We start from the raw sequence: 56,425 nt of genomic DNA, 5'->3' as shown, positions 1-56,425 counted from the left end.
CTACCTGTACGCCCTCGGCACGTGGACGCTCGCCAAGTACCGCGTCACCGGTTCCCTGAAGGGCGCCCGTCTCGAACTCGTCCAGAAGCACGTGTGGGCCACCGAGTTCGGCGGCCACAGCCTCGACATGGACTACACCAACTCGAACAACCTCGTCCTGAACGGCGCCCAGGCCATCTGGACCGTCAACAAGGGCAACCTCGCGCTCACCGGCATCCGGCCGCAGAGCCCCGGTGTGAAGTCCTTCTCCCGCGCCGCGGACGGCGAGTCGTTCTGGGTGCAGGCGATCGACGTGACGGACCCGGGCAAGGAAGGGTGGTGGAACGAGTACGTGCAGTTCTTCGACCCCGCAGGCAAGCCGAGCTACCGCCGCGGCCTGGACTACTACGGCTACGAAGGCAGGTTCTACCGCGCCCGGATCGCCGGCGTCAGGCTCTCCTGAGCGGAGGGGCCGCCGTGCGGCCCCTCCCCGAGCAGTCGTACCCGCGCGGCCTCACACCCGGGATCTCAGCACGTCGACCTCACAACCCGGCGCGAACGGGTCGAAGCCGTGCTCGACCAGCCAGCGAACCGCCAGCAGGCTTCGCAACGACCACCACGCGTGGATGACGTCGAGATCGATGTCGGTGCCGTAGCCGGCGAGGACGTCGTCGAGGTGCTCCTCGTGTCCGAGCGTGAAGGTGGCGAGGTCGTACAGGGCATCACCCTGGCCCGCCTCGGACCAGTCGATGACGCCCGTCACCTCGTCGCCGTGGACGAAGACGTGCGCGATCTGCAGGTCGCCGTGCGTGAACGCCGGAGTCCACGGCCGGAGCGCGGCCTCGGCGACCCGGCGGTTGCGGGCGACCAGGTCGGCGGGCAGGAGCCCGTTCGAAACGAGCAGCTCGCACTCGTCGTCGAGTTCCGCCGCCAGCGCGACGATGCTCCGGCCGGCCCGGCCGGGGCGGGGCGGCAGCGGCGCGTCGTGCAGCTTGCGGATGGCGGCGCCCGCCGCGGTCCACGCCGCCGACGACGCGGTCGACGGCCCGCCGAGCCGCCCAAGCGTCGTCCCCGGGAGCGCGGCGAGCGCGAGCACGGGCGGCTTGCGCCACAGGACCTCCGGGGTCGGGACCGGCGCGAGGGACATCGCCTCGACCTCGACGTCGATACGCGCCTGATCGGCGTCCACCTTCAGGAACACGTCGCCGACGCGCAGGGTCGCGCGCTCGGTATGGGCGACGACGACTTCGACCTCATCCATGGGCGACCAGTATCCCGGAGGTGATCGCCGACGTCACCGGAGTTGTCGCATGCGAGGACGCCGTCGACCGCGTCCCGCAGTCCGACAGCCCCGTGCGCGACACCGACCCTTGACCAGGTCGAGCCCCCTGCTGTGGTGAGGAGTCCTCAGGGCTCCCTGAGGTCCACGATCCGTTTGATCTTGCCCACCGAGCGCTCCAGGGTCTCGGGGTCGACCACCTCCACGCCCACCGAGACCCCGATCCCGTCCTTGACCGCCGCCGCGATCGTCCGGGCGGCCTCCGCGCGCTGCTCGCCGGTCGCGCCCGCGCGCGCCTCGGCCCGTACGGTCAGGGCGTCGAGCCGGCCCTCGCGGGTCAGCCGGAGCTGGAAGTGCGGGGCCACGGCCGGGGTGCGGAGGACGATCTCCTCGATCTGGGTGGGGAAGAGGTTCACCCCGCGCAGGATGATCATGTCGTCGCTGCGCCCCGTGACCTTCTCCATCCGCCGGAACACCCGCGCGGTGCCCGGCAGCAGACGGGTCAGATCGCGCGTCCGGTAGCGGACGACCGGCATCGCCTCCTTGGTGAGCGAGGTGAAGACGAGCTCCCCCTCCTCCCCGTCCGGCAGCACCTCGCCGGTGAACGGGTCCACGATCTCCGGGTAGAAGTGGTCCTCCCAGATGTGCAGGCCGTCCTTCGACTCCACGCACTCCTGGGCCACGCCGGGGCCGATCACCTCCGACAGGCCGTATATGTCGACCGCGTCGATCGCGAAGGCCTCCTCGATCTCCTTCCGCATCGCCTCCGTCCACGGCTCGGCGCCGAAGACGCCCACCTTCAGGGAGGTCGAGCGCGGGTCCACGCCCTGCCGCTCGAACTCGTCGAGCAGCGTCAGCATGTACGAGGGGGTCACCATGATGATCTCGGGACGGAAGTCCTGGATGAGCTGCACCTGCCGGGCCGTCATGCCGCCCGACGCGGGGATCACCGTGCACCCGAGCCGCTCCGCGCCGTAGTGCGCGCCGAGCCCGCCCGTGAACAGGCCGTATCCGTACGCCACGTGGACCTTGTGCCCGGGGCGGGCCCCGGCGGCGCGCAGGGAGCGGGCGACGACGTCCGCCCACATGCCGAGGTCGCCGTCGGTGTAGCCGACGACGGTCGGCCGGCCGGTGGTGCCGCTGGAGGCGTGGACGCGCCGGATCCGGGACTGGTCGACGGCGAACATGCCGAAGGGGTAGTGGTCGCGCAGGTCCGTCTTGGCGGTGAAGGGGAAGCGGGCCAGGTCCGCGAGCGTACGACAGTCGTCCGGGGTCACCCCGGCCGCGTCGAAGGAGCGCCGGTAGAAGTCCACGTTCTCGTACGCGTGGCGCAGACTCGCCCGCAGCCGCTCCAGCTGGAGCGCCGCGAGCTCCTCGCGTCCGAGCCGTTCGCCGCTGTCCAGCAGTTCCGTCATCGCGCCACTCCTCCACGGTCGTACAACGGGCGACCGATCATTCGGTCGACCCGTTCCCGGTCAGTAAAACCGGAGGCACCGGGGGGTTGGCAAGGGGGCGGAGCAGGTTTCCCGGCTCGTGTCTCCTCTCGCCCACGGGATGTGCCGGGTGTGTCGGGTGCGCTCGGGCGGGCCCGGTGACCCTGCGGCGAAGGGCGGCCCCCGAGGGCAGGAAGGCCTTTGAGGGCAGGGTGGTCCCCGAAGGCAGGAAGGCCCCTGAGGGCAGGGTGGTCACTGAGGGCAGGGTGGTCCCGCCCGTAATCCCGTTGCCGGGCGTGGCACCGAGTGCTGGAGTGGCCCGCATGGAACCCCAGCACCTCCGTGACCTGTACGACCGTCAGCTCCGCCGCGACGCACGCCCCGACGGGCCCGGCTGCCGGGTCGAGCGCGTCGGCGCCGTCGTCCGCCAGACCGGACCCGCGCACGGCTGGAACGGCGTCCTCTGGTCCGGCCTGGACGCCGAGGACGCCGACCGTGTCATCGCCGGGCAGATCGCCCACTACCGCGCCGAAGGGCTGTCCTTCGAGTGGAAGCTGTACGCCCACGACACCCCCGCCGACCTCGGCGCGAGGCTCGTCGCCGCGGGCTTCACCGCCGAGGACCCCGAGACCCTGATGGCCGCCGAGGCCGCCGCGCTGCCCCACGACGTACCGCTGCCCGCGGGCGTCGAACTCCGTTCCGTCACCGACGAGTCGGGGGTACGCCACGTTGCCGAGGTGCACGAGCGCGCCTTCGGCACCGACAGCACCCACCTCGAACGCCGGCTCCTGGACCAGCTCGCGGCCGACCCCGGCACCGTCACCGCCGTCGTCGCCCTCGCCGACGGCGAACCCGTCAGCGCGGCCCGCCTCGAACTCTGCCCCGGCACCGACTTCGCCGGCCTCTGGGGCGGCGGCACCGTCGAGGCCTGGCGCGGCCGCGGCCTCTACCGCGCACTCGTCGCCCACCGCGCGCGCATCGCGGCCGAACGCGGCCACCGCTACGTCCAGGTCGACGCGGCCGACACGAGCCGCCCGATCCTCCAACGCCTCGGATTCCTCACGCTTTCCACCACGACCCCTCACACCTACGGCGGGTAGACGGACCCCTTCCCCGGCGCAACCCGCGGACAGCGAAGGCCCGGTGTCCGGAAACGGTAGGGTGCCGACCGGTAACCGAGGTCGGCGTGGGGAGACACGAGTTCATGAGTGGTCAGCAGTCGGGTCGCGGGGGCGGCACGGGCGAGGTCTTCCAGCCGCTCGCGGCCGACGATCCCACCACGGTCGCGGGATACCGGCTCGCCGCACGGCTGGGCGCGGGCGGCATGGGCAAGGTGTACCTGTCGTACACCCCCGGAGGCCGGCCCGTCGCCATCAAGCTCATCCGCCCCGAGTTCGGCGAGGACGCGGAGTTCCGCCGCCGCTTCGCCCAGGAGGTGCGCTCCGCGCAGCGCGTCCAGGGGCTCTTCACCGCGCCCGTGATCGACGCCGACCCCGAGGGCGCACAGCCCTGGCTGGCGACCGCCTACGTCCCCGGTCCCTCGCTCGCCGACGCGGTCGTCTCCCACGGCGCACTGCCCGTGGAGACGGTGCTGCTGCTCGTCGCGGGCATGGCCGAGGCACTGCACGTCATCCACGGCGCCGGGATCGTGCACCGCGACCTCAAGCCGTCCAACGTGCTGCTCGCCGCCGACGGGCCCCGCGTCATCGACTTCGGCATCGCGCACGCGGCCGACGCGACCTCCCTCACCGGCAGCGGCGTCACCATCGGCACCCCGTCGTTCATGGCGCCCGAGCAGGCCGCCGGACGCAGGGTGACCGCGGCCACCGACGTCTTCGCGCTCGGCCAGGTCGCGGCGTACGCGTCGACGGGCGTCCCGGCGTTCGGCGAGGGGACCTCGCACGGCGTCCTCTACCGGATCGTGCACGAGGAGCCCGACCTCAGCGCGGTGCCCGAGCGCCTGAGCGAGCTGGTCACCCGGTGCCTGGCGAAGGACCCGGAGGCGCGGCCGTCGCTCGCCGAGATCATGCAGCTCTGCCAGGCGGCGAACGCGTCGACCGTGCTCCGCCGTCCCGAGGACTGGCTGCCGGGCCCGGTCTCCGCGGACATCACGGCGCGTGCGGCGGCTCCGGCGCCCGTCCAGACGCCGCCGCCCCCGACGACGGCGCCCACGGGCGGCTACCCGGCCCCCGCTCCGGCCGGGCCGCCCGCGCCCGCCGTGGCCTACTCGCCGACCGCTCCGTCGACCCCGGCCCCGCCGGCCGCCCCGCCCGGCGCGTACGGGCCGCCCGCCGGACCTCGGGCGACCCCGCCGCCCGGGCCGTACAGCACGCCCCCGCCGCACGCGGCGCCGACCCAGGCCGCGCCGGCGCACACGGCACCGACCCATGCGGTACCCGGCCACGTCCACCCGCCGACGCAGGGGCCGTACCCGCCGTCGTCGTACCCGCACCCCGGAGCCCCCGGCGGACCGATGTCCACGCCGCCCGGCGCGGGGCGGGGCTCGGCCAGGAAGGGGCTGCTCGTCGCCCTGGCCGCCGTGGTCGCCTTCGGCGCCGTGGGCGGTGTCACCGCCTACACGCTCCTGAAGGACAAGGAGCGGACGAACGCCTCGGACAACGACAAGCCGAGCGGTGACACGGGGGGCCCGACGGCTTCGGGCACCACCGGCACCGGCGGCACCGAAGGAACCAGCGGCACGCCGAGCGCGAAGCCCCCGACGGCGTCCGCCGCGAAGCCCGCCGACTTCACGGGCATCAACCTCACCGCCGGCTACCACCTGACCCTCGGGGACGAGGTCGTACGGCCCCAGGACGGCGAGGACGGCGGCTACGAACTCTCCTACGACACCGGCGGCTACCTCGACGCCGAGAGCAGCGGCGGCAACATGGTGCTCCTCGACCCGGGACAGGCGGGTTCGCTCGACGTGTGCCGCGCGGAGACCCGGTTCACCAAGGAGGTGTACGTGAACAAGCTGTCCCAGGGCCGCCAGCTCTGCGTCACGACGGGGACCGGCCACATCGGCCTCGTCACCGTGAAGGGCATCTCCCCGGAGGACTCGCCCAGCACCTACATGACGCTCGACGTGACGGTCTGGCGCAACGCGGCCCCCGCGTCGTAGCTCAGGACGCCCAGTGCGCGGGGCGCTCGAAACCCTCCGGAAGGCGGGTCCCGGCGTTCCCGCGCGCCGCGTTCAGCTGGGGCTGCGTCAGGAAGAGGGCGCCGGTCAGGTCCGCACCCGACAGATCGGCGTCGCGCAGGTCCGCGCCGATCAGATCCGTGAGCGACAGATCGGCACCCGTCAGATCGGCGGCGATCAGCAGCGCCCCGCGCAGGTCGGTGCCGCGCAGCTTCGCCCCGCGCAGCCGCTTGCCGATCAGGTCCGCCCCGCGCCGGCTCCTCGGCTTCCCGCCGGCCGTGGCGCGGACGAGCTCGCTCGTGCGCAGCAGCAGCTCGTTCACCTCGGCGCGCACGTCCGGCACCCTCAGCTTCTCCAGGTCGTCCGCCGAGCCCGCGGTGAGGTCCTCGACCCGGGCGAGGGCCGCGCGCAGCTCGGTGTGGACGGGGCGGGCCGCCGGGCGGGCCAGCGCCTCCGTGAGATAGCGCAGCAGCTCGTGGAGCTGGCGCATCACGTAGAACACGTCGTACATCCGGCCCGCGGTCTCCGGCGCCTCGCGCCAGGACACACCGCCGAAGGTCACCTGGGAGACCTGCTGGCCGGCGCCGAAGCAGTCGTACACCGTGCAGCCCTGGAAGCCGCTCGTCCGCAGCCGCGTGTGGATGCCGCAGCGGAAGTCCTCCTGGAGGTTCCGGCAGGGCTCGCCCGGCGCCTTGTTCACGGCGAAGTCGGCAGACTTCGCGAAGGGCAGCGCCACACAGCACAGGCCGAAGCAGTTGGCGCAGTCGCCGCGCAGTGCGGATTCCCGGGTCTCGGGCACGGTGGAACGATTCCTTCGCTGGTCGGGGACGGTCCACCCACCGTATCGCGCTCCCCGTCAAACCCGTTGCGAAGATCGTTCGTGGTCCGTGAGGATCGGTGCCATGCTCCAGTTCACCTCGTACGACGGAACCGAACTCGCCTACCGGATCGTGGGGGAGGGCGAGCCCCTGGTGTGCCTCGCGGGCGGGCCGATGCGCGACGCCGCCTACCTGGGTGACCTGGGCGGACTCGCCGAGCACCGTGCCCTGATCCTGCTCGACGCCCGGGGGACGGGGGCGAGTGCCGAGCCCGCAGACCCCGGCACGTACCGCTGCGACCGGCAGCTCGGCGACGTCGAGGCGCTCCGTGTCCACCTCGGCCTGGAGCGGATCGACCTGCTCGGCCACTCGGCGGGCGGGAACCTGGCCACCCTGTACGCCGCCGCCCATCCCGAGCGGATCCGCTCCCTCGTCCTCGTCACCAGCGCGGGCCGCGCGCTCGGTGTCGTCTCCACCGACGAGGAGTGGGACAAGGCCGTCGAGGTCTTCGCCGACCGGCCCTGGTACCCGCGGGCCAGGGCAGCGCTCGACGCCATCGGACCGGACACCCCACCGGCCCGCGTCCGCGAGATCATCGCGCCCTTCGCGTACGGCCGCTGGGACGCGGCCGCCCAGGACCACGCGGCCCGCGAAGCGGAGCAGCTGAACGGGGAGGCCGCCCCCGCGTACCACGGGCAGGGCGCGTACTCCCCGGAGGTGACCCGCCGCGCGCTGGCGGCGCTCACGGCTCCGGTCCTCCTCCTGGCGGGGGAGTACGACGCCGGACCCACCCCCGCCAAGGCCGCCGAGGCCGCCGCCTTCTTCCCGGACGCCGAGCTCGTCGTCCTGCCCGGCGCCGGACACTTCCCGTGGGTCGACGACGCGGAGGCGTTCGTCCGCGCCGTCGCGGCCTTCCTCGACCCGGAGGTCCGTACCGTCACGGTGGACGGCGTCCGCCTCGCCCACCGGGTACGGGGCTCCGAGGACGCCCCGCCCCTCGTCCTGGTCCACGGGCGGGGCGAGAACAGCACCACCTGGACGCGCATCGCGGCGGAGCTCGCCGCCGACCACCGGGTGTACGCGGTCGACCTGCGCGGCCACGGCCTCAGCGACCGGCCCGGCAGCTACGGCTTCGACGTCTTCCGCGACGAGCTCGGCGGCTTCCTCAAGGCCCTCGGCCTCACCGGCGCCACCGTCGTCGCCCACTCGATGGGCGGCGGGGCCGCGTATCTCCTCGCCGCCCGGGAACCGGACCTGATCGGGCGGCTCGTGCTGGAGGACGTCCCCGTGTTCTTCCCGCTCGACCCGCCGCGCCCTCCGGCCGAACGCCCCGAGGGCGTGCTCGGCTTCGACTGGGAGATCGTCCCGGCCACCAACGCGCAGCTGAACGACCCCGACCCGGCCTGGCGCGAGGAACTCCCCGCGATCACGGCCCCGACCCTCGTCGTGGCGGGTGGCCCGACCAGCCACCTCCGCCAGGACCAGCTGTCCTGGCTGGCCGACCGCATCCCCGGTGCCCGGTTCGTCACGATCGGGGCGGGGCACCTCGTCCACACGGATGCGCCGGACGAATTCCTGGACGCGCTGAGGGAGTTCGGCCTCTAGGGGGGACAGAGTCCCTGCCGGTCCCGCCGTGCCGACGCCGCCGTCGCCCCCTGCCGTCACCCGCCGTGTCGCTCCTGGGCGGCCATCACCTCGTCGCCGTGCTCGAAGGCCCATGCGCCGAACGCGTCGATCGGACCGAGCAAGGTCCGTCCCAGGGCAGTGAGTTCATAGCTGATCCTGGCCGGCGCCCCGCCCTCGACGCGTCGCTCCACCAGTCCGTTGAACTCCAGCCGCCGCAGCGTCTCGGTGAGGACCTTCGAGCTGATCCCCCCGATGAGCTCCCGGAGTTCGCCGTGGCGGCTCGGGCCCCGTCGCAGGGACCAGAGCACGACGGCGTTCCAGGTGTTCGAGAGCAGGTCGAAGGCGAGTCGGGCGCGGCAGTCGGCGAGGTAGGCGTCGGAAGTCACGTACCACATGGTGCCCGACCGTCTTCCTAATGTCGTTCCCGAGGCGTCGAAAGCCGGCGCGGAGAGGGGACGGACGATGAGAATCGGCGTACTGGGAACGGGCAACATGGCGGACGCCCTGGCCACCCACTGGGTACGGGCGGGACACGAGGTCCTCGTCGGTGGCCGCGACGAGACGAGGGCGCGGCACCTCGCGAGCCGCCTGGGTGGTGCGACCGGGTACGGGAGCCTGCGCGAGGCGGCAGGATTCGGGGACGTGGTCCTCGCCGCGCTGCCGTACGGGGCGGGGGAGGCGATCGTCGGCGAGCTGCGGGCGACCCTGGCGGGGAAGGCGCTGCTCGACTGCTCCAACCCCGTGGGACCCGGCTTCCGGCTGCTCACGGACGGCGGCCCCTCGGCGGCGAGCCGCCTCGCGGACGCCGCGCCCGGCGCACGGGTGGTCAAGGCCTTCAACCTGTGCCACGAGGACGTGTGGAGGATGGACCCTCCCGTCTTCGACGGGCAGCGTCTCGGCGTCCCGGTGTGCGGTGACGACGACACCGCGCTCGCGCTCGTACGGCAGCTGGTGCGGGACGCGGGCTGCGCACCGCTGACCGGGGGAGGCCTCGACCGGGCGGGGCTCCTGGAGGCGACGGCCGCGCTCTTCATCGGGCTGTGGGTCGGGGAGAACGCGGACGCCCGGGCGATGGCGCCGCCGCTGGCGTTCGCGGCGGGGCCGGGAGGGGCGTCGTCGGACTCCTAGGCCCGTGCCCCCGCCCATGGGCCGATCGGCCCATGGGCGGCGCGCCTCGGCCGTACGGGCGGGCACCGGTGGAGGATCGGTGGGGCGGCGCCGTCGGACGGTGCCCGACATCGCCACGGTGCGACATGACAGGAGCCAGGTGTGACCACTCGACTCAACCCCTACCTCAGCTTCTCCGGCGACGCGAAGCAGGCCCTGGAGTTCTACAAGCAGGCACTCGGCGGCACCCTCAGCCTCAACACGTACGGCGCGTCCGGCGCCGAGGCGCCGCCCGGATACGCCGACAGGATCATGCACGGCATGCTGGAGACGCCCAGCGGCTTCACGCTCATGGCCGCCGACAACCCGCCGGGCACGGACCACGGCTCGGGGAACGGCTTCGCGGTGAGCCTGAGCGGCGACGACGCCGACGAGCTGCGCGGCTACTGGGACAAGCTGTCCGCCGGCGGCACCGTGGCCGTCCCCCTGGAGAAGCAGATGTGGGGCGATGTGTTCGGCATGTGCACGGACAAGTTCGGCGTCACGTGGATGGTCAACATCACCGAGCGGAGCTGACGGGGCTCCGCTTCCGCTTCCGCTTACGTGTTCGTGTCCGGGCCCGTGTTCGTGTCCGCCTCCACCGCCACCGTGCGGGCCCAGCGGTAGTCCGCCTTGCCGCTGGGGGAGCGCTGGATGCGGTCGGTGAGGACCAGCTGGCGCGGGACCTTGTACCCCGCCAGGCGGGGCCGGCAGTGGGTCTGGAGGGTCTCCAGGTCCAGCGGCGGGGCGTCCGCGCGGAGCTGGACGACCGCGGCGACGTGGTTGCCCCAGCGGGCGTCCGGCACTCCGGCGACCAGCGCGTCGTACACGTCGGGGTGGGACTTGAGAGCCTGTTCCACCTCCTCCGGGTAGACCTTCTCGCCGCCCGTGTTGATGCACTGGGAGCCGCGCCCGAGGACGGTGACCACCCCCGTCTCGTCCACGGTCGCCATGTCGCCGAGGAGCACCCACCGGACTCCGTCCCGCTCGAAGAACGTCTCGGCGGTCTTCTCCGGGTCGTTGTAGTAGCCGAGCGGCACGTGGCCGCGCTGGGCCAGCCGGCCGATCTCGCCGGGGGCGACAGGGGTACGGGTCACCGGGTCGACGACCTGGGTGCGTTCGTTGACGTGCAGCCGGAAGCCCCTGGCCGGGCCCGAGTCGTCGGTGGCGCGGCCGTTCGAACCGGACTCGGTGGACCCGAAGTTGTTGAGGAGCAGGACGTTCGGCATCAGCTCCTGCAGCTGGGCCCGTACGGTCTCCGACATGATCGCCCCGGAAGAGGAAAGGCTGAACAGGGCGGAGAGGTCCGTGCCCTTCAGCGGCCCGCGCAGCGCGTCCACGAGGGGCCGCAGCATCGCGTCCCCGACCAGGGAGATGCTGGAGACCTTCTCCTTCTCCAGGGTGCGGAGGACCTCCTCCGGGACGTACTTGCGGTGCAGGACGACCCGCTGGCCGTAGTTGAAGGCGATGAACGCGGTCAGCGTGGAGGTGCCGTGCATCAGCGGCGGTGCGGGGAAGAACGTGATGCCGGCGCCGCCCGCGGCGACCCGCTCGGCCAGCTCCTCGGGGCGCTTCACCGCCTCGCCCGAGGGGTCCCCGCCGAACAGTCCCGCGAAGAACAGGTCCTCCTGGCGCCACAGGACCCCCTTGGGCATCCCGGTCGTGCCACCGGTGTAGATGATGAAGAGGTCGTCGGCCGAGCGCGGCCCGAACCCCCGCGCGGGTGAACCGGCGGCCTCCGCCCCGCTGTACGGGACGCAGTCCAGCGCGGCCGCTCCCTCGGGAGGGGTCCCCACCCGCACGAGGTGCCGCAGCTTCTCCGTCTGCGGCAGCGCCGCCGCGACCCGGTCGGTGAACTCGGCGTCGAAGACGAGCGCGGCGAGGTCGGCGTCCCGGTAGAGGTAGACGAGCTCCTCCTCCACGTACCGGTAGTTCACGTTCACCGGCACGATCCGAGCCTTCAGGCAGGCGAGGACGGTCTGCAGGTACTCGACGCCGTTGTAGAGGTGGAGACCGAGGTGCTCGCCGGGCCGGATGCCCGCGTCGGTGAGGTGGTGCGCGATCCGGTTGGCGGCCCCGTCGAGCTCGGCGTAGGTGAGCCGGCGCTCCTCGCCCGTCCCCGGATGATCGACGTACACCAGCGCCTCGCGGTCGGGGACCGCGTCGACCACCGATTCGAACAGGTCGGCAAGGTTGTACTCCACCGTTCCTCCTGACCCCGGTTCGCACTGACTCGGCGGTCATTAGAGCGTCGACCGGCGACAGGGGGAAGGGGGTGCGCAGAAGAATCTGACTGAGTGTCAGAAAACTATTGAACTGGACCCCCGGCTACTGCAACCTGTTCCAGAACTGGAGACGGGAGACCCCCATGGGTGGCACTGGTGGCACCGAACATCTCGGCGTACGGCGCGAAGGCGCCACGCTCGTCCTCACCTTGAACCGGCCCGAAGCCAAGAACGCCCTCTCGCTGCCGATGCTCGTCGGCCTCTACGACGGCTGGCTGGAGGCCGACGCCGACGACGGCATCCGCTCCGTCGTCCTCACCGGAGCGGGCGGCGCCTTCTGCGCGGGCATGGACCTCAAGGCCCTGGCCGGCAAGGGGATGGAGGGCGAGCAGTACCGGGACCGGCTCAAGGCCGACCCCGACCTGCACTGGAAGGCGATGCTGCGCCACCACCGCCCCCGCAAACCCGTCATCGCCGCGGTGGAGGGCTACTGCGTCGCCGGCGGCACCGAGATACTCCAGGGCACCGACATCCGGGTCGCGGCCGCCTCCGCGACCTTCGGACTCTTCGAGGTCCGGCGCGGGCTCTTCCCGATCGGCGGCTCCACGGTCCGCCTGCCCCGGCAGATCGCCCGGACCCACGCCCTCGAAATGCTCCTCACGGGCCGCCCGTACTCGGCGGACGAGGCCGCCCGGATCGGCCTCGTCGGCCGGGTCGTCCCCGACGGCACCGCCCTCGACGCGGCCCTCGACATCGCCGAACGGATCAACGCGTGCGGGCCGCTCGCCGTCGAGGCGGTGAAGGCCTCCGTGTACGAGACCGCCGAGATGACGGAGACGGAAGGGCTGGCCGCCGAACTGAAGCGGGGGTGGCCGATCTTCGACACGGCGGACGCGAAGGAGGGGGCGAGGGCGTTCGCGGAGAAGCGGACGCCGGAGTACCGGCGGAAGTGAGTCCTTCCCCGCCCGGCCCCTTCCCGGACCCGGGCTCCGCCCCGGGCTACGGGACGGGGCCGGGCGGGGAGCCTGCACCGCCCAGCGGCCCCGTCACCCAACCCCACGAAGGAGCCCACATGACACCCCCGTCGGAGACTCTCCGCGCACCCCTCGTCGTCGAATTCCCCTTCACCCGCTCCCTCGGACCCGTCCAGTCCGCCTTCCTCACCGGCCTCCGCGAGCAGACCGTCCTCGGCGTCCGCACCGAGACCGGCGAGGTCCTCGTCCCACCCGTCGAGTACGACCCCGCCACCGCCGCCGAGCTCCGCGACCTCGTCGAGGTCGGTGCCACCGGCACCGTCACCACCTGGGCATGGAACCCCGGGCCGCGCCCCGGCCAGCCCCTCGCGACGCCCTTCGCCTGGGTCCTCGTCCGCCTCGACGGCGCCGACACCGCCCTTCTGCACGCCCTCGACGCCCCAGGACCCGAAGCCGTCCGCACCGGCATGCGCGTCCGGATCCGCTGGGCCGCCGAACGGTCCGGCGCCATCACGGACATCGCGTGCTTCGAGCCGTACGACAGCGATCCGGTGGCCGAACCGGGCTCCCACGACGGCCGGTTCGCCGACCCCGTCACCGGCATCGTCGCCGCCGCCCGCCTCGACTACACCTACAGCCCCGGCCGAGCCCAGACCCGCTATCTGCACGCCCTCACCGAGCGCCGTACCGTCGGCGAGCGCTGCCCCTCCTGCACCAAGGTGTACGTGCCGCCCCGCGGCGCCTGCCCCACCTGCGGAGTCGCCACCACCCACCAGGTCGAGGTCGGACCGCGCGGCACCGTCACCACGTACTGCATCGTCAACATCAAGGCGAAGAACCTCGACATCGAGGTGCCGTACGTCTACGCCCACATCGCCCTCGACGGCGCCGGGCTCGCCCTCCACGGCCGCATCGGCGGCATCCCGTACGACCAGGTCCGCATGGGCCTGCGGGTCGAACCCGTGTGGAGCGAGGACGGCCGCTACCCCGACCACTACCGGCCCACCGGCGAACCCGACGCCGACTACGACACCTACAAGGAGCTGCTGTGACGCCGCACCGGCCGGACCGAGAGGTGGCGATCGTCGCCTTCGCCCAGAGCGACCACCGCCGCCGCACCGACGACCTCTCCGAGGTCGAGATGGTCATGCCCGTCCTGCACGACGTGCTGCGGCAGACCGGCCTCAGGACCTCCGACATCGGCTTCACCTGCTCCGGCTCCTCCGACTACCTGGCCGGCCGCGCCTTCTCGTTCACGATGGCCCTCGACGGCGTCGGCGCCTGGCCGCCGATCTCCGAGTCCCACGTCGAGACGGACGGCGCCTGGGCCCTGTACGAGGCCTGGGTGAAGCTCCTCACCGGCGAGGCCGACACCGCCCTCGTCTACTCGTACGGGAAGTCCTCGCCCGGTTCCGTCCGCGACGTCCTCACCCGCCAGCTCGACCCGTACTACCTGGCCCCCCTCTGGCCGGACTCGGTCGCCCTCGCCGCCCTCCAGGCGCAGGCGCTCGTCGACGCGGGCGTCACCGACGAAACCGCCCTCGCCGCGATCGCCGGCCGCAGCCGTGCGGACGCCGGCGCCAACCCCCACGCCCAGCTCCCCGGCGCCCGCCCCCAGGGCGAGTACGTCGTCCAGCCCCTGCGCACCGGAGACTGCCCGCCCATCGGCGACGGAGCCGCCGCAGTGATCCTCGCCGTCGGCGACCGGGCCCGCGAACTCTGCGCCCGCCCCGCCTGGATCCGGGGGATGGACCACCGCATCGAGGCCCACTCCCTCGGCGTCCGCGACCTCACCGACTCGCCCTCCACCCGCCTCGCCGCGGAACGCGCCGGAGTCTTCGAGGCGCCCGTCGACACCGCCGAACTCCACGCGCCCTTCACCTCCCAGGAGGTCGTCCTCCGCCGGGCCCTCGACCTCGACGAGAGCGTGAGGGTCAACCCGTCCGGCGGAGCGCTCGCCGCCAACCCCGTCATGGCCGCCGGACTCATCCGGCTCGGCGAGGCCGCCGCCCGCGTCCACCGGGGCGACTCCGACCGCGCCCTCGCCCACGCCACCTCAGGGCCCTGCCTCCAGCAGAACCTGGTCGCCGTCCTGGAAGGAGAGCCGCATGTCCGGTAAGTCCGTGACATCGAAAGAGTTCGTCGCCGTCGTCGGCGTAGGCCAGACCAAGCACGTCGCCGCCCGCAGGGACGTGTCGATCGCCGGACTCGTCCGCGAGGCCGCCGTCCGCGCCCTGGCGGACGCGGAACTGACCTGGGCGGACATCGACGCCGTCGTCATCGGCAAGGCGCCCGACTTCTTCGAGGGCGTGATGATGCCGGAGCTGTACCTCGCCGACGCGCTCGGCGCGGTCGGCAAGCCCATGCTCCGGGTGCACACGGCGGGATCCGTCGGCGGCTCCACCGCGCTCGTCGCAGCCAACCTGGTCGCCGCCCGCGTCCACCGGACCGTCCTCACCCTGGCGTTCGAGAAGCAGTCCGAGTCCAACGCCATGTGGGGCCTCTCCCTGCCCGTGCCGTTCCAGCAGCCCCTGCTCGCCGGAGCCGGCGGCTTCTTCGCCCCGCACGTGCGCGCGTACATGCGGCGGACCGGCGCGCCCGACGCGATCGGATCCCTCGTCGCGTACAAGGACCGGCGCAACGCGCTCAAGAACCCGTACGCCCATCTCCACGAGCACGACCTCACCCTGGAGAAGGTGCAGGCCTCCCCGATGCTCTGGGACCCGATCCGCTACTCAGAGACCTGCCCCTCCTCGGACGGCGCCTGCGCGATGATCCTCACCGACCGCACCGGCGCCGCCCGTGCGCCCCGGCCGCCCGCCTGGGTGCACGGCGGCGCGATGCGCAGCGAACCGACCCTGTTCGCGGGCAAGGACTTCGTCTCGCCGCAGGCGGGCCGGGACTGCGCCGCCGACGTCTACCGGCAGGCCGGCATCACCGACCCCCGGCGGGAGATCGACGCCGTGGAGATGTACGTGCCGTTCTCCTGGTACGAGCCGATGTGGCTGGAGAACCTCGGCTTCGCGGAGGAGGGCGAGGGCTGGAAGCTCACCGAGGCAGGGGTGACCGAACTCGACGGCGACCTGCCCGTGAACCCCTCCGGCGGGGTGCTCTCCACCAACCCCATCGGAGCCTCCGGGATGATCCGCTTCGCCGAGGCCGCGCTCCAGGTACGGGGCGAGGCGGGCGAGCACCAGGTCGACGGCGCCCACCGGGCCCTCGGGCACGCCTACGGAGGCGGCGCGCAGTTCTTCTCCATGTGGCTCGTGGGAGACACCCCGCCCACCGGCTGACCCGCGCCGCCCGGCCGGGCGCCTACCCTCGCGGCCATGAACGCGGAACGTGATCTGACCCGGCTGCTCGCCGGGATGCGGCCGGAACTCGACCCCGCCCGCTACGTCTTCACCACGGTGACGGGCCCCGCCCCGGCCGGGGTCGCCCCGGTGGTCACCGTCACCGAGGACGAGGGCCTCACCCTCGTCGTACGCCAGGAGGAGGCGGACGCCGCCGCCCTCCCGTACGACTACGTGGCGGGCCGGATCACGCTGCGCGTGCACTCCGCACTCGACGCCGTCGGGCTGACGGCCGCCGTCGCCGGGGCGCTCGCCGGGGCGGGACTCAGCTGCAACGTCGTGGCGGGCTTCCACCACGACCACCTCTTCGTGGAACACGCGCGCGCGGCGGAGGCGTTGGCCGTTCTCGAACGGCTCGCGGAAGGCGGCCTCGGCGACGCTCGGGGCCGCCCTTAGGGCCGGTCTCGGTGCACCCGGGCGAGGCCGTCGGACACCAGACGGTCCGCTTCGCCTCCGCGAACGGAGAGCGGCAGCTCACCCGGTCCGTCAACACCGCTCCGATCATGACGGACAAGGCCGCGACGGCCGCGACGGAGGTGCTCTCCACCGCTCTGTGCCGAGCCGAATATGCCACCTGCGACACGACGGGATTTTGCTTGGCCGTTTGACCGACCCAGCTCACTCCTTCGGGCGTACGCTGGGACTTTCGCGGGGCTTCCCGCTCGGCACTCCTGACCGTGCGCCGGGCGCGCGCCCCCTGTGTGGGGGTGGAACGTGGTACGTCAGGACGGCGGGTCGGCCCGTCAGGGAGTCGGCCTCTTCGAGCGTGAGGCGGCGCTCACCGCGGCCGAGGAGGCGCTCGACCTCCTGACGGGTCTGGCGGACGACTTGTTGTGGCCGGCCGCCGTACCCTCACCCCGCGAGGCGCGGGGCCCGCACCTGGTCTCCGTCCCCACCCGGACGTCCGCCCGGGAAGCCGATCAGCCGACCGGCCCGCTGCCCACACCGTCCGACGACGACCGGTTCCCCGGAGGCCGGACCGGACTCCGTCCCGTGCCCGACGCCGGCTCCGCGTCGCCCACGGAGCCCCGCCCCCGCCCCGGTTCCGCGCTCACCTCCGCACCCGACGCGGGTGCCGAGACCGCCACGCGCCCCCAGGTCGTCCGCCGCGGCGGCATCCTCGCCTACGCAGCCCCCGCCGGCCTCGGCAAGACCACCCTGCGCGCCGAGATCCGGCGCCGCGCCGGTGCCCGCGGCTGCACGGTGCTGTCCGCCCGCGGCGGCGACCAGGAGCAGCGGGTCGCCTTCCACGTCGCCCGGCAGCTCCTCCAGCCGCAGCTGGCCCACGCCACCGACGCCGAACTGCGCGAACGCCTCGGCTCCTGGTACGACATCGTCGGGCCCGCCCTGGGGCTCCGCGCCTCCGCCGAGGGCTCGCCGCCCGACCCGCAGGGCCTGCGGGACGGGCTGGACTGGGTCCTCACCCATCTCGCCGTACGCCGCGCGCCCCTCGTCGTCGTCCTGGACGACGTCCACTGGGCCGACCCCGAATCCCTCGGCTGGCTCGCCGCGTTCGCCCCGCGCGCCGAGGAACTGCCCATGCTCCTCGTCGTCGCCTACCGGCCCGACGAACTTCCCGCCGAGGGCATGGAGTTCACCGGACGCCGGTCCGGGCAGCGGCCCCTCGACCTCGCCCCGCTCACCTCGTCCGCCGTGGCCCGGCTCGTCCGCGACCGCGTCGGCGCCCACGCCGACGACAGCTTCTGCCGCGACTTCTGGTCCGTCACCGCCGGCAACCCCTTCGAGGCGGTCGAACTCGCCGCCAAGGTCCGCGACCGCGGTCTCGAACCCACCGCCGACGGCGCCCACGAACTCCCCGACCTCTCCGCCGCCCTCAAGGGCAGCGGCCTCGTCACCCGGCTCGAACGGCTCGGCCCCGCCACCGTCCGCCTCGCCTGGGCCTGCGCCGTCCTCGGCACCGAGATCTCACCCCAGCTCGCGGGCGCCGTCGCCGCTCTCGGCGGCGAGGCGGTCGCCGACTGCGCCGCCCGGCTCCGTGAGGCCCGCGTCCTCGCCGAGGCCGAAGAGGCGGACGACCCCCTCCAGTTCGTCCATCCCCTCATCGCGAGCACCGTCTACCGGTCGATCCCGGACGCCACCCGCGTCGCCCTGCACGGTCAGGCCGCCTGGTGCGTCGTCGACGCCGGGCTCGGCCCCACCGCGGCGGCCCGCCATCTCCTGGAGACCCACCCCGAGGGCGACCCCTGGGTCGTCGGCCAGCTGCGCGCCGCCGCCGGCGAGAACCTCCGCGCCGGAGCCCCCGACGCGGCCCGCCGCTTCCTCGCCCGCGCCCTGCGCGAGCCGCCCGCCCCCGACGACCGGGCCGCCGTCCTCTTCGAACTCGGCTGCTCCTCGCTCCTCACCGAGCCCGCCACCACCGTCAACCATCTGCGAGCCGCACTGGAGGAGCCGGTCAGCGACCCGGCGCTCCGCCACGGCATCGTCTACCGTCTCGCCCAGGTCCTCGCCCACAGCGACCGGCTCGTCGAGGCGTCCGAGCTCCTCGGCGAGGAGGCCCGGAAGGCCGGCGACGCCCGCAGCCGACTGCGGATGCAGGCCGAGAAGTTCATGTGGGACGCCCTGCGCGCCGACGAACCGGAATCGCCCGCCCGGTCCCGGCGCCTCGCGGCGCTCGCGGACCGGCTCACCGGCCGTGACGTCACCGAGCGGTACATCATCGGACTGCGGGCCTGGGACGCCACCCTGCGCGCCGAACCCGCCTCCCTCGCCCTCAAGGAGGCCGAACGCGCCCTCGCGGGCGGCCTCACCTGGGCCGACGAGAGCCGGGGCTTCGAGGTGCCGGTCCTGGTGGCCCTTCTCCACCTCTACGCCGACCGGCCCGGCCGCGCCGAGGAACTCTTCGCCGCCGGAACCGCCGAATTCGAGAAGCAGGGCTGGCGCGGGGCGCACCTCGCCTTCGCGTACACCCTCATCGGCTACATCCGCTTCCGGCGAGGCCGCCTGATGGAGGCCGAGGACTTCGCCCGCGCCGGACTCCGTCTCACCGAGCGAGTCGGCGCCCGCACCCCTGCCCTCTGGTACGCCACCGGAGTCATGATCGAGGTCCTCATCGCCCGCGGTCGTACGGACGAGGCCGTGCGGGTCGCCCGTGAGCACGACTTCGGCGAGCCGTTCCCCGCCGCCGTCACCATCCCCGACTGCGAGACCGTCCACGCCGAGCTGCTGCTCGCCACCGGCCGTACCAAGGAGGCCGCCGAGGAGCTGGCCGCCGTCGGCCGGCGCCTCGACCCGCGGGGCAAGCGCAACCCCTCCTGCTGCCCCTGGCAGCTCCACCTCGCGCTCGCCGAGGCGGCGACCTCCCCGGCGAAGGCTCTCGCCACCGCCCACGAGGCCGTCGCCCGCGCCCGCCAGTACGGGGCGCCCTCCGCGATCGGCCAGGCGCTCCGCGTGACCGCCGAGGTGTCCGAGCCCGCCGATCGCGTGAAGCTCCTGGAGGAGTCCGTCGACTGGCTCGACCAGTCACCCGCCGCGTACGAGCTGGCCCGCTCCCTCGTCGCCCTCGGCGCGGCCCTGCGGCGCACCGAACGCGCCGGGGAGGCCGCCGAGCACCTCTACCGGGGTCTGGAAGCCGCCCAGGACTGCGGCGCCGACGCCCTCGTCGAGGTGGCCCGTGCCGAGCTCGCGGCGGCCGGACTCCGCCCCCGGGCGCTCCACCCCGCCGGCACGGACACGCTCACCGCCCGTGAGCGTGCGGCCGCCGATCTCACCGTCCGCGACCAGGACGCGGCCGCCGTCCTCGGTGTCGACACCACCACCGTGGCCCGGCTCCTCTCGGCCGTCTACCGCAAGCTCGGAACCGACCGCACGGGCCTCGCGCAGGCCCTCAGGAACACCGGACGGGAGCCCCGGGACCCCGCCGGACAGGACTGACCGCCCGGAGCCGCCCGGCGCGTCGCATCGCGCGCCGGGGCACGTACCATGGCCGTATGTCCTTCCTCCGCCGCCGCAGCGCCGCCACTCCCGCGGGCCCGGACTTCGATGTCCTGGCCATGGACCCGGGGGACTGGCCCGGCAATCTCGGCGCCGGCCTGCTGCCCGCTCCCGACGGCTCCTGCCAGGGCGTCTTCCTCCGGTACGACCTGTTCGGCGGCCGCGGCCCCGCGATGATCATCGGCAATCTGCCCGAGGGCTCCCCGGCGCGCGAGCTCGCCGACGGCCAGATCCCCTTCGAGGTGGCCCAGCTGCTCGCCGCCCTCGAGAACGACGAGCCGGTCGAGGTCCTCGACACCGAGGACGTCCCCGTGATGCAGGGCGACAACCTCCTGATCGTCCGGCGCCTCAAGCTCTCCGAGAGCCGTATCTCCTGCGTCCAGTTCGACCGCAGCGACAACGTCCTCGTCACGATCGCCAGTTGGGACCGGCCGATCACCGACGACCTGTACGCGCTGCTCAAGCCGCTGCCCGCCGAGCTGTTCCAGCAGGGCTGACGGGAGAGCGGGGGCCGATGAGCGCACGCGTCGACAGCTGGATCTGGGCGGTCCGCCTCACCAAGACCCGCGCCCAGGCCGCCGCGGCCTGCCGTGCCGGACACGTCAAGGTCAACGGCGAACGGGCCAAGCCCGCCCAGGCGGTGAAGCCCGGCGACGAGGTGCGGGTCTTCCACGGCGGGCGGGAACGGATCGTCGAGGTCAAGGAGCTCCACACCAAGCGGGTCGGCCCACCGGTCGCCGTCGAGGCGTACGTGGACAACAGCCCGCCCCCGCCGCCGCGCGAGCACGTGGCCGTCGCCGCCGTACGGGACCGGGGCGCCGGACGCCCCACCAAGCGGGACCGCCGCGAACTCGACGAGCTGCGCGGCCGGCACAGCTGATCGCCGGCACGCGGAGCGGCCCGTTGGGCCGCTCCACCCTCCGTCTCAGACCCTGACCGGCCCGAGGAGACCCGCCACCCGGGCGGCCGAGGTGCCGAGGCCGGTCGGCCCGCGCCGCAGCAGGGCCGTACCGCTGCCCGCGTGCACGTCCTCCGCCGCGTAACGCCGCACCTCCCGGTGCCAGTTCAGGATGCCCGCGAGCCAGTCCTCCAGCTCCCGCAGATACGCCTCGAAGGCGGCACGTCCCGTCGCGTCGAGTCCGAAGTCCTCGTACATCAGCGGGACTTCCCGCGCCTTGAGGTGCTCGTACTGACGCAGCCTGCCCCGCATCAGGTCGTCGACCATGGCCACCGCCGTCGGGTAGTCGCAGTCGAAGAACTTCTGGAGCACCAGAACGCCGTTGTGCACCTCGCCCTCGACCTCGATCTCCTTCTGGTACGAGAACAGGTCGTTGATCAGCGTCCCGTAGTCCATGACCGCGTTCTCCAGGGCGCGCACGGTCCCCGAGCGGTACAGCTCCGGCGGCAGCACGTCGGCGTGCCGCAACCGGGCCATCAGCGTGGTCAGTTCGGAGCCGAAGGTGCTGCGGCGCATCTCGATGTAGTCGACGGGGTCGGGAACCCGGTGCTGTGCCTGGTTGTGCAGCTCCCACAGCCAGCTGTCGAGCATGACGTCCAGCGCGTACCGCAGCTGGGTGCGGGCCTCCACGGCCATGGGGCCCGCGGTCCGGGCCCAGAGGTCGGCGAGCGAGCGCTCCATCGGGTTCACGGCGAGCGCCGCGCCCGCGGCCGGATCCTCCAGCGGCAGGCAGGACTTGAACCGGTCGGTCTGCTCCTTCGCACCCAGCAGGTTGCGCGAGCGGCCGAAGACGGCGGGGTAGTAGTCGTCCCCGTACGTCCCCCAGGTCAGCCACTCGGCGCTGAGCTCCAGCTCCTCCAGGGTGGCGTCCGGGTCGAGCCCGGCCGAGCACAGCGCCAGGTCGAAGCCCTCCGCCATCGGCCGGTCCCAGATGTCGTCCAGGAGCCCGAACCGCTCGGCCCAGTCGAGCGACAGCCGGCGCGCCTCCGCGTGGTGCGGGCTGAGGGTGAGCGGGTACGGCAGGTCGAACTCGGGCAGCAGCGACGGCCCCACCCGCTGATGCGGCACGTGCGTGAGCGCGCGCAGCCGCGACGCCGCCGGGCGCCCGAAGAGGGTGCGGATGTCGAGCGCGGAGGTGCCGAGGACCCCTTCGAGGTGCGAGGGACCGCCGACCATGCCCTCGTTCATGTACCGGCTGGAGCGCATGTGCCACTCGTGGCCGCCGGACTGCCAGTCCTGCAGCCCCTTCGCGTACGCCGCGACGGCCGCGCACTCGGCCGCGTCGAGGCCCTTCTCGGCGGCGAGCAGCGGCACTTCGGTGAGGGCCGTGTTCTCGAACTGCTGGAGGCGTGAGGTCAGCAGGTCGTTGACGGCGTTCGCCGCCTCCTGGGTCGTGCAGCCGAGGAACTTCTCCAGGACGAGCACGCCGTTGCTGTTCTCGCCCTCGTCCTCCACCTCGCGCTGGTACGAGAACAGGTCGTTGCGCAGATGGACGGCGTCCGAGAAGGCGTCCCTGAGCACCCGCAGCGGCCGGGAGTAGGCCACCCGGGCCGGGACCTCCGCCCCCGCCGCGTACTCGACGAGCCCCGCCGACCAGGGCGCGCCGCCCACCTTGCGCCGCATCTCGATGTACTCGACGGGGTTGGCGATCCGCCCGTCGTTGATGTTGTCGAGTTCCCAGAGCGACTCGTACAACAGATGCTCTGTCGCCTCGGCGAACCGCACGCGCCACCCCGCCGACATGGAGGGGACGGTCCGCAGCCAGAGGTCGGCGAGTCCCGCCTCGACGGGGTTGGTCGGCTCGGGCATCCCCGCCGAGGGGTCCGCCGGCATGAACAGCGGCAGCCGGTCCAGATACGTCTTGCCGCCCGCACGGTCCTGGGGCCGCTTGAAGATCTCCAGGAAGTGGTCGTCGAAGAAGAAGACCCAGGTGTACCAGTCGGTGACGAGGTTCAGGGCCTCCTCGTCGCAGTCGGGATGGGTGTACGAGCAGAGCAGCGCGTAGTCGTGCGAGTCGAGGTCGTGCTGCTCCCAGACCCCCGAACCCTCCAGCATCCCCATCTCCCGCGCCCAGTCACGGGTGTGCGTGCGGGCGGCCTCCACGTGGGGATTGAGCCGCGCCGGATACGGAACATAGAAATCCGGCATAACGAAGGGCTGAGGCATCTGCTGGGGGGCCTTCCGGTGAGCATGGGCTGTGTCCGGCCCACCCTTACCCGTGGCCCGTAGGGCGCACGCGATCTTCCGAATAGTCCTATGAACGCCCACGATGCGGTGCCGGATCGTTCATCCGGCACCGCCCCGCACCTTTCGGCCACGCTTCCGTCAGGACTGTGAAACCCGCACGTCAGTGGCCTTCACAAAGGCCACGCGGTGGCCGAACTGGATCTGGTAGTACTCCTCCTGACCCCGGACGACCGTGTGCCCGCTGCTGTCGAACACCGGCGCGAAGAAGTACTCGCCCGGGGTACGGTCGCCCACCACGTAACGCTGCCCCGCGAGCAGCCGGTACGGCAGCGGCGACACGGCCTGCACCGGCACCCCCGCCGGATACGCCGAGGCCTCCGGATACGCCCGCCCGTACACCGGCACCGACGCCAGCCCCTCGCGGGGCGTGAGGACGAGACCCCGGGCGTTCACGGCGGTCGGCTCCTTCGCCGGATTGTGGAACCAGGCCTTCTGTCCGAGGTACCAGACCGCCGTCCAGTCGCCCCGGCGCTCCGCCACCGCGTAGCTCTGCCCGGTCGACGCACGCGCCCCGGTGTCGTTGACCCCGGTGGTCGACTCCTGCCCGCCCGGCCGCAGACCGATGTCCCTCACGAGGGGCGCGTCGGCGCTCGGTCCGGTGTGCAGGCGCACCGCCCCGCTGCCGTGCGGCGCGCACGCCTCGCCGGCCGTGACGCAGCCCGTGTAGACCGGACGGTGGGAGCCGAACTCGGGCCGGATCGTCACCACACCGGCCAGGGGACCGGCGCTCGGCGTGATCGGCCGGCCGAGCAGCTTGAAGTAGTGCGCCCAGTCCCAGTACGGCCCCGGGTCCGTGTGCATGCCCTTGATCGTGGACGTCACCGTCCCCGGCACGTTGTCGTGGCCCAGGATGTGCTGCCGGTCGAGCGGGATGTCGTACCGGGCGGCGAGATACCGCACGAGCCGCGCCGACGACCGGTACATCGCCTCCGTGTACCAGGAGTCCGGCGCGGTGAGGAAACCTTCATGCTCAAGGCCCACGGACTTGGCGTTCACGAACCAGTTGCCCGCGTGCCAGCCGACGTCCCTGAGCGCCACGTGCTGGGCGATGTGCCCGTCGGAGGAGCGGAGCGAGTACTGCCACGAGACGTACGTCGGGTCCCGCACCAGCTTCAGGGTGACGTCCCAGGTGGCCTCGGTGTCATGGACGACGATGTAGTCGATCGACTGGGAGGCCGGCCGGTTCGCCTTGTCGTGGTTGCCGTAGTCGCCGTCGCCGAACTCCTCGTACGGCGCCGGGATCCACTCGCAGGCCACCGTGCGCGGGCACTCCACGGGGCCGTCGGCGGGCCGGCGCAGGCCGAGGCCGGCGACCTGCGCGGTGTCGGGCGCGACCGCCGGGGCGGCCGCGAGCGTCACCACCTGCCCTCCGTCCGTCGTGCGCGACTCGCCGGACCGGATCACGTCGAACACGTCGTCCGCGTACCTGGCGGCGGTCGCCGAGTCGTCGGCGCCCGAGTACCGCGCCACCGCCCCGTACCAGTCGGCCGGGTCCGCGCTCGCCGGACGCCCGGACTCCCGCTGCGCGGCGGCCAGCAGCGCCGCCCCGCCCTCGATGTTCGCGGCCGTACGGGTCCGCAGCTCCTCGGCCGGGATCCCGGACAGCGCGGACGCCCGGTCCAGGGTGCGCAGCCGTGCGGGCAGCGACCCGGGAGCCGGGACGGCGGCGGGCTCGGGCGAGTGCGCGCCGGAGCGCACGGCGCGCGAGGAGTCGCCGCGCGCGTCCTCCGTGCCGTCCGAGTGGTGCGGAGGCGCCTCGGCCAGCGCCGTCACCGCGTCCGTCAGATGCATCGGCCCGTAGCCACCGGTCACACTCGGCGCACCACCGTGGGTGTCCCAGCGCGACTGGAGGTACGAGACGGCGAGCAGGACGCTCTCCGGTACGCCGTGGCGCGCGGCCGCCCTCGCGAACTGTTCCTGGAGGACACCCGCCTCGGGCACCTCGGCACCGGCCTGCGGGGCGGCGGACAACAGCGGGAGCAACAGGGCGGCGGACGCGAGGGCGCCCAGTGCCTTCGGCGGACGACCGGACGGCGTACGTCCGAGGGACGCGGAACGGAGCAAGGCAGCCTCCAGGGGCGGGGGTGACACCGGGGCGTGCGGGACCGAACCCGTACAGGGGTATCGGCTACCGGACGATCCGTCAATCACGCGCGCGCGGAAGGAAGTTCCCACGTCAGAGCGGGAATGGAGGCCGTGTGGCAGAGTTTCGCGGAGACGGGTCCCGGGCCTGGGACGCGTCAGTGGAGTGGACCATTGGCTCGCCCCGTCCGGGGGCGGAGACGCCAGTGCGCCGCGTCCCGGTGTGTCGGCACCGGGCGCACGGCGCACCCCCCCCGTGTCGTCGGTCGGGCCCGCCCGTTCAGCGCGTCCCGACCGCCGCGCGCACGGCCCGCCGTGCCATGGCGCAGTCGTCGTGCAGCCGCCTCAGGAGCAGCCGCTGTTCCTCACCGGGTGCGAGGGCGCCCGTGGGTACCGGTACGGAACCGGCCGGCGGAGCCTCCTTCATGGTGCGCTGCACCGCCGTCTCGTAGGTCCGGATCTCCCGGGTCAGCACGATCATCAGGTTCACCAGGAAGGCGTCCCGGGAGGCCGGGCCCGCCTGCTGGGCGAGCTGACTGATCTGACGCCGGGCGAGCGGCGCGTCGGCGAGCACGGCCCAGAGGGTCGCCAGGTCGTAGCCGGGCAGGTACCAGCCGGCGTGCTCCCAGTCGACGAGGACCGGTCCGGCGGGGGACAGGAGGATGTTGGAGAGCAGGGCGTCACCGTGACAGAACTGGCCCATGCCCTGGCGGCCACCCGCGTGCGCCAGACCGTGCAGCAGCTTCTGCAGGTCGTCCCGGTCCCGGTCGGTGAAGAGACCGAGCTCGTGGTAGCGGGCGATGCGGGTGCCGTAGTCCAGCGGCGCGTCGAACGTCCCGGCCGGCGGCCGCCACGCGTTGAGCCGGGCGATCGCGCCGAGCGCGGCCCGCACGTCGGCGCGGGGCGGGGCCTCGACGGGGTGGCGCGAGAGCGCCGCCGCCCGCCCGGGCATCCGCTCGATCACCAGCGTGCAGTTCTCCGGGTCGGCCGCGATCAGCCGTGGCGCCCGCACAGGCGGACGGTGGCGGACGAAGGAGCGGTAGGACGCTATCTCGTGCCGGAACCGCTCGACCCACGCGGGGGAGTGGTCCAGTAAACACTTCGCGACCGCCGTGGTCCGCCCGGTCGTTCCGACGATCAGTACGGAACGCCCGCTGCGCCGCAGCACCTGGACCGGGTTGAACTCCGGGCAGATGCGGTGGACGGAGGCGATCGCGATCTTCAGCTGCGCCCCCTGAGGGCCGGACAGATCGATTCTCCCGCTGATCGGCTGGGTACCCGTGCCGGCCGCCCAGCGCCTCGGCCGTACGGCCTGCGGAGCGGGAGCGAGGTAGGGCCCGGCGCCGGCCGGGATGATGCGGTGCTGCGGCCGGGGCGGGGCGGACACGGAGGACGATGCTGTGTACATGGAGGTGACAGATCCCTTCGTGTGCCGACGAGTTGCGTGCGTCGCCCCGCCCGCCCCCGGTCCGCACCCTGGGGAATGAGGGCCGGTCGGCGGGGCGGGGTGGCGCGTTCCTACCTGACACCCGGGCGCGGGTGGCGGAACATCTCGCGCACCCTGGCGAAGCCTGGCGAATTGTCGCCAGGCCTATGACAGAGGGCTACTGTCAACTCAGCCGAGAACCTGGGGGCTTAGACGTGACCGGACAAACCAACACCCGCCTGGCAGACCTGTTCGGCCTGGCCGGATGGTCCAAGGGCGAACTCGCGAGACTCGTCAACCGGCAGGCGGCGGCCATGGGCCACCCCCAGCTGGCGACCGACACCTCGCGGGTGCGGCGGTGGATCGACCGGGGCGAAACCCCGCGCGATCCCGTCCCCCGGGTGCTGGCAGCACTGTTCACCGAGCGACTCGGCCGTGTCGTGACCATCGAGGACCTCGGGTTCGTACGACACGGGCGCAGCGGAAAGCGGCAGGACGTCAGGAAGACGGAGAACCCTGACGGGCTGCCCTGGGCACCCGATCGTACGGCGGCGGTCCTCACCGAATTCACGGGAATGGACCTCATGCTCAACCGACGCGGCCTGGTGGGCGCGGGTGCCGCGCTTGCCGCCGGCTCCGTACTCAGCAAGGCCATGCACGACTGGCTGCAGACCGACCCCGCTCGCCAGGGTGCCCCCCAGCGGGCCACCGATCCCCTCCACGCCGACCCCGCTGGGTTCGACCGCTACGAGGCCGCCCCCATCGGGTCGGAGGAGATCGAGGCACTGGAGCACTCGGTGGAGGTGTTCCGTGCCTGGGACGCCTCCCGGGGTGGCGGACTCCAGCGCAAGGCCGTGGTGGGCCAGCTCAACGAGGTGGGCGGCATGCTCGCCTACCGCCACGCCGACCACCTTCAGCGACGCCTCTGGGGCGTCGCCGCCAACCTGGCCGTCCTGGCCGGCTGGATGTCCCACGACGTGGGCCTCGAACCCACGGCGCAGAAGTACTTCGTGATCGCCGCCCACGCGGCCCGCGAGGGCGGCGACCGGCCGCGGGCCGGCGAGGCCTTGTCCCGTGCCGCCCGCCAGATGGTGCACCTGGGCAGGCCCGACGACGCCCTCGACCTCATGAAGCTCGCCAAGGACGGCTCGGGCGAGCGCGTCCTGCCCAGGACCCGCGCCATGTTCCACACGATCGAGGCCTGGGCGCAGGCGTCGATGGGCCGGGGCCAGGCCATGCGCCGCACCCTCGGCGAGGCCGAGGACCTGTTCGTGTCCGACCGGCGCGACGAGGAGAACCCCAGCTGGATGCAGAACTTCGACGAGGCCGACATGCACGGCATGCAGGCCCTCGCGTACCGCACCCTGGCGGATCACGACCCGGCCGCGGCCGTCCCCGCCCAGCGTCACGCCAAGCTGGCGCTCGAACTGCGGCGCGGCGGTCACGACCGCTCGAAGCTCTTCGACCACATCTCGCTCGCCTCGGCCTGCTTCATCGCCGACGATCCCGAGCAGGCCGACCGGTACGCCCGGCTCGCCCTGATGTCCATGGGGGAGACCTCGTCCCACCGCACATGGGACCGGCTCCGCGAGATGTACCGGCTGACCGGGCAGTACGCGGGCTACGCGAGGATCGAGCACCTTCGCGAGGAGATCGAGCTGGCTCTGCCGAGGTCCCCGGTCAACCGACCGAGGACGGGGCAGGCCTGAGGGGTCGAGCGCCGGGGGCCGGGTGGGAGAGCCCCACATGCGGTCGAGTGTGCGGTCGTCAACGGGCTGTCGCGGAGCGGCAGTCGGTGAGACGGCTGCCGATGCCGGGATCGCCACGTCACGGTTGTCGATGGCAGGATCGCCGACGTCACGGTTGTCCATGGCGGCGTGCGTCGCCTGTGGTCGTGCCACCGTGCCACAGCGTCGTGGCACGCCGGTGCGCAAGGCCGCGGTCCCACGACAGTCCCCGCGCGCGGTCGGCGACCGGTGGTTCAGTGTCCGACCCGGACCACCATCACACAGGCGTCGTCCTCGCGCTGCTCCTCGCCGAACTCCTCGACCACCGCGCGCACACCGTCCTGGGCGTCCCGCGCCCCGATGAGCCGCCGGCCGAGCGCGAGCAGTCGTCGCGTGCCCGTGTCGTCGTCAGGGCCGCTGCCACGGGTGAGTCCGTCGGTGTGCAGGACCAGCAGGTCACCGGGGATCAGCCGGGTTTCGGCCTCGCCGTACACGGCCCCGGCCGTCGCCCCGAGGAGGACGCCCTCAGGCCGCCGGAGGACGTGCCCCGTCCCGTCGCGGAACAGCAGCGGGGCGGGGTGGCCGGCCTGCGCCCAGGTCAGTGTCTGGGCGACCGGGTCGTAGCGGCAGCACATCGCACTGCCGAGCGCCGGCTGTACGGACGTCTCCAGGAGCTGGTTGAGATGACCCATCAGGGCGGCGGGCCGGATCCCGGCGACGGCCATGCCGCGCAGGGCGCCGAGGAGCATGGCCATCGAGGAGGTCGCGGCGACCCCGTGGCCCGTGAGGTCACCGACGGTGAGCAGCGCGTCCCCGTCGGGCAGGGCCAGTGCGTCGTACCAGTCGCCACCGATCAGACCGGTGCTGGCGGCCGGGAGGTAGTGGGCGGCCACGTCCAGCGGGGCGGGGCCGTCGTGGGCGAAGCGGAGCGAGCCGCGCCAGGGCGGGAGCACCGCCTCCTGGAGCTCGACGGCGACCCGTCGCTCGGTCTGCTCGATGTGGCGGCTGCGCTCCAGGCTGTCCCGGCTCTCGCGGACGGCCCGCTCGCTGCGCCGCAGTTCGCTGACGTCACGGAGCACGGCCCACATCGAGGCGGTGCAGCCGTCGGCGTCGAGGACGGGCTCTCCCGTCATGTGCACGGTGCGCACGCGGCCGTCGGTCCGTACGATCCGGAACTCGCCGTCGATCGGCTTCCCGTCGATCAGGCAGTCCGTCACCATCCCCTGGAGGACGGACTGGTCCTCGACGAAGACCATCGTGGGCATCTCGTCCAGCGACATCGGGCCGCTCTCGCGCGTACGTCCGAAGATCTGGAACAGCTCTTCGGACCAGCTGACCTCGTCGGTCAGGAGGTTCCACTCGGCGCTGCCGACGCGGGAGAGCAGGGAGCCGGTGCGCTGCGGGGCGATCTCGCCGTACGCCGTGCCGGGGTCGGTGGGGAGCGCGGTGTCGGGGACCGTGTCCGCGGGCTCCTCGGTGACGACCTGTTCGGGGACGCCCGCACGGAGCTGACCCAAGTGGGCGCCCAGGTCGTCGAGTTGGTGGACGGCCAGGTCGCACAGGGCGCGCTGCCAGCGCTGCTGGGGGTCGTCGTCGTTCACCACGGCTTCCCGGCGCACGGCGACGAGCTCGCCGCGCAGGCGGCGGGTCTGTGAGATCAGCGCGTCCACCGCGCCCGGCTCCGGCTGCTGGGCGGGGTGATCCGCGAACAGTGGGGACGGCATGTCGTACTCCGATACAGGCGCGGCACGGCCAGGCCAGGTGTGAAAGTGAGGCCCGGATACGACTGTTGCACAGCCAGGGACGGCCCGTAAGGGATTTGGCAACACTCGATCCGGTGGTGCTTCCGGCATATGTCAAAGGCCCAGCGATGATCCGCCGCCGCGCGACGGGTTACGGTGCGGGTGTGGTGAACGACGACGGAATCGGCACGGTGAGCACGCGCACGGCGGTCACGGGCGGGGCGGGTACGGGGACGGGAAAGGGCACGACGGCAGTCTCTGGTACGGCAGTTACGGGTGTGACGGGTGGGGTGCGTACCAGTAGGGCGGAAGCGGCGGGAGTCACCGGAGCGGCGGGTGTGACGCCGCAGGCCCGTACCGGTATTCCGGGAACCGCCGCCACCGGCACCGCCTTTCTGCTCGCCGCGGCGCCCGCCGGGCGCGGCCGCGCCATGGACGCCGCGTCCGTGCTGCCGGCCCTCGCCGCCGTGCCGCCCGGCGTCCTCACCGGAACCAGCACCGCCACACTCGTCGAACTCGCCGATCCGCTCGACCCGCAGACCGTCCTCACCCGGCTGCGTGCCGCCGCGGCGAGCCCGGGCCCGCTCGTGCTCTGCCTCGCGGGGCAGCTCCATCTCGACCGTCGGCAGCAACTGCCCCACCTCGCCCTCGCCCGCACCACCCCGGCGACCCTCCGCTACACGGCGCTGCCCTGGCACTGGCTCGCCGCCGAACTCGCCGCCCGAGCCCCCGGCACCACGACCGTCGTCGCGGACCTCGCCGCGGACCCCGCCGTATGGGAACGCCTCACCACCACACCCGACCTCCTGTATCCGGGGCCCGGTCCGGTCCTCTACGGGAGGGTGACCCCCGCCCCGCGCAGGGGCGAGCTCCTCGCCCCCGCCTATCTGCGGTCCTGGGCGGAACTCTGGCGCTCCGGCGCCCGCCTGCCCTACGCCACCCTCCACGCGGAGTCGGCGGCCCAGACCGCCGCGGCCGCGCCGGGGGCGTTCCTCCTGGCACCCGCCCCCGCTCCCGTGCCGGTAGTGGAGCAGGACCCGCACCCCGCGATCCTGGCCGCCGCGACGGCCGGGCGTCACGGCGAGGCGGCGGCGGTGGCGGCGGCCTGGGAGCGCGAGGCCCTGCGCCGCCACGGGCCCCGGTCCGCGGAGGCCGTCCACTGGACGGAGGTACGGGCCGACCTCGCCCGCCTCGCCGGGGAACCCGCCCGCAGCTGCGAACTGTGGCTCTCCGCCGCCGAGGCCCGGCTCGCGCTGGGGCAGCGCACGGACGACGGCGACGTCGAAGGGGCCGTGGACCGGGCCCACCACCAGTGGGAACGGATCGGCGACCGGGCGCGGGCCCGCGCCCTCGGCCCCCTGCTCATCGCCCTGCGGCAGCGGGTCCCGGGCCGGCGGCCCGGAGCCCTTGCCGCACTGACACGTCGCATGGCGGAGTGAGCCGGTAGGTCGCCGGCGGGGGATCGGCTAGTGGTCGGGGCCGCTCCCGGCCGAGGTGGGGAGGACGACCCGGATGCCGAACTCGTAGGTGCCGGTCGCCCCCGCGATCCCGATGAACAGCAGGGCGAAGTTCTCCTGGCCCCGCGCCGTCGCGATCCCACCCAGGTCGAGCAGCGCGTCGTCGGCCCAGCCGAGATCGCCGACCAGACCGCGCACCACCTTCTTCGCCTCCGCGTCCTCGCCCGAGAGGAACACCGTGGCCGGGCCCTCCAGGGAGTCCGGCGCGATCATCACCTTCCGGTCGATGGTGCAGAGCGTCTTCACGACGCGTGTCTCCGGGAACGCCCGCTGGATCTCCTCGCCCAGGCTGACGCCCGGATGCGAGAGCGATCCGTCCTCCAGGAAGCCGACCCCGACGTCAAGAATGATCTTGTCGGCGAGCGCCTCCGCGCCGATCGTGTGCAGCAGGGACACGGACGCCGTGCCCGGGGTGGCGTTCACCAGCACCTCGGCGTGCGCCGCCGTTCCCGCCGGGCTGTCGATCCGTAATCCCGACGCGGTGAGTTCCTTCAGCTTCGCGAGCACCTCCGGGTCGTCCGGCCGACGTGATCCGAGGACCACCTCGTGGCCGGCCCGCGCCCACGCCGAGGCGAGTGCCTGTCCCACATTTCCTGTACCGAGAATTCCGATTCGCATGAGCGTCATCCTGCCGCCGCCGCGCCCGCCCGCACCTCGGCCCGGAGACCGTACCCGCGTCGGCCCCTCGTCCTAGGCCGGATCGACGACCGGTCCTCGGACCGGATCCGACGGCCGGGTGCCGGGGCTGAGATGATCGGACGTATGGCCGCCTCGTCGATCTCAGCCCCGACACCGGAAACCGCCCCCCTCGCCACGGAGCGGCTCCTGCTGCGGCCCGTACGCGCCGCCGACGTGCCGGCGGTCACCCGGCTGTGGACGGACCCCGAGGTCAGGCGTCATCTGGGCGGCCCGGTCACCGAACAGGTCGTACGGATCCGGCAGCGGCGGGTCGCGGGGGCGCCCGGCGTGTACGCGGTGGTACGGACGGTCGACGAGGTCCTGCTCGGCCTCGTCACGGTGGAACCCGCGGCACGGGAAGGGGAGACGGAGATCTCGTACCAGTTCCTGCCCGAGCACTGGGGGCACGGCTACGCGCGCGAGGCCGTCGGCGCCGTCGTCGAGGCCACGCTTCTCGGCACCCCAAGCGTGGTCGCGCTGACCCAGGAGGCGAACCACCGCTCCCGGCGGCTCCTGGAGGCCGTCGGCATGACCCACGTCTCCTCGTTCGTCGAGTACGACGCCCACCAGGTCCTCTACCGCCGCGGCCGATGACGTCCCGGCCCGCCGTCGCTCACCGGACCTTCTCGCCCGCCGCCAGCTTCGCGATCGTCCGCTCCAGCCGCTGCGCACGGCCCTTCTCGGTGCGGGCCTGCCACAGCCTCATGATGATCAGATACCGGTCCGTCTTCCCGAGCGCTTCGTAGCCGGCCCGCGCCGCCTCGTCGGACGCGAGCGCCGCCGCGAGGTCGTCCGGCACGGTCGCCTCGGCCTGCGAGGGGTACGCGGCCTCCCACCGGCCGTCCGCCTGCGCCGCCCGCACCTCGGCGAGGCCCGGCTCACGCATCCGCCCCGACTCGGTGAGCACCGCGACCTTGCGGACGTTCACCTGCGACCAGAGGCTGCGCGAGCGCCGCGGCGTGTACTTCTGGAAGTAGTACGTCCCGTCCCCGCCCTTGCGCTGACCGTCGATCCAGCCGAAGCAGAGCATGCAGTCGAGGATCTCCGGATTCGTCAGCGACGTGCCCCCCTTGCCCTTCTTGGCGATCCTCAGCCAGATCCCGGGCCGGTCCGCATGGTGACTCTCCAGCCATGCCTCCAGTGCCGCGGTCTCCGTGAAGGTCATCAGGTCGAGTCCCTCGTACTGCTCCACCGGTCCGGTCCCCCTGTCGTCGTCGCTCGTCGCTCCCGGGCGTCGCCCGCAGCGCTCGTGACCACGATATGGGGATCGTCCCGGTCACCGACCGCCCCGCTCCGGTGCGGTCGGCGGCCACGTACGATCTGCGGATCGTCCACGCCAAGGAGCTCCGACCCATGTCCTTCCTGGTCATCGGCGAGTGCGTCGCCGACATCGTCCGCGCCCCCGCCGGTTCCGGCGCCGCCGACCGCGTCCACGCGGGCGGCAGCCCCGCCAACGTCGCCTACGGCCTGGGGCGGCTCGGCAGGGACGTCACCCTGCTCACCCAGCTCGCCGACGACACCACCGGCCGGCTCATCGGGGCCCACCTCAAGGGCGCGGGCGTACGGGTGGAGGTCGGGGAGGTGCCGGAACGCACCCCGTCGGCGGTCGTCGGTCTCGACGCGCGCGGTCAGGCCTCGTACACCTTCGACATCGCCTGGACACTGAAGGGCGGGGCGCCGGCCGGCCTGGCGCCCCGCCATGTGCACATCGGCTCGATCGCCGCCGTCACCGCGCCCGGCGCGGCCGCGGTCCTCGCCGAGACGGAGCGGCTGCGGGAGCGCGCCACCGTCAGTTACGACCCCAACGTGCGGCCCGCGCTGATGGGGGAGCACGGGTCGGCCGTGACCCGCGTCGAGCGCTGCGTCGCCCTCAGCGACCTCGTCAAGGCGAGCGACGAGGACCTGGCCTGGCTGTACCCCGGCGAGGAGCCGAAGACGGTCGCCGCCCGCTGGCTCGCCCTCGGCCCGGCCGTCGTCCTGGTCACCCGCGGCGCGGCCGGTTCGCTCGCCTTCACCGAACGGGAGACGGTCGCCGCCGAGGCGCCGCCGGTCACCGTCGTCGACACGGTCGGCGCGGGCGACTCCTTCATGTCCGCCGTCCTCGACGCCCTCGCCGGGTGGGAGCGGGACGCCCTGGGCACACTCGGCGCCGAAGACCTCGCGAGGATCCTGGGGAGGGCGGGCACGGCGGCGGCCGTCACCGTCTCCCGGGCCGGCGCCCAGCCGCCCGACCGGGCCGAACTGGACGCCGCCCGCGAGACGTTCGCCCTCAGGTCCGTGCGTGCGTGGTGATGTCCGAGGCGAACTGCTCGACCATCTCCGGGGTGACCGTCGGCCGGCACTCACCGATGGCCGCCAGATAGTCCGCGGTGCTCGCCCCGGGCACCGGACCCTCGCCGCCCCGCCCGCCCACGGCGAGCAGATCCCGCTCGAAGGAGGCCTGGGCGGCGATCCTGGCCGCGTGCTCGATGTCGGCCGGGGTGAAAAGGTCGCTCGCCAGGACCAGTTCGTCGATGTCGACGTCCGTCCTGCCGTCGGTGTACCGGGCCCAGATCGCCGCCCGCGCGGCCTTGTCCGGCGTGCCGATCGGGATGAGGTAGTCGAAGCGGCCGGGCCGCAGGAACGCCGGGTCCAGTGAGCGGATCGAGTTGGTGGCGCAGACGAGCAGCCGCTCGTCCCGCTCCCTGAACCCCGGTATCAGCTTCAGGAGTTCGTTCGTCACCCCGTGCATGCCACCGGGCTGCGCGGGCTCCGTGCGTACGGGCGCGATCTCCTCGACCTCGTCGATGAAGACGAGCACCCGCTCCAGCTCCGCGATCCGCGCGAACGCGGACCGCAGTGCGGCGGCGAGGTTCCCCTCGTCGGCGAGGCGGGACGGCAGGATCTCCACGAACGGCCAGCCGAGCCGTGAGGCGATCCCGCGCGCGAACGTCGTCTTGCCGGTGCCCGGCGGACCGAACAGGCACACTGCGCGCGGCGGCCGCACCCCGTGGCGGCCGGCCCGCTCCGGCTCGGCGAGCGGCAGCACCACCCGACGCTCGATCAGGTCCTTCTCCCGCTCCATGCCGGCGACCTTGGCCCACAGATCGCCGGGCAGGAGCCGGCCGCCCAGATCGTCGAGGAGTCCGGCGGCAGGACCGTGCAGCGGCTCCACCTTCTCGAAGTACGCGACGGCCGGCTGGCGTGTGTACCCGGCGTTGAGGAGACCCTCCCCGAGGAGTTCCTCCTCCGGCAGGACGTACGCGATCCGCCCGACCCGGGCCGCCACCAGCCGCCGCTCCAGCTCCACGAGGAGCGCGCTGGCGAGACCGCGGCCGCGCCAGGCCGAGGAGATCGCGATCCGCATGACCCACGCCCGCTCGCCGGAGACGGAGGCGAGCGCGGCGCCGATGGGGACGCCCTGGTGGACGGCCACCACGGCGGGCTGGCGGGTGGTCAGGGCGCTGATGCACTCGGCCAGCGAGAACACGGACTCCTGACCGAGCTCCGCGGTCGTGTCGATCAGATGGACGACGGCGGCGAGATCGCTCTCGCGGTAGTCGTGGATGTGCCAGTTCACCGGTGGTACCGCCCCTCGTTGGTGCCGTTGCGGCGAGGCTAGGCGGGGCCTCCGGTCCCGGTCGTGCGCCATCCTGCACAAGGCGGCGGGTGCGAACGCGCCGCGGCGGCTCTATGCGGCACCGCGCCGGGCGACGAAGTGACCGGGTCGGCTCTCGGGAAGCCTTCCGGCATGCGGACGGCCCCCGGAGGATTCCTCCGGGGGCCGCGTGCGCGTACGAGGCCTTCAGCGGGCCGGGACCTTCGGGAGGCCTGGACCCGCCGAGGGCCGGGACCGTCAGTAGGCCGGGGCCAGCTTCGGGTTCGGGCCGTGCGCGTTCTCGTGCTGGTCGCCCTCGGAGGCCGCGAAGACGATGAGGACGATGAAGCCGACGATCGGCACCAGGCCGATGAGGATCCACCAGCCCGAGCGGCCGGTGTCGTGCAGACGGCGCACGGTCACGCCGAGGGACGGCAGGAAGACGGCCAGCGAGTACAGCGTGCTCAGGAGCGAGAAGTCGAGCGCCACGCCGATGATGGCGAGCACGATCGCGATGATGATGTTGAAAAGCTCGAACATCCAGAATTCCTGGCGGCGCGCCCGGCCGTTGAAGACCGCGTACTTCTTGATGACGTCGAGGTACCAGTTCACTTTGTCCCCCCAAGGACTGGGTATGAGCGGGAGAGCCTGTCCCTGTGGAGCAAGCTTTACGCAGAACTTAGGTGGCTGAAACCGCATGGGTCAATTCGTTACCGGGCAGTGGCCGTTCCGGGAGAGGATCAGAGCGTCACGTCCTTCGCTTGGTCATGAGCAGTCCGCCGGCCGTGAGGGAGAACAGGCAGACGCACGCGCCGGTGATGACGTTGCTGAGGACGGTGCCGGTGTCGGGGCTCGACCCGACCACCCACGGGGCGATGATCAGCCACGCACCCATCAGCAGGACGACGAAGTTGAGGTCCTGGGACCGCTCGGGAACCATCGACATGCACAGGCCGAGGACCGCCAGGGCGATGCCGACGACCAGGTTGCTGATGGCGAGCGCGGGCTGGGTGGCGGAGAAGTGAACCGTCCACGCGGAGATCGCGGCGTAGATACCGGCGAGGATCACGAGTTCCTCGACCGCCGCGACACCTCGTGTCTGGAGCATACGGGCATAACGGTCCCGCATTTCCGGCGCATCGGGGTGTCCTGCGATATCACCAGGACGGTGAGAGACGTCGGCCATACGACTCGCCTCCTTCTGGCGTCATGCACGTCTGACCGCACTTGCGGCAAATGCTGCCGCTGCTTCATTGTGCTCTTATCTGGCCTTTATGTGTAGGTCTGTCCGATAAGGGATGTGCACAGAATTTGAGCTGCGGATATGCGTGGACCCACCAAATGGCCATCTCTGTTCAACAAAAATTCAATGCAAACGCGAACCGTTTGCGGCGTGCGCGTGCGAGGTGCCCGGCGGAACGCCGCCGCGTAGCCTGGAAGTGGACTCGGGGATTCCGCCCTTCCAACGCCGGGAGCGAATGATGACCGGCATCGTCAAGAAGAGCTTCGACGCAGCGGACGAGACCCGCCCCTTCGAGGACGGCAAGGGCAGGCTCGACCTGGTCAGCGGTGCGCGCGGCGCGGTCGGCCGCGCCGTGTTCGAGCCGGGCTGGCAGTGGTCCAAGCACGTCAAACCGATCGCCGGCACCGACAGTTGCCAGGCGTCGCACGTGGGGTACATCGTCAGCGGCCGGATGAAGGTCGTCATGAACGACGGCGAGACGACCGAGTACGGCGCCGGGGACTACATGGAGGTCCAGCCCGGCCACGACGCGTGGGTCCTCGGTGACGAGGTCTGCGTCGCGCTGGACTGGACGGGCTTCGCCGACTACGCGAAGCCGTCCGGCTGACCGGAACGTCGCCGCCGCACTCAAGGAGCCGCCGCCGCCTTCGAGTAGACCGGCCCGTCCGAAGGCGGCCCGGGAAATTCCGGGCCGCCCTCGAAGGGCGGCGGCACAATGCCCGTATGACGATTCAAGATCACCGCACGTCCGTTCCGTACACCGGGGACGAACGCGCCGTCCTCACGGCCATGCTCGACTTCCAGCGCGACACCCTCGCCCTGAAGTGCCAGGGACTCACGCCGGAGCAGCTGCGGACGCGGGCGGTCGACCCCTCGGGGCTCTCCCTCCTCGGTCTCGTCCGCCATGCCGCCGAGGTCGAGCGAGGCTGGTTCCGGAACACGCTCAACGGCGAGCGGAGCCGCAGCCCCTGGACGCCGCAGGGCTCCACCGACCGGGCCGACTTCGACGTCGACGAGGCCGACGTCGACGAGGCGTTCACCGTCTGGCGCGAGGAGTGCGCCCGCGCCCGCGCGATCGTGGCCGCGGCCGACTCCCTCGACGTCACCGGCACCCACGAGGAGGTGACGTACTCGGTGCGCTACGTCCTCGCCCACATGATCGAGGAGTACGCACGGCACAACGGCCACGCCGACCTGCTGCGCGAACGCCTCGACGGCACGACGGGGGAGTGACACCGTGACCGCCCTCGCACCCCCCGACGACCCCGACATCGCCGCGGCCGTCGCCGGCGAACTGGCGCTCCTGGACCCGGCCGTACGGGTCTCCCGGACGCGCGCCGCCGAACTTCTCGACCCCGGGTTCGTCGAGGTCGGCGCCTCCGGCCGGCGCTGGACGTACGAGGAGATGCTCGCCTCGCTCCCCGGGATGTCCGGCGCGACCGAGGACGGACGGCGCTTCGAGCCCACCGCCCTCTCGGGGACCCTGCTCGCCCCCGGCCTCGTCCACCTCACGTACGAGACGCTCCTCGACGGCCACAGGGCCAGGCGCAGCTCGCTCTGGCGCCGCGACCCCGCGGCTCCGGCCGGAACGGGCCTGCGGATGTACTACCACCAGGGAACGCCCGTACCCGAGGCGGACGTTCAGCCGTAGGCGTCGGTGACGCAGTCGACCGCGCAGCGCCAGTGCTCGAACCGGCGGCGCAGCGCGGCCGCCGCGTGCCTCCGCTCCACCCCGGCATACCCGTAACGCTCCTGCGTCGTGCGCACCACGGCCTCGACGGTGACGATGGCAGGTTCGCCCTCGCCTGCGGACCGGCGGGCCAGCGCGATCACATGGTCGGCCGCCCGCTGCAGATCGCGGGCGTACTCCCGCTGGGCCACGGTACGCGCGCGGGACGCGGCGAAAGGCCGGACCGCACGCCCCTTCCAGAGCACCCCGGCGGTGATGAGCCCCGCCCCGAGCAGGAGGACGAGCGCGCCCCCCACGGCATCGTGCACCCACTGCGTCATGGGCCGCCTTCCCCTGGTCCTGCCCGTCCCCCGGACCTCCCGAGTCTAGAACGCGGGACCGTGATCCCGTGGCCGTGCCCAGGCAGGTGTCCAGATGTCGGCCTCCCGCCCCGCCGCGGCGGGGGAACCGGGGGCCTCGGGCGAGGCGGCGAGATGGTCGCGAAGGGTGCGCAGCGAGGGGTGCGGGTTGTCCGCGGCCCACAGAAGTGAGTGCGGATAGACCGGAGTCGGCCCGTGCACGGCGACGCGCCGCAGGTCGTGCCCCTGCGGCCAGACGAGGCGGGTGCCCTCGCCGACGAACGTCGCGAGCTCGGGGGAGTCCGCGATGGTGTCGAACAACGCCTCGGGGCCGAAGTCCGGGCCCGTCACCTCGATGGTGAGCCCGAACCGGGCGGCCAGGTCCGCGTAGTAGGCCGCCCACTCCGTCCCGCCGACGATGCCGGGAATCCAGATCCGGTGGCCGGCCAGCCCCGTGAGCCGGACGGAACGCGCGCCCGCGAGCGCGTGCCCGGGACCCGTCAGGAGCCGCAGCGGCTCGTCCAGGACCGGCAGCGCCTCGATGCCCTCGGGGAGCCGACGGCCGGGCATCGTCACCGCCCGGAACGACGCGTCGATCGTGCCGGCCCCGAGCGCGGCGACGGCCGCGTCGGCGTCGAAGAGCGTCACGACGTCCAGCTCGATCTCCGGATACGCCCGGTGGAACCCCCGCAGCAGCCCCGCGGTCGCGAGCCGCCGGCCGATCACGTCCACGCGCAGCGCCCGCCGCCCGGGCCGCACGGAGGCCATCGCCCGCTCCTCGGCGTGCAGCAGGGCGCGCGCGTGCGGCAGGAACGCCTGCCCGTCGATCGTCACCTCCGCCCCCCGCGCGGTACGGGCGAGCAGCCGCACGCCGAGCTCCTTCTCCAGCGCGGCGACCCGCTTGGAGACGGCCTGCTGGGTGACCGCCAGCTCGGCGGCGGCCTCCCGGAACCGGCCCGAGTCCACCACGGCCAGGAAAGTGCGTACGGCTTCGAGATCCACGCCCGCAGCCTAGACCGACAACCACAGGTTGTGACGCATGCGCACCTCGGTTGTTTGATCTGCGGGTCCTCGGCTCGATTTGATGGCGACCGAGGGTCCGTGGTTGTGCGGCCGGTCGGCGAGAGGGGTACGGGCATGGCGGGCGGGGTGTCCCTCGGACGGGACTTCGGGTGGCTGTGGGCGGCGTACGCGGCCGGCACCCTGGGCACCTGGGTCGCCTTCAACGCCTTCCCGCTGCTCGCGATCACCGTGCTCCACAAGGGCTCCGCCGAGGTGGCGGCGCTGGCCGCCGTGGGGGCGGCCGTCGGGGCGGCGGTGGCGCTGCCGCTCGGCCCCTGGGTGGAGTTCCGCCGCAAGCGGCCCGTGATGGTCGCCATGGACCTCGTGCGGTGCGCGGCGATGCTGAGCGTCGCCGCCGCGTACGCGCTGGACCGGCTCGGCTTCTTCCAGCTCCTCGTGGCCTCCGTGGTCGTCGCCGCGGCCGACATCACCTTCGGCGCTGCCTCGGGTGCCTGCCTGAAGGCGCTCGTCCCGGCGGAAGGTCGGCTCGTCGCGCAGGCCCGGCTCGAATCCACCATGTGGACCGCGACCGTCCTCGGCCCGCCGCTCGGCGGCGCCCTGGTCGCCCTCCTCGGCCCGGTGGCGACCGTCCTGGTCGACGCCCTGAGCTATCTGCTCTCGGCGGCGGGCATCCGCGCGATCAAGGGGCGCGAGCCCCGCCCCGCGAGGAAGGGGCGGAGGGAGGGGTCGGGGGTGCGGGCCGGCGACCTTCTCGAAGGATGGCGGCACATCCTCGCCCAGCCGGTCCTGCGCCCGCTGTTCCTCAACTCCGTCCTCGTCAACGGCCTGATCATGGCGACCGCACCCCTGCTCGCCGTCCTGATGCTCGGGCCGCTCGGCTTCGCGCCCTGGCAGTACGGGCTCGCCTTCGCGGTGCCCTGCCTCGGCGGGCTCGTCGGCTCACGGCTCTCCCGCCCGCTGGTCGCGCGTTACGGCCGGCACCGGGTCCTGCGGACCTCGGGCGTGCTCCGCGCCTGCTGGCCCGTCGGCCTCGTCCTCGTCCACCCCGGTGTCACCGGGCTCGCGCTCGTGATGGCGGTCGAGCTGGCGCTGATCACCTGTGCCGGTGTGTTCACCCCGGTGCTCGCCGCCCATCGCCTCGACCTGACGCCGACCGACCGGGTGGCCCGTACCCTCACCGCCTGGTCCGTCACCGCGAAGGCCTCCGTCGCGGCCCTGACCGCGCTCTGGGGGCTCCTCGCGGCCGCTGTGGGACCTCGTGCGGCGATCGGTCTGGCGGGCGTCCTGCTGCTCGCGACACCGCTGCTGCTGCCCAGGGGGGAGGCGCGTACAAGGGCGATCGTTGACACGTGTAAGTAACCGGTGGCAGGCTCCTGCCCCGGGCTTCGTGTGCCCCCGCGCAGAAGGAGCAGCACCCATGAGCACCACCGGCAGCACCGGCACCCCCTCAGCCACTGACCCCACCGCGACCCCCGGTACCACGGGCAGCACGGTGTCCACCGGCACCACCGTGACCATGGGCAGCACGGTGTCCACCGGCACCACCGTGACCATGGGCAGCACGGTGTCCACCGGCACCGTCGTGACCACCGACCGCGGTCCCGTCCGCGGCGAGCGCCGTGCAGACGGCAGTCTGCGCTTCCTCGGCATCCCGTACGCGCAGCCGCCCGTCGGCGACCTGCGGTTCGCCGCGCCCGTGCCGCCGGAGCCGTGGACGGAGCCGCTCGACGCCACCGCGTACGGCCCGACCGCCCAGCGCCGCCCCTTCGCCGAGATCACCACCATCCCCGAGCCCTCCGTCCCGGGCGCCGGAATCCTCAACCTCAACGTCTTCACCCCCGGCACCGAACCCGCCGCCGCGCTGCCCGTCCTCGTCTGGATCCACGGCGGCGGCTACGTCGCCGGCTCGGCGGCCAGCCCCTGGTACGACGGCGCCGCCTTCAACCGGGACGGCGTGGTCCTCGTCTCGGTCGGCTACCGCCTGGGCATCGAGGGCTTCCTGCACCTGGAGGACGCCCCCGACAACAGGGGCGTACGCGACTGGATCGCCGCCCTGGAATGGGTACGGGACAACATCGCGGCCTTCGGCGGCGACCCCGCCAAGGTCACCGTCGCCGGACAGTCGGCGGGCGGCGGCGCCGTCCAGACCCTCCTCGCCGTCCCCGCCGCCCAGGGCCTGTTCCGCGGCGCGCTCTCCGTCTCGGGCGCCGTCCCGCGACCCGACGGCCCGGAAGTCGCCCGCGCCGCCTCCCGGCTCCTCACGGCGCGCACCGGCGTACCGGCCACCGCCGCCGCCCTCCGCGACCTGGGTGACGACGAGATCCTCGCCCTCCAGGACCGCGTGAACGAGCCGGGCCCCGACCGCGAGGGCCTGCCGCCGATGCTGTCCTTCGCTCCCTTCGCCGACGGCGAGCTCGTCCCGCTGCCCGTCCTCGACGCCCTGACGGCGGGCGGGGCGGGCGCCGACGTGCCGCTGATGCTCGGTTTCACCGAGCACGAGTTCACGATGTTCCCCGGGCCCGGCCCGGAGGGCCCGCCGCTGCCCGTCCTCCTCGGCGGCCTCGGCCTCGACCCCGCGCACACCGACGCCCTCATGGAGGCGTACGCGGAGGACGGCCCGGAGCGGATCTTCGGCCAGGCGCTGACCGACGCGACCTTCCGCGCCCCGAACCTCGCCGTCGCCGACGCCCGCGCCTCCCGCGAACGGCCCACCTGGCTCTACGAGTTCGCCTGGCGCTCACCCGCCGCGGACCTCGCCTTCCACTGTGTCGACCTGCCCTTCGCCTTCGACCTCCTCGACGCCGAGGGAGTACCGGCCGTCGCCGGGGACGCGCCGCCACGCGCGCTCGCCGACGCCGTGCACCGGGCCTGGGTCGCCTTCGTGACCGACCAGGACCCGGGCACGGACTGGCCCCGCTACACGGAGGCCGGACGGGCCACGATGATCTGGGACACCGAACCCCGGGTCGCATCGGACCCGGTCCACCGGGTCCGCGAACTCTGGCTGGACCGAGTGCCGGGCGGGCCGGGACGCCAGGACTGAGCGGTGACGGCGGGCGCGGCGGCGACGGGCCGTTGCGGCCCCGGACGGGGAGCCGGTCCGGCTCGTGGCGGGGGCGGGACGGCCCAACAGGCGTGTGTCACACGCTTTTCATACGCCGTGCATGGTCCGCCGGGGCGCCCGGCGCCATGCTCGGCTGGACGCCAGGGGCGGACGACAGGCCCTCGCCCGCCCCTGGCATCCAGCCGTTCCCGGGCATGCCCGCGCGCCGCGTCCGACTCCCCGTCCAAGGAGCCCCACCATGTCCAGTCGCCGCCGCTTCCTCGCGGGGTCCGCCGCCACCCTCGGCCTCGGCGCGGCCCTGCCCGCGACCGCCGCCGACGCCCAGGCGGCACCGGCACAGGCACCGCAACCGGCTGCGGCCGGGACCGGGAGCGCGGCGGCACCGACCCGCCCGCCGAACCTCGTCGTCGTGCTCGCCGACGACCTGGGGTACGGCGAACTCGGCGCGTACGGGCAGAAGCTCATCACCACCCCGCGCCTCGACGGACTCGCCGCGGAAGGGCTGCGGTTCACGGACGCCTACTCCTCCGCCACCCCGCCCGGGTCGCCGAACTGGTCGCGCTGATGCGTTCCTCCTGGCAGGACACCTACCCGCGTGCCGAGTTCGGCACGACCCTCACCGTGCCGTCCCTCGCCGTCCCGGGCCAGGCCTTCACCGTCACCGCCGCGCTCGGCAACGGCTCGTCCCGGCCCTGGAGCTCCGCCGCCCTCGCCCTGCGTGCGCCCGCCGGCTGGACCGTACAGGCCATCACGGCCACCACCGCCGGGCAGCTCGCTCCCGGCGCAGGGCTCACCGCCGGCTGGCAGGTCACCCCGCCCGCCGGGGCCCCCGCATCCACCCCGTGGGCCCTCACCGCCGAAGGCACCGCGATCGCCCCGGGAGGTCCGGTGCGGTACGAGGACGCGGGCTTCGTCACCACTCCGCCCTCGGCGCCCACCCGCGACAGCTACCTCTCCGACCTCACCTGGATCCACGCCGTCAACGGCTGGGGCCCGGTGGAACGCGACACGTCCAACGGCAGGAACGCCGGGGGCGACGGCACCCCGATCGCCTTCGGCGGCACCACCTACGCCAAGGGGCTCGGCGTCCACGCCTTCAGCGACGTGGCCTTCCACCTGGGCGGCGCCGGGAACCGGTTCACCGCCCTGGTCGGCATCGACGACTTCTCGGCCCGCCAGAGCTCCGTCGGCGCCACGCGCGCAACGGTGTACGGCGACGACCGCGTCCTGTTCACCAGTCCCGTCCTGACCGCCGCCGGCGGCCCCGCCCCGGTGGACGTCGACGTGCGGGGCGTCCGGGTCCTGCGCCTGGAGGTGGCGGACGCCCACGCCAGGACCTCCTTCGACCACACCTCCTGGGCGCCGGCCCGCGTCACGGTCCTCCCGCGGCCCTGAGGCGGCGGGCGGGCCGGGGCCGGACCCCGGGCGGTCACTCGTCCGGCGGCACGCAGAGCACCGGCACGGTCGACATGTGGAGCAGCTTGTGGGGAGTGGAGCCCAGCAGCGCGCCGCGCATCGGGCTCTCGCCCCAGCTGCCCACCACGATGACGCGGGCCGCGTGGCGGGTCGCCGCGTCGATGAGGGCCTGGGCCGGGTTCTTGTCGAGCACCTCGACGACGGTCGGCACACCCGCCCGGTCGGCCTCCGTGACCGCGTGCTCGAGGCCGGCGCGGCCGGTCTGGCGGATGGCCTCGTAATGGGACCGGTACTCCTCGCCCAGCGGACCGGGCGCCGCCGCGCCGTAGACCAGCACGAGCCGCTCGTCGAACGCGGCGGCCACCTCGACCGCGATCCGCAGCGCTCGGGCCGCGCCGGGGGATTCGTCGTAACCGAGCACGACCGACATCTCAGCGCTCCTTGCCGTGCACCAGATCGGGGTCGGCCACGCCCGGCCGTTCCTCCCAGAAGGCGGGCGACCGCAGCCGCCACACGATCATGACGATCACCCCGGTGAGGGCGATGCCGATACCGATGACGAGCGGCGGCCCGAGGCCGAACCACGAGGTGCCGCTGTACGAGTTCGCGGGATCGGACATGTCGGAGACCGACCTCACCAGGAGCCAGGTCAGGAGCCCGGCGCCGACGAGCGGGCCGAGCCCGATCAGCAGGAAGTTGTGGACGCTCTCGAGGAGATGACGCCGGTAGTAGACGGCGCAGGCGATTCCGGTGAGCGCGTAGTAGAAGGCGATCAGGAGCGACAGCGCGGTCAGCGAGTCGAAGAGGGCGTTGGTGCTGATCTGGTTCACCACCAGGTACCAGGCGATGGCGATGCCGGCGACCCACCACGTACTCACGTCGGGGGTACGGAAGCGGGGGCTGATGTGTCCGTAGTGCGCGGGCAGCGCACGCCGTCGGGCCATGGAGAGCGCGGTCCGCGAGGCCGGGATGATCGTCGTCTGGGTGGAGGCGATGGCGGACGTGGAGACGGCCAGGAGCAGGATCCAGTCCCAGCCGCCCAGCACATCGGTGGCCAGCTGGGCGAAGATGAACTCCTCCTCGCCCGCGTTCTCCGCGAGGAACGCCGGACCGGCGTACGCGACGACCGCGAAGCCCACCGACACGTACGTGATCAGCAGGATGACGGTCGACCAGAGGCCGGCCTTGCCGGGGGCGGTCGCCGAGTCCTTGACCTCCTCGGTGAGATTGACCGCCGACTCCCAGCCCCAGTAGATGAACACGCCGAGCAGCAGACCGCCGGTCAGCGCCGCGCCTCCGGCGCCGAAGGGGTTCAGCCAGCTGAGGGCGGGTTCCACGGAGTCGTACGCGCTCGTGCCGTCGTACACCTTGTACAGCGCCACACCCACGAAGACGAGCAGGAAGGCGACCTGCGCCAGGATGAGGACGTTCTGCACGTGGGCCGACAGCTCGGTGCCGATGACGCAGACGGCCGTCATCACCAGGATCAGGAGCACGGTGAGGGACTGCCGTACGAAGGCGTTGTCCACCCAGCTGTCGAGGCCGAAGGAGAGCAGGGCGAAGCTCACGGCCACGTCCGCGAGCGAGCCGACGACCAGGACGCCGGTCATCGCGATGGCCCAGCCACCCAGCCATCCGGCCCACGGGCCCATCGCGCGCGTGACCCAGGAGAACGTCGTACCGCAGTCCTGGTCGACCTTGTTCAGGTAGTAGAACGCGGAAGCGATGAGCAGCATCGGGACGAAGGACGCGAACATCACGCCGGGTGCGTAGATCCCGGCGAGGGCGACGATCGGGCCGATGACGGCGGCCAGGGAGTACGCGGGGGAGGTGGAGTTGAGCCCGATGACGAGGGCGTCGACGAACCCGATCGCATTCGCCTTCAGACCCGCGGGACGGCCGGCGGGTGAGGCGGCATCCTCTGCGGCCATGGTGCCTCGCTCTGGAGAGGGATGCCTTCATGGTAGGGAGGCCGGGCCGGGGCTGCACGCCAGGAGCACCCGGGGGCGTCGGCCGGCGCGGGAGGACGGCCGGCCGTACGCGGTCAGCCGGTCGCACTCCACGTCAGCCGGTGACCCGTTCCACGTCAGCCGGTCGCACGCCGCCGACCGGTCGCACGCCGCCGACCGGTCGCACGCCGCCGAGCGGTCGCACGCCGTCGTCCGGTCGCCCGCCGACGGGCCGCGGGGCATGAGCCGGCGCGGGACGTCAGCCGTTCGCCCACCGCCACCCGATAGCATCGCGCAGCCCGCCGTACCGTACTCGTCACCGAACGGAACGCCTGATGCCGAAGGATCTGGCCGACTTCGCGGAACTCTCCACCCCTCTCGTCGCCGACGCCTGCGTGCGCCTCGGGGAACCGCTGCGTGCCGCGCCCGCCGGGGTTCTGCCCGTCGTCGCGGGGCAGCGGGTCGCCGGGCGGGCGCTGCCCGCACGCCACTACGGCAGCGTCGACGTCTTCCTGGAGGCGTTCACCCGGGCCGGGCCCGGTGACGTCCTCGTCATCGACAACGCGGGCCGCCGCGACGAGGCCTGCGTCGGCGACCTCGCGGTCCTGGAGGCGGAAGCCGCGGGTGTCGCCGGGGTCGTCTGGGGCCTGCACCGGGACACGCCCGACCTCGTCGAGATCGGGCTGCCCGTGTTCTCGTACGGACGGCACGCGCCCGGCCCCGTACGCGCCGACCCCCGGGACCCCGACGCGCTGACGACGGCCCGGTTCGGCGAGCACGAGGTGACCGCCGACGATGTCGTCCTCGCCGACGACGACGGTGTGCTCTTCGTGCCGTCCGCCCGAGTGGACGCCGTCCTTCAGGTGGCCCGCACGCTGTTCCGCACGGAGCGGGAACAGGCCCGCCGCATCAGGGCGGGGGAGACGCTCCGCGCCCAGACCCGGTTCGACGCCTATCTGGCGGCCCGGGCCGAGGACCCCACGTACACCTTCCGGCAGCATCTGCGCCGGATCGGCGGCGCGATCGAGGAGTGAACCGGGGCGTGCGCCGGGGGGCGAACCGGGGCGTGCGCCGGGAGTGCGCCGTGGGTCGGGAGCGCGCCGGGGGTCGGGGATGCGCGGGGGATCAGCCCTCGAAGCCGACCGTGCCGTCCGGCAGGATCGCCTCCACACGCGCGCCGTGTTCCACGGTGCGGCTCACCGTGCAGAACTTCTCGTGCGTCAGACGCACCCCGCGGGCGAACACCTCCGCCGCCTTCGGGTTGTTGTCCGGCAGCTCGAACTCGTAGCTGACCCGGATGCGGCCCACCCGGCCGTCGTCCTGGGGCCCGGAGACCGACTCCACCACGATCTTCAGGTCGTCGTGGTCCACGGCCCGCGCGGTCCGGTCCACGACCAGCCCGCCGCAGCCGCCCATCGCCGCGAGCAGCAACTCGACCGGGGTGAACGAGGGCTGTGCGTCGGCGTCGTCGGCGGCGGCCATCCGGACCTCCGCGCCCCGGTCGTTCCGGGCGGTCCAGTTCCGGTACCCGGTGCGGACGGTCTCGATCCGGTAGTCGGCCATGGCGGCGGTCTCCTTCGTTCTGGGGTGCGTGCCCCGTACGGTACGGCGCCCCGATCAAGCAACCCCACCGCCCCCGCCCGGCCAAGCGGACGCGCCGGGCAGGCACTCACCGGAGAGGTGAGGACGAGGACCTCCGTCGCGCTGCCCCGTCTCCTCTTCCCGGGGCTCGTCGACCGGCCCTGGACCGACGGCGGCGATGAGCCGGACACGGTCGGCGGGCACATCGAGCGTCAAACGCCGCCGCCGCGGCCTCGCGTCCGCGTGGGCACGGACCACCGTGCCCCAGGCTTCCGCCACCTCGCCCCAGACCGTGCGGAGTCCGGGCTCCGCGTCCCGTACCGCGGTCACCAGGGCCGCCGGGTCGGTGCCCGACTCCCGGAGACGCTCGCCGTCCTCGGCCGCCCACTCCGCCACCGTGTTCCCACCCGCCTCCGGGTGGAACTGCACCGCCCAGCAGGCGCTCCCCACCCGGAACGCCTGGTACCGGCAGTCTTCGCCCGTCAGCAACGGGACCGCGCCGGGTGGCAGCCGGTCCACGTCGTCCCAGTGCCACTGCGCCGCGAGGGCGCCCTCCGGCACCGCTCCGAGCACCGGATCCTCCGTCGCGGCCGGCAGCCTCCGGAGCGGCACGGCGCCCAACTCCGGCCCCTGGGGGCGTGACGTGACCGAACCGCCCAGGGCGTGGGCGACGATCTGGCCGCCCAGGCAGATCCCGAGCAGCGGAATCTCCTCGGTCACGGCCTCCCGGACGAGCGCCCGGACCCCCGGAAGCCAGGGAGCGGCCTCGTCGTCCTCGCAGTTCACCGACCCACCGAGGACCAACAGCCCCGCATGGCCACCCAGGTCGGCCGGCAGTGCCTCGCCCTCCCAAACGCGCACCACGTCGAGCCGGAGGCCGTTCCGTGCGAGGCGCTCACCGACCAGCCCCGCGCCCGCCTCCTCCTCGTGCTGCACCACGAGTACGGCGGCGGGCACCCGCACGGTGCCGGTCGAGGCCGCCCGGCTCCCGGCGATCTCCAACGCCGCCTCGCCGGCCGCCGCCCGCGTCGTCCCCGCTTCTGCCGTCTCCGTCGTCTCCGTCGTCACGGTTGGTCCGCCTCCCCTGGCCCGCCCGGCAACGCCTCGTCGCGTCCGCCGCTCCCGAGGATCGCGGAAGAAACGTTCGTGCGGGACCCCTCGGAGGGATCTTCACGCTCACGTCTGAGTAGCCGCCCGCGCCCGTCTGAGTACCGGGACCGATACGCCGCCGCCGACGCCCTGCTGGACTGTGACCATGACCTTCGACGTCCGGCGCACCCGCCCCCTCCAGCACGTCACCGCCACCGGCGCGGCACTCGCCGTCGCCATCGGTCCGGTGGTCGTCGGTGCGTTGCTCGCCCGGTCGGTGGGCGGCGACCCGATGGCATCCGTCAACGCGCTGATCGCGGGCGGCGGCCAGCGCGCCAGGATCTCGTCCGCCCAGCTTCGCTCGGGTGCCCTGCGCCGCCCGGTCGCGCGACTCCGCTCCCGGGCGACGCGGGGGGCCGTCCGCCCGCCCCGCGCCGCCCGTACGGCTCCGGTGGGCGGCCTCGCCCGTACGGCTCCGTTGCGCGGCTTCTCCCGGACGGCTCCGCTGCGCCGCCTCTCCCGTACGGCTCCGCTGCCGCGCCGGGCCGGATCAGTCGCGCGGCCTGCGCGCCAGGAGGAATCCCTGCGGCGTCTTCTCCTGGGGGTGCGGTTCACGCACCAGACGGGCCGACTCGACCAGGCCCGCCGCCGCCAGGTGCCCGGCGACGCGCTCCGGTGACCAGCGGTACACGTCGAGCGTGACCTCGTGGCCGTACGCCCGCTCAAGGCGTACGCGCCCGCTCCCCACCTTGAAGGCGACCAGGACATGGCCGCCGGGCGCGAGGACCCGCCGGAACTCGGTGAAGGAGGCGACGAGTTCCTCCTCCGGCATGTGCACCGTCGAGTACCAGGACAGGACCCCGCCCAGCGAGGCGTCCGGGAGGCCGAGCGCGGTCATCGACCCCACCTCGAAGCGCAGCCCCGGGTACGTGTCCCGGGCGACCGCGATCATCCCCGGCGACAGGTCGACGCCGAAAGCGTCGGCGCCGAGGTCACGCAGGTGCGACGTCACCCGCCCCGTACCGCAGCCGAGATCGCCCACGGTACGGGGCCCTTCTCCCCTCTGCACCGCGCTCACGAACTCCGCGAGCATCGCCCGGTCGAGCGGCACCTCCGCCAACTGGCCGGTGAGCAGCCGCTCGTAGTCGACGGCGACCGTGTCGTACGAGCGGCGGGTGGCGGTGACGTGTGCGGCTTCGGTCATGGACGCACCCTAGGTCCTGTCGTCGAACTCCCGTCCGCCCCGCGACGCCGTGCACGTGCGCGGCCGCCACGCGCGGCGTACCTCCGCCCCCATGTGCCGCCGCACCTCGGAGGGCTCCGGGGGCGAGGGGAGCCCGGGGAGTGGGGGCTTGACAGTGACCTGACACTCGTCGGTCCGAACGGCTCCCGCGGGGCACCCACATGAGCGATGATCTTCACATCCGAGACGGCACCGGGGGTCAGCTCGGGGCCATGACGAAGGGCACACCGAATGGCGAGGCGGCACCTAGTGCGGGACGACCACCCCACGAGCGGCAGCGGGGACGGAACCGCGCGCTCCGAGGGTGTGGACGACGGCGGCGCGACGCGCGGCACCAGCCGGCGCCGGTTCCTCGGCTACGTCCTCGCCGCCCCCACCCTCACCGTCGCCGCACAGCTCGGTGCCGAGGCGCTCGCGCCCCGGCAGGCCGCCGCCGCGGCCCCGACGCTCATCCCCTCGCTCCCCGGACCCGCCGAACTCCTCGACCTCAACGAGCTGCTCACCCTCGCGGCCCTGCCCACCAGCCACCTCATCACCATCCGTCTCGACGAGGACGGCACCGCCCACTTCGCGCTGCCCCGCGCCGAGGTGGGCCAGGGCATCACCACCTCCAGCGCCATGATCGTCGCCGAGGAACTCGACCTGCCCCTGGACAAGGTCAGGGTCACGCTCGCCGACGCGCGGCCCGAGCTGCTCTTCAACCAGCTGACCGGCGGCTCCAACACCACGTACTCCACCTACCACCCCCTGCGCGTCGCCGCCGCCGTCGCCCGCGGCCGGCTCCTGCGTGCCGCCTCCCTCGTCCTCGGCGAGGCCGTGGGCACCCTCACCACCAAGGCCGGCGCCGTCCTCTCCCCGGCCGGCGCCATGCTCGGTTACGGCGAGCTCGCCGTGAAGGCCGCCGCCGTGTCCGACACCGCCGTCGAGGTCACCCTCAAGGATTCCGACCGCTTCCGGCTCATCGGCACCGGACAGCGCCGCGTCGACGCCCTCGAGGCGATCACCGGCCGCAAGAAGTTCGCGATGGACCTCCAGGTCCCGGACGCCCTGCCCACGATGGTCTGCCGCCCGCCCACCATCAACGGCACGGTCCGCTCCGTCGCCAACCTCGCAGAGGTCCGGGCCATGCCCGGCATCACCGACGTCGTCACCGTCTCCACCGGCGTCGCCGTCCGCGGCCGCACCTTCGGCCAGTGCGTCGACGCCGTGCGCGCCCTCCGGGTCGACTGGGGACCCGGCACCGCCGAGGGCGCCTCCGACGCGACCGTCCTCGCGAAGCTCCGCCGGGCCGAACTCCCCCTGGTCGTCCCGCCGCTGCCGCTGCTCACCAAGGCCGTCGACGCCCGCTTCACCTTCCACTTCGCCAGCAACGCCGCCCTGGAGACCAACTGCGCGATCGCCGACGTCCGGGAGGACTCCGCCGAGATCTGGGGATCGCTCAAGGCCCCGATCGTCGCCCAGGAACAGATCGCCCTGAAGCTCGGTCTGCCGGTCTCCGCCGTCCGCGTCCACGTCACCGAGGGCGGCGGCTCCTTCGGCCGCAAGCTGTTCCACGACGCCGCCGACGAGGCCGCCGAGATCTCCCGTGCCATGGGCAAGCCGGTCAAGCTGATGTGGCACCGCACCGACGACTTCCGCCAGGGCCGTACGCACCCGATGTCCACCTCACGGGTCCGCGCCACGTACACGCTCGGTGAGGTCCTCACCTACGAGCAGCGGCACACCTCCGTGGCCACCGACTTCGGGCACGGCATCGGCGAGGTCCTCACGGCGGAGGCGGCCCGGCTGCCCGTCGGCGACCTCGCCTTCTCCGAGACGATGTTCCAGCTCACCCAGATCAGCCCCTACCACCTCGGGGTCACCACCCAGCTGCTCTCCGAGACCGACAAGGGCTTCAACACCGGGTCGATGCGCAACATCTACTCGCCCAACGTCCGCTGCGCGCAGGAACTCGTCATGGACGAACTGGCCCGCCGCATGGGCCAGGACGGGTACGCGATGCGCCGCCGGCTCATGAAGGACCCACGCGCCCGCGCCGTCCTCGACAAGGTCGCCGAGGTGGGGGAGTGGGGCCGCGCCATGCCCGCCGGCACCGCCCAGGGCATCGCCGTCCACACCGAGTACCACTCCGTCGTCGCCATGCTCGTCGAGATCGACTGCCGACCCGAGACCACCGGACGGAAGATCCCCGGCGCGGTCACCGGACCCCGGGTGACCAAGGTGGTCTGCGCCGTCGACGTCGGTCTCGCCGTCAACCCGCGCGGCCTGGAGGCCCAGATGATGGGCGGCATCTCGGACGGCATCGCCATCACCCTGACGTCCGGCCTCCACCTGCGCGACGGGCACTTCCTCGAAGGCAGCTGGGACCAGTACTTCTACACCCGGCAGTGGAACACCCCGCCCGAGCTCGAGATCATCGTGATGCCCTCGACCGGCGACAAGCCGGGCGGCGCGGGCGAACTCGCGGTCGCGGGCGCCATGGCCGCCGTCGCCTGCGCCTACGGGCGGGCCACCGGCACCATGCCGACGGTCTTCCCCGTCAACCACGCCGATCCGCCGGCCTTCACCCCCCTGCCGACCGTCCCGCCCGTCCCCGCCTCGCCGACCGACGGCCGCGACCGCGCCCTCTGAGACCTGGAGCAGCATCCGTGCCGCAGCACACCTTCATCCTGAACGGCAAGGCCGTCACCGCCGACGTCGAGGGCGACGTCCGGCTGCTCTGGGTCCTCCGGGACGTCCTGGGCGTCACCGGACCCAAGTACGGCTGCGGGGTCGGCGTCTGCCGGGCCTGTACGAGCCACCTCAACGGCAAGGCGTTCACGCCCTGCGCCGTGCCCGTCGAGGACCTCGCCCCGAGCGACGAGGTCACCACCATCGAGGGGCTCCCCGACACCGTGGGCAGCGACCTCCATCCCATGCAGGAGGCCTGGCTCGACCTCGACGTCGCCCAGTGCGGCTACTGCCAGCCGGGCCAGATCATGACCGCGGTCGCGGAGGTGCGCCGGGCCCGGGAGGCCGGGCGCGAGATCACCGAGGCGGACCTGGACACGATCCGCAACATCTGCCGGTGCGGGACCTATCACCGCATCCGGCAGGCCGTTCTCGACGGCGCGCGCAGGATGACCTGACCTGACCTGACCTGACCTGACCTGACCTGACCTGACCTGGCCGATGGCCTGGCCGATGGGCCGGCAGGGACCGCAGGCCCGCGGGCTGCAGAGCCTGCGGGCCGTCAGACGGGCGACTCCAGTTTCTCCCGTACCGCGTCCAGATACTCCGCCACCGCGTCCCTGTTCCGGGTGAGGCAGCGGATCCGCTCGGTCATCCGGTCCCGCTCGTCCTCCAGGGTGGCCAGCATCTCCGGGGTGGCGTCCGGGAAATGAATGATCCGCGGCTTGTTCAGGCAGGGCAGGATCTGCTTGATGATCCGGGTCGGCAGGCCGGCGTCCAGAAGGCCCCGGATCTGCATGACCCGGTCCAGGTTCGACTCGTCGTAGACCCGGTAGCCGTTCGGCAGCCGGTCCGCGACGATGAGACCCTGCTCCTCGTAGTAGCGCAGCAGCCGGCGCGGTGTTCCGGTGCGCTCCGACAGTTCCCCGATCCGCATGGACGCCCCCTCCTGGGACTCGCTTGACCTTCACATCAATGTGAGGGTTCGAGCATAGATCCATGGCCAACGACACGACAGCGGCGGCCCGTTCCGCCGCGCCCGCCACCCCTGAACCCGTTCCCACGCCCGAGACCCCTTCCACTCCCGAGGCTCGTTCCGCCCCCGGAATCCCCTCCGGCCGGTTGCCGCTCCTCGCGCTGCTGGCCCTCGCCACCGCCGTCTTCGTCACCAGCCTCACCGAGACCCTCCCCGCCGGTGTCCTGCCCGGCATGAGCGCCGACCTCGGTGTCGGCGAGGCGGCGATGGGCCAGGCGGTCACCGTCTACGCCCTCGGCACCGCCCTCACCGCCGTCCCCCTGGCCGCCCGCACCGCCGCATGGCGCCGCAAGCGTCTGCTGCTCACCTCGGTCGCCGGCTTCGCCGCCGCCAACACCGTGACGGCCGTCTCGTCCTCGTACGCCCTCACCATGGGCGCCCGGTTCCTCGCGGGGGTCGCCGCGGGCGTCGCCTGGGCCCTGCTCGCCGGATACGCCCGGCGCATCGCCCCGCCGCACCTCCAGGGCCGGGCCGTCGCCGTCGCCATGACCGGCATCCCCCTTGCGCTCTCCCTCGGCGTGCCGGCCGGCACCTTCCTCGGTGAGGCCGTGGGCTGGCGGGTCGCGTTCACCGCCATGACCGTGATCGCCGTCGGGCTCCTCGGCTGGATCGCCCTCGCCGTCCCCGACCTGCCGGGCGAGGCGCACGGCGGACGTGCTCCGGTCGCCCGGACCCTGAGGGTGCCCGGCGTCCTCCCGGTCCTGGCCGTCACGTTCACCCTCGTCCTGGCCCACACCGTGCTCTACACCTACGTCGCCACCTATCTCGGCCACATCGGCCTGGCCGGCTCCACCGGCCTCGTCCTGCTGGTCTTCGGCGCCGCCTCGCTCGCCGGGATCTGGTTCACCGGACGGCACATCGACCGCAGGCTCCGGATCCTGACCCTCGCCGGCACGATCCTCGTCGCCGTGGCGGCCGCGGTGCTCGCCGTCCCGGCCGGCAGCACCGGGCTCGTCCTGACGGCCGCCGTGCTCTGGGGGTTCGGCTGGGGCGGCGCGCCCACCCTCCTCCAGACGGCCGTCGCCGACGCGGGCGGCGAGCACGCCGGCACCGCCCAGACGCTGCTGGTCAGCCTCTGGAACGCCGCCATGGCGGCGGGCGGCATCGCCGGTGGTGTCCTGCTCGACGTGCTCGGCGCGGGCGCCCTGTCCTGGAGCGTGCTCGTCCTCCTCGGCCCGGTGGTGGGGATCGTGGCGGGTGCCCGCGTCCACGGTTTCCCGGCCCGCCCGGCCGCCCGCGGGTGAAACGGACCGGACCTGCCGGAACCCGGAACGACGCTGAATCGGACCGGCCCGCCCCCGGACCGTGTCCTCGGGAACGCCGAAGGCCCCCACCGCATCGACGCGGTGGGGACCTTCGGGTGTTCCGTGGACCGGTCAGGCGGCCCCGGTCAGGCGGCCGGCGGGACCCGGGACGGCCGTCCGCCGCCGCGCGTCAGCACATAGCCGCCGATGCCCGCGAGGGCCGCGAGGATGCCGCCCGCCGCGGTCCAGAGCCAGCGGTCGGACCACCAGCCGGAGGACCAGCCGTCCTCCGGGGCCGCGGCCTCGACGGCGGAGGGCCGGCCGGCCTCCTCGTCGGCCTCCGCCTGGTCGGCCGTGGTCGCCCCGGGCACGAGCGGCGCGGCGAGCGAGCCGTCGGTCGCGTAGGCGCCGCCCTTGTCGACGGTGCTCACCCCGAGCCGGGCCGTGAACGGCTGGCCGAGGTCCTCGTCCGGCAGCGAGGTGGCGGTCAGTCGCACGTAGTAGCTGCCGGGCAGCGGGTCGGTCGACCAGGTGTCGGCCGAGGCGCGGACCGGCCGCAGCACACAGGTGAGCCGCACGGTCGACGACTCCTTCGCCGCGGCGCGGGACTGGGTCCCGTACATGCACGGCTGGCGGCGCCGGAGTCCGTCGTACACGTCGACCCGCCAGGTGGCGGGCCCGTGTCGCAGGGCCGCGTCGGGCAGGGTGACGGTGGCGTCCACCGTCGGCCGCTGCCCGGCGTCCGCCGGGAACACCCAGTACAGGTAGTCACCCGTGGCGGCCTGCGCGGTGGCCTCCTGCCCGGGAAGGAACCTGGCGGCCGTACGGAACGTGGTGCCGGCTTCCGTCGGCCCCGCGGTGGAACCGTCCTTGCCCGAGTCCGTCGAGGGCGAGGGGGAGTCGGCCAGGGCGGCCGGGGCCGCGAGTCCGAGGAGAGCGGCGCCCGCGAGGGCGGCCGTGGC

At 73.2% G+C, this 56,425-nt stretch carries 52 protein-coding genes (1 of these 52 cut by a window edge); 29 read left to right on the top strand and 23 right to left on the bottom strand.

Going from position 1 to position 56,425, the window contains the following annotated elements; genetic code table 11:
• Positions 1 to 442, top strand: partial view of a hypothetical protein gene (locus AOK00_RS10310; RefSeq protein ID WP_159041726.1) — the final stretch only. The gene continues 554 nt to the left of window position 1, outside the view; 442 of the gene's 996 nt are visible here — the last part of the coding sequence; its start codon lies off the left edge, out of view; it ends in the stop codon at positions 440 to 442.
• Between the two features lie 51 nt (positions 443 to 493).
• Here the strand turns inward: AOK00_RS10310 and AOK00_RS10305 are convergent, their stop codons facing one another.
• Positions 494 to 1,240: a phosphotransferase family protein gene (locus tag AOK00_RS10305; RefSeq protein WP_055599993.1), complete on the bottom strand. Its 747-nt coding sequence runs from the start codon at positions 1,238 to 1,240 to the stop codon at positions 494 to 496.
• Between the two features lie 146 nt (positions 1,241 to 1,386).
• Entirely contained in the window at positions 1,387 to 2,673 is a 1,287-nt protein-coding gene (gene paaK, locus AOK00_RS10300) for a phenylacetate--CoA ligase PaaK (protein ID WP_055599992.1), read from the bottom strand.
• 341 nt (positions 2,674 to 3,014) lie between these two features.
• On the opposite strand from paaK, the gene AOK00_RS10295 reads away from it, so the two are divergent.
• Together AOK00_RS10295 and AOK00_RS10290 are read left to right on the top strand one after the other, a co-directional pair.
• Positions 3,015 to 3,791: a GNAT family N-acetyltransferase gene (locus AOK00_RS10295; protein WP_055599991.1), complete on the top strand. Its 777-nt coding sequence runs from the start codon at positions 3,015 to 3,017 to the stop codon at positions 3,789 to 3,791.
• Positions 3,792 to 3,895: 104 nt separating this feature from the next.
• Positions 3,896 to 5,812 (top strand): serine/threonine-protein kinase, encoded by a 1,917-nt coding sequence (locus AOK00_RS10290; protein ID WP_055599990.1) that lies wholly within the window; start codon positions 3,896 to 3,898, stop codon positions 5,810 to 5,812.
• A gap of 1 nt (position 5,813) precedes the next feature.
• On the opposite strand, the gene AOK00_RS10285 is transcribed toward AOK00_RS10290, so the two are convergent.
• Positions 5,814 to 6,629 (bottom strand): pentapeptide repeat-containing protein, encoded by an 816-nt coding sequence (locus tag AOK00_RS10285; RefSeq protein WP_055599989.1) that lies wholly within the window; start codon positions 6,627 to 6,629, stop codon positions 5,814 to 5,816.
• 103 nt (positions 6,630 to 6,732) lie between these two features.
• Between AOK00_RS10285 and AOK00_RS10280 the strand changes: the two genes are divergently transcribed.
• Positions 6,733 to 8,253, top strand: coding sequence for an alpha/beta fold hydrolase (locus tag AOK00_RS10280; RefSeq protein WP_055599988.1), 1,521 nt, complete (start codon positions 6,733 to 6,735; stop codon positions 8,251 to 8,253).
• 56 nt (positions 8,254 to 8,309) lie between these two features.
• Here the strand turns inward: AOK00_RS10280 and AOK00_RS10275 are convergent, their stop codons facing one another.
• A complete protein-coding gene (locus AOK00_RS10275; RefSeq protein ID WP_055600014.1) occupies positions 8,310 to 8,660 on the bottom strand; it encodes a winged helix-turn-helix transcriptional regulator in 351 nt (116 codons plus the stop codon).
• A gap of 76 nt (positions 8,661 to 8,736) precedes the next feature.
• Between AOK00_RS10275 and AOK00_RS10270 the strand changes: the two genes are divergently transcribed.
• On the top strand, positions 8,737 to 9,402 hold the full coding sequence (locus tag AOK00_RS10270; RefSeq protein ID WP_055599987.1) for an NADPH-dependent F420 reductase: 666 nt from the start codon (positions 8,737 to 8,739) through the stop codon (positions 9,400 to 9,402).
• A 141-nt stretch (positions 9,403 to 9,543) separates the two neighbouring features.
• Positions 9,544 to 9,957, top strand: a complete 414-nt coding sequence (locus AOK00_RS10265) for a VOC family protein (protein ID WP_055599986.1) — start codon at positions 9,544 to 9,546, stop codon at positions 9,955 to 9,957.
• Positions 9,958 to 9,980: 23 nt separating this feature from the next.
• On the opposite strand, the gene AOK00_RS10260 is transcribed toward AOK00_RS10265, so the two are convergent.
• Positions 9,981 to 11,624 (bottom strand): acyl-CoA synthetase, encoded by a 1,644-nt coding sequence (locus AOK00_RS10260; protein ID WP_055599985.1) that lies wholly within the window; start codon positions 11,622 to 11,624, stop codon positions 9,981 to 9,983.
• A gap of 164 nt (positions 11,625 to 11,788) precedes the next feature.
• Here AOK00_RS10260 and AOK00_RS10255 point away from each other — a divergent pair, with 164 nt between their 5' ends.
• The 8 genes from AOK00_RS10255 to AOK00_RS10215 all read left to right on the top strand — a co-directional run bounded on the left by AOK00_RS10255 (position 11,789) and on the right by AOK00_RS10215 (position 20,803).
• Positions 11,789 to 12,598 (top strand): crotonase/enoyl-CoA hydratase family protein, encoded by an 810-nt coding sequence (locus tag AOK00_RS10255; RefSeq protein ID WP_055600013.1) that lies wholly within the window; start codon positions 11,789 to 11,791, stop codon positions 12,596 to 12,598.
• A gap of 119 nt (positions 12,599 to 12,717) precedes the next feature.
• Positions 12,718 to 13,671: a Zn-ribbon domain-containing OB-fold protein gene (locus AOK00_RS10250; RefSeq protein WP_055599984.1), complete on the top strand. Its 954-nt coding sequence runs from the start codon at positions 12,718 to 12,720 to the stop codon at positions 13,669 to 13,671.
• Positions 13,668 to 14,738, top strand: coding sequence for a thiolase domain-containing protein (locus AOK00_RS10245; RefSeq protein ID WP_055599983.1), 1,071 nt, complete (start codon positions 13,668 to 13,670; stop codon positions 14,736 to 14,738). The genes AOK00_RS10250 and AOK00_RS10245 overlap by 4 nt, the downstream gene beginning before the upstream one ends.
• Positions 14,728 to 15,912: a thiolase domain-containing protein gene (locus tag AOK00_RS10240; RefSeq protein ID WP_055599982.1), complete on the top strand. Its 1,185-nt coding sequence runs from the start codon at positions 14,728 to 14,730 to the stop codon at positions 15,910 to 15,912. Before AOK00_RS10245 ends, AOK00_RS10240 begins: the two co-directional genes overlap by 11 nt.
• Before the next feature lie 36 nt (positions 15,913 to 15,948).
• On the top strand, positions 15,949 to 16,368 hold the full coding sequence (locus tag AOK00_RS10235) for an ACT domain-containing protein (RefSeq protein ID WP_055599981.1): 420 nt from the start codon (positions 15,949 to 15,951) through the stop codon (positions 16,366 to 16,368).
• 720 nt (positions 16,369 to 17,088) lie between these two features.
• On the top strand, positions 17,089 to 19,863 hold the full coding sequence (locus tag AOK00_RS10225; RefSeq protein WP_254047306.1) for an ATP-binding protein: 2,775 nt from the start codon (positions 17,089 to 17,091) through the stop codon (positions 19,861 to 19,863).
• A gap of 56 nt (positions 19,864 to 19,919) precedes the next feature.
• Positions 19,920 to 20,420, top strand: coding sequence for a hypothetical protein (locus AOK00_RS10220; protein WP_024757478.1), 501 nt, complete (start codon positions 19,920 to 19,922; stop codon positions 20,418 to 20,420).
• Between the two features lie 17 nt (positions 20,421 to 20,437).
• On the top strand, positions 20,438 to 20,803 hold the full coding sequence (locus tag AOK00_RS10215; protein WP_030314775.1) for an RNA-binding S4 domain-containing protein: 366 nt from the start codon (positions 20,438 to 20,440) through the stop codon (positions 20,801 to 20,803).
• A gap of 45 nt (positions 20,804 to 20,848) precedes the next feature.
• Here the strand turns inward: AOK00_RS10215 and AOK00_RS10210 are convergent, their stop codons facing one another.
• The 3 genes from AOK00_RS10210 to AOK00_RS10200 form a co-directional block, all read right to left on the bottom strand.
• Positions 20,849 to 23,047 carry a terpene synthase family protein gene (locus AOK00_RS10210; RefSeq protein ID WP_055599979.1) on the bottom strand — a complete coding sequence of 733 codons (2,199 nt, stop codon included), beginning with the start codon at positions 23,045 to 23,047 and terminating at the stop codon, positions 20,849 to 20,851.
• Between the two features lie 159 nt (positions 23,048 to 23,206).
• Positions 23,207 to 25,192 (bottom strand): N-acetylmuramoyl-L-alanine amidase, encoded by a 1,986-nt coding sequence (locus AOK00_RS10205; RefSeq protein ID WP_437441405.1) that lies wholly within the window; start codon positions 25,190 to 25,192, stop codon positions 23,207 to 23,209.
• Positions 25,193 to 25,490: 298 nt separating this feature from the next.
• A complete protein-coding gene (locus tag AOK00_RS10200; RefSeq protein WP_055599978.1) occupies positions 25,491 to 26,618 on the bottom strand; it encodes an aminoglycoside phosphotransferase family protein in 1,128 nt (375 codons plus the stop codon).
• 233 nt (positions 26,619 to 26,851) lie between these two features.
• Here AOK00_RS10200 and AOK00_RS10195 point away from each other — a divergent pair, with 233 nt between their 5' ends.
• On the top strand, positions 26,852 to 28,345 hold the full coding sequence (locus AOK00_RS10195; RefSeq protein WP_055599977.1) for a DNA-binding protein NsdB: 1,494 nt from the start codon (positions 26,852 to 26,854) through the stop codon (positions 28,343 to 28,345).
• A gap of 272 nt (positions 28,346 to 28,617) precedes the next feature.
• On the opposite strand, the gene AOK00_RS10190 is transcribed toward AOK00_RS10195, so the two are convergent.
• Positions 28,618 to 30,087 (bottom strand): PP2C family protein-serine/threonine phosphatase, encoded by a 1,470-nt coding sequence (locus AOK00_RS10190; RefSeq protein WP_055599976.1) that lies wholly within the window; start codon positions 30,085 to 30,087, stop codon positions 28,618 to 28,620.
• A 449-nt stretch (positions 30,088 to 30,536) separates the two neighbouring features.
• Between AOK00_RS10190 and AOK00_RS10185 the strand changes: the two genes are divergently transcribed.
• Positions 30,537 to 31,544 (top strand): hypothetical protein, encoded by a 1,008-nt coding sequence (locus AOK00_RS10185; RefSeq protein WP_173861538.1) that lies wholly within the window; start codon positions 30,537 to 30,539, stop codon positions 31,542 to 31,544.
• A 27-nt stretch (positions 31,545 to 31,571) separates the two neighbouring features.
• Here AOK00_RS10185 and AOK00_RS10180 read toward each other — a convergent pair whose 3' ends face one another.
• Positions 31,572 to 32,240: an NADPH-dependent F420 reductase gene (locus AOK00_RS10180; protein WP_055599975.1), complete on the bottom strand. Its 669-nt coding sequence runs from the start codon at positions 32,238 to 32,240 to the stop codon at positions 31,572 to 31,574.
• Positions 32,241 to 32,384: 144 nt separating this feature from the next.
• Here AOK00_RS10180 and AOK00_RS10175 point away from each other — a divergent pair, with 144 nt between their 5' ends.
• A complete protein-coding gene (locus AOK00_RS10175; RefSeq protein ID WP_254047305.1) occupies positions 32,385 to 32,894 on the top strand; it encodes a GNAT family N-acetyltransferase in 510 nt (169 codons plus the stop codon).
• Positions 32,895 to 32,913: 19 nt separating this feature from the next.
• Here the strand turns inward: AOK00_RS10175 and AOK00_RS10170 are convergent, their stop codons facing one another.
• Complete coding sequence (locus AOK00_RS10170) at positions 32,914 to 33,465, bottom strand: YdeI/OmpD-associated family protein (protein ID WP_055600010.1); 552 nt, start codon at positions 33,463 to 33,465, stop codon at positions 32,914 to 32,916.
• A 188-nt stretch (positions 33,466 to 33,653) separates the two neighbouring features.
• On the opposite strand from AOK00_RS10170, the gene AOK00_RS10165 reads away from it, so the two are divergent.
• On the top strand, positions 33,654 to 34,592 hold the full coding sequence (locus AOK00_RS10165) for a carbohydrate kinase family protein (RefSeq protein ID WP_055600009.1): 939 nt from the start codon (positions 33,654 to 33,656) through the stop codon (positions 34,590 to 34,592).
• Here the strand turns inward: AOK00_RS10165 and AOK00_RS10160 are convergent.
• From AOK00_RS10160 to AOK00_RS10150, 3 genes are all read right to left on the bottom strand, one after another.
• On the bottom strand, positions 34,570 to 35,859 hold the full coding sequence (locus tag AOK00_RS10160) for an ATP-binding protein (RefSeq protein WP_055599973.1): 1,290 nt from the start codon (positions 35,857 to 35,859) through the stop codon (positions 34,570 to 34,572). The genes AOK00_RS10165 and AOK00_RS10160 overlap by 23 nt on opposite strands.
• Before the next feature lie 276 nt (positions 35,860 to 36,135).
• Positions 36,136 to 36,489, bottom strand: a complete 354-nt coding sequence (locus tag AOK00_RS10155; protein WP_055599972.1) for a DUF805 domain-containing protein — start codon at positions 36,487 to 36,489, stop codon at positions 36,136 to 36,138.
• Between the two features lie 136 nt (positions 36,490 to 36,625).
• The gene (locus tag AOK00_RS10150; protein WP_254047304.1) at positions 36,626 to 36,985 is read right to left on the bottom strand and encodes an SPW repeat protein; all 360 of its coding nucleotides are present in this window, start codon (positions 36,983 to 36,985) and stop codon (positions 36,626 to 36,628) included.
• A gap of 373 nt (positions 36,986 to 37,358) precedes the next feature.
• Here AOK00_RS10150 and AOK00_RS10145 point away from each other — a divergent pair, with 373 nt between their 5' ends.
• The 3 genes from AOK00_RS10145 to AOK00_RS10135 all read left to right on the top strand — a co-directional run bounded on the left by AOK00_RS10145 (position 37,359) and on the right by AOK00_RS10135 (position 38,771).
• Entirely contained in the window at positions 37,359 to 37,727 is a 369-nt protein-coding gene (locus AOK00_RS10145) for a cupin domain-containing protein (protein WP_055599970.1), read from the top strand.
• A gap of 116 nt (positions 37,728 to 37,843) precedes the next feature.
• Positions 37,844 to 38,353, top strand: coding sequence for a DinB family protein (locus AOK00_RS10140; RefSeq protein WP_055599969.1), 510 nt, complete (start codon positions 37,844 to 37,846; stop codon positions 38,351 to 38,353).
• Between the two features lie 4 nt (positions 38,354 to 38,357).
• Entirely contained in the window at positions 38,358 to 38,771 is a 414-nt protein-coding gene (locus AOK00_RS10135; protein WP_055599968.1) for a DUF4440 domain-containing protein, read from the top strand.
• On the opposite strand, the gene AOK00_RS10130 is transcribed toward AOK00_RS10135, so the two are convergent.
• A complete protein-coding gene (locus AOK00_RS10130) occupies positions 38,762 to 39,130 on the bottom strand; it encodes a hypothetical protein (protein WP_055599967.1) in 369 nt (122 codons plus the stop codon). The two genes, AOK00_RS10135 and AOK00_RS10130, sit on opposite strands and share 10 nt — an antisense overlap.
• 45 nt (positions 39,131 to 39,175) lie before the next feature.
• Positions 39,176 to 40,150: a LysR family transcriptional regulator gene (locus AOK00_RS10125; RefSeq protein ID WP_055599966.1), complete on the bottom strand. Its 975-nt coding sequence runs from the start codon at positions 40,148 to 40,150 to the stop codon at positions 39,176 to 39,178.
• Positions 40,151 to 40,285: 135 nt separating this feature from the next.
• Here AOK00_RS10125 and AOK00_RS10120 point away from each other — a divergent pair, with 135 nt between their 5' ends.
• From AOK00_RS10120 to AOK00_RS10110, 4 genes are all read left to right on the top strand, one after another.
• Positions 40,286 to 41,530, top strand: coding sequence for an MFS transporter (locus tag AOK00_RS10120; protein WP_055600008.1), 1,245 nt, complete (start codon positions 40,286 to 40,288; stop codon positions 41,528 to 41,530).
• 58 nt (positions 41,531 to 41,588) lie between these two features.
• Positions 41,589 to 43,214, top strand: coding sequence for a carboxylesterase/lipase family protein (locus AOK00_RS10115; protein WP_254047303.1), 1,626 nt, complete (start codon positions 41,589 to 41,591; stop codon positions 43,212 to 43,214).
• Between the two features lie 259 nt (positions 43,215 to 43,473).
• Positions 43,474 to 43,800, top strand: a complete 327-nt coding sequence (locus tag AOK00_RS36880) for a sulfatase-like hydrolase/transferase (protein ID WP_107097356.1) — start codon at positions 43,474 to 43,476, stop codon at positions 43,798 to 43,800.
• Positions 43,800 to 44,630, top strand: a complete 831-nt coding sequence (locus AOK00_RS10110) for an NPCBM/NEW2 domain-containing protein (protein ID WP_079041920.1) — start codon at positions 43,800 to 43,802, stop codon at positions 44,628 to 44,630. Before AOK00_RS36880 ends, AOK00_RS10110 begins: the two co-directional genes overlap by 1 nt.
• A gap of 34 nt (positions 44,631 to 44,664) precedes the next feature.
• On the opposite strand, the gene AOK00_RS10105 is transcribed toward AOK00_RS10110, so the two are convergent.
• The gene (locus AOK00_RS10105) at positions 44,665 to 45,081 is read right to left on the bottom strand and encodes a universal stress protein (RefSeq protein WP_055599965.1); all 417 of its coding nucleotides are present in this window, start codon (positions 45,079 to 45,081) and stop codon (positions 44,665 to 44,667) included.
• 1 nt (position 45,082) lies between these two features.
• Positions 45,083 to 46,582 carry an APC family permease gene (locus AOK00_RS10100; protein WP_055599964.1) on the bottom strand — a complete coding sequence of 500 codons (1,500 nt, stop codon included), beginning with the start codon at positions 46,580 to 46,582 and terminating at the stop codon, positions 45,083 to 45,085.
• A gap of 353 nt (positions 46,583 to 46,935) precedes the next feature.
• Here AOK00_RS10100 and AOK00_RS10095 point away from each other — a divergent pair, with 353 nt between their 5' ends.
• Entirely contained in the window at positions 46,936 to 47,634 is a 699-nt protein-coding gene (locus AOK00_RS10095) for an RraA family protein (RefSeq protein ID WP_055599963.1), read from the top strand.
• A 91-nt stretch (positions 47,635 to 47,725) separates the two neighbouring features.
• Here the strand turns inward: AOK00_RS10095 and AOK00_RS10090 are convergent, their stop codons facing one another.
• The 3 genes from AOK00_RS10090 to AOK00_RS10080 all read right to left on the bottom strand — a co-directional run bounded on the left by AOK00_RS10090 (position 47,726) and on the right by AOK00_RS10080 (position 50,474).
• Positions 47,726 to 48,163, bottom strand: a complete 438-nt coding sequence (locus tag AOK00_RS10090) for an OsmC family protein (RefSeq protein ID WP_055599962.1) — start codon at positions 48,161 to 48,163, stop codon at positions 47,726 to 47,728.
• A 54-nt stretch (positions 48,164 to 48,217) separates the two neighbouring features.
• On the bottom strand, positions 48,218 to 49,249 hold the full coding sequence (locus AOK00_RS10085; protein WP_055599961.1) for a type 1 glutamine amidotransferase: 1,032 nt from the start codon (positions 49,247 to 49,249) through the stop codon (positions 48,218 to 48,220).
• 571 nt (positions 49,250 to 49,820) lie between these two features.
• A complete protein-coding gene (locus AOK00_RS10080; RefSeq protein ID WP_055599960.1) occupies positions 49,821 to 50,474 on the bottom strand; it encodes a class I SAM-dependent methyltransferase in 654 nt (217 codons plus the stop codon).
• Between the two features lie 270 nt (positions 50,475 to 50,744).
• Between AOK00_RS10080 and AOK00_RS10075 the strand changes: the two genes are divergently transcribed.
• Both AOK00_RS10075 and AOK00_RS10070 read left to right on the top strand, forming a co-directional pair.
• Complete coding sequence (locus AOK00_RS10075; RefSeq protein ID WP_254047302.1) at positions 50,745 to 53,144, top strand: molybdopterin cofactor-binding domain-containing protein; 2,400 nt, start codon at positions 50,745 to 50,747, stop codon at positions 53,142 to 53,144.
• A gap of 17 nt (positions 53,145 to 53,161) precedes the next feature.
• Complete coding sequence (locus AOK00_RS10070; protein ID WP_055599959.1) at positions 53,162 to 53,641, top strand: (2Fe-2S)-binding protein; 480 nt, start codon at positions 53,162 to 53,164, stop codon at positions 53,639 to 53,641.
• A gap of 104 nt (positions 53,642 to 53,745) precedes the next feature.
• Here AOK00_RS10070 and AOK00_RS10065 read toward each other — a convergent pair whose 3' ends face one another.
• Positions 53,746 to 54,120, bottom strand: a complete 375-nt coding sequence (locus tag AOK00_RS10065) for a MerR family transcriptional regulator (protein WP_055599958.1) — start codon at positions 54,118 to 54,120, stop codon at positions 53,746 to 53,748.
• A 62-nt stretch (positions 54,121 to 54,182) separates the two neighbouring features.
• Here AOK00_RS10065 and AOK00_RS10060 point away from each other — a divergent pair, with 62 nt between their 5' ends.
• The gene (locus tag AOK00_RS10060) at positions 54,183 to 55,463 is read left to right on the top strand and encodes an MFS transporter (protein ID WP_079041919.1); all 1,281 of its coding nucleotides are present in this window, start codon (positions 54,183 to 54,185) and stop codon (positions 55,461 to 55,463) included.
• 146 nt (positions 55,464 to 55,609) lie between these two features.
• Here AOK00_RS10060 and AOK00_RS10055 read toward each other — a convergent pair.
• Positions 55,610 to 56,425: hypothetical protein (locus AOK00_RS10055; protein ID WP_055599957.1), on the bottom strand; the 816-nt coding region annotated here is incomplete at its 5' end.

It is taken from the genome of Streptomyces aureus, from assembly GCF_001418135.1.
Classification (GTDB): domain Bacteria; phylum Actinomycetota; class Actinomycetes; order Streptomycetales; family Streptomycetaceae; genus Streptomyces; species Streptomyces aureus_A.
This window is presented reverse-complemented; position numbering and strand designations above follow the sequence as displayed.

Coding starts and splice junctions, on each gene's coding strand:
- AOK00_RS10305 (WP_055599993.1), bottom strand. CDS start 1,240: ATGGATGAGGTCGAAGTCGTCGTCGCCCATACCGAGCGCGCGACCCTG.
- paaK (WP_055599992.1), bottom strand. CDS start 2,673: ATGACGGAACTGCTGGACAGCGGCGAACGGCTCGGACGCGAGGAGCTC.
- AOK00_RS10295 (WP_055599991.1), top strand. CDS start 3,015: ATGGAACCCCAGCACCTCCGTGACCTGTACGACCGTCAGCTCCGCCGC.
- AOK00_RS10290 (WP_055599990.1), top strand. CDS start 3,896: ATGAGTGGTCAGCAGTCGGGTCGCGGGGGCGGCACGGGCGAGGTCTTC.
- AOK00_RS10280 (WP_055599988.1), top strand. CDS start 6,733: ATGCTCCAGTTCACCTCGTACGACGGAACCGAACTCGCCTACCGGATC.
- AOK00_RS10270 (WP_055599987.1), top strand. CDS start 8,737: ATGAGAATCGGCGTACTGGGAACGGGCAACATGGCGGACGCCCTGGCC.
- AOK00_RS10255 (WP_055600013.1), top strand. CDS start 11,789: ATGGGTGGCACTGGTGGCACCGAACATCTCGGCGTACGGCGCGAAGGC.
- AOK00_RS10250 (WP_055599984.1), top strand. CDS start 12,718: ATGACACCCCCGTCGGAGACTCTCCGCGCACCCCTCGTCGTCGAATTC.
- AOK00_RS10240 (WP_055599982.1), top strand. CDS start 14,728: ATGTCCGGTAAGTCCGTGACATCGAAAGAGTTCGTCGCCGTCGTCGGC.
- AOK00_RS10235 (WP_055599981.1), top strand. CDS start 15,949: ATGAACGCGGAACGTGATCTGACCCGGCTGCTCGCCGGGATGCGGCCG.
- AOK00_RS10220 (WP_024757478.1), top strand. CDS start 19,920: ATGTCCTTCCTCCGCCGCCGCAGCGCCGCCACTCCCGCGGGCCCGGAC.
- AOK00_RS10215 (WP_030314775.1), top strand. CDS start 20,438: ATGAGCGCACGCGTCGACAGCTGGATCTGGGCGGTCCGCCTCACCAAG.
- AOK00_RS10210 (WP_055599979.1), bottom strand. CDS start 23,047: ATGCCTCAGCCCTTCGTTATGCCGGATTTCTATGTTCCGTATCCGGCG.
- AOK00_RS10200 (WP_055599978.1), bottom strand. CDS start 26,618: ATGTACACAGCATCGTCCTCCGTGTCCGCCCCGCCCCGGCCGCAGCAC.
- AOK00_RS10190 (WP_055599976.1), bottom strand. CDS start 30,087: ATGCCGTCCCCACTGTTCGCGGATCACCCCGCCCAGCAGCCGGAGCCG.
- AOK00_RS10185 (WP_173861538.1), top strand. CDS start 30,537: ATGGACGCCGCGTCCGTGCTGCCGGCCCTCGCCGCCGTGCCGCCCGGC.
- AOK00_RS10180 (WP_055599975.1), bottom strand. CDS start 32,240: ATGCGAATCGGAATTCTCGGTACAGGAAATGTGGGACAGGCACTCGCC.
- AOK00_RS10175 (WP_254047305.1), top strand. CDS start 32,385: ATGGCCGCCTCGTCGATCTCAGCCCCGACACCGGAAACCGCCCCCCTC.
- AOK00_RS10170 (WP_055600010.1), bottom strand. CDS start 33,465: ATGACCTTCACGGAGACCGCGGCACTGGAGGCATGGCTGGAGAGTCAC.
- AOK00_RS10165 (WP_055600009.1), top strand. CDS start 33,654: ATGTCCTTCCTGGTCATCGGCGAGTGCGTCGCCGACATCGTCCGCGCC.
- AOK00_RS10150 (WP_254047304.1), bottom strand. CDS start 36,985: ATGCTCCAGACACGAGGTGTCGCGGCGGTCGAGGAACTCGTGATCCTC.
- AOK00_RS10145 (WP_055599970.1), top strand. CDS start 37,359: ATGACCGGCATCGTCAAGAAGAGCTTCGACGCAGCGGACGAGACCCGC.
- AOK00_RS10140 (WP_055599969.1), top strand. CDS start 37,844: ATGACGATTCAAGATCACCGCACGTCCGTTCCGTACACCGGGGACGAA.
- AOK00_RS10130 (WP_055599967.1), bottom strand. CDS start 39,130: ATGACGCAGTGGGTGCACGATGCCGTGGGGGGCGCGCTCGTCCTCCTG.
- AOK00_RS10120 (WP_055600008.1), top strand. CDS start 40,286: ATGGCGGGCGGGGTGTCCCTCGGACGGGACTTCGGGTGGCTGTGGGCG.
- AOK00_RS10115 (WP_254047303.1), top strand. CDS start 41,589: ATGAGCACCACCGGCAGCACCGGCACCCCCTCAGCCACTGACCCCACC.
- AOK00_RS36880 (WP_107097356.1), top strand. CDS start 43,474: ATGTCCAGTCGCCGCCGCTTCCTCGCGGGGTCCGCCGCCACCCTCGGC.
- AOK00_RS10110 (WP_079041920.1), top strand. CDS start 43,800: ATGCGTTCCTCCTGGCAGGACACCTACCCGCGTGCCGAGTTCGGCACG.
- AOK00_RS10105 (WP_055599965.1), bottom strand. CDS start 45,081: ATGTCGGTCGTGCTCGGTTACGACGAATCCCCCGGCGCGGCCCGAGCG.
- AOK00_RS10100 (WP_055599964.1), bottom strand. CDS start 46,582: ATGGCCGCAGAGGATGCCGCCTCACCCGCCGGCCGTCCCGCGGGTCTG.
- AOK00_RS10095 (WP_055599963.1), top strand. CDS start 46,936: ATGCCGAAGGATCTGGCCGACTTCGCGGAACTCTCCACCCCTCTCGTC.
- AOK00_RS10090 (WP_055599962.1), bottom strand. CDS start 48,163: ATGGCCGACTACCGGATCGAGACCGTCCGCACCGGGTACCGGAACTGG.
- AOK00_RS10080 (WP_055599960.1), bottom strand. CDS start 50,474: ATGACCGAAGCCGCACACGTCACCGCCACCCGCCGCTCGTACGACACG.
- AOK00_RS10075 (WP_254047302.1), top strand. CDS start 50,745: ATGGCGAGGCGGCACCTAGTGCGGGACGACCACCCCACGAGCGGCAGC.
- AOK00_RS10065 (WP_055599958.1), bottom strand. CDS start 54,120: ATGCGGATCGGGGAACTGTCGGAGCGCACCGGAACACCGCGCCGGCTG.
- AOK00_RS10060 (WP_079041919.1), top strand. CDS start 54,183: ATGGCCAACGACACGACAGCGGCGGCCCGTTCCGCCGCGCCCGCCACC.